Origin of the sequence: Arthrobacter sp. Helios (assembly GCF_023167125.1) — a bacterium.
Classification (GTDB): domain Bacteria; phylum Actinomycetota; class Actinomycetes; order Actinomycetales; family Micrococcaceae; genus Arthrobacter_B; species Arthrobacter_B luteolus.
Window position 1 is genome coordinate 2,003,693 of sequence record NZ_CP095402.1, and the last position, 56,797, is coordinate 2,060,489.

50 protein-coding genes, 1 tRNA gene and 1 other RNA gene (2 of these 52 cut by a window edge) are annotated in these 56,797 nt (G+C 65.5%); 25 read left to right on the plus strand and 27 right to left on the minus strand.

Annotated features, from left to right (window positions below; translation table 11 throughout):
• The 3 genes in view from ArtHe_RS09000 to argS are tightly spaced (at most 14 nt apart) and all read right to left on the minus strand, a layout consistent with a single transcriptional unit that may run on beyond the window.
• A protein-coding gene (locus ArtHe_RS09000; RefSeq protein WP_066295489.1) for a homoserine dehydrogenase crosses the window boundary here: on the minus strand, positions 1-955 show its 5' portion. The gene continues 344 nt to the left of window position 1, outside the view; the window shows 955 of its 1,299 coding nt (coding positions 1-955); its start codon is at positions 953-955; its stop codon lies beyond the left edge, outside the window.
• A gap of 14 nt (positions 956-969) precedes the next feature.
• Positions 970-2,400: a diaminopimelate decarboxylase gene (gene lysA, locus ArtHe_RS09005; RefSeq protein ID WP_248316483.1), complete on the minus strand. Its 1,431-nt coding sequence runs from the start codon at positions 2,398-2,400 to the stop codon at positions 970-972.
• A gap of 6 nt (positions 2,401-2,406) precedes the next feature.
• Entirely contained in the window at positions 2,407-4,056 is a 1,650-nt protein-coding gene (gene argS / locus ArtHe_RS09010) for an arginine--tRNA ligase (RefSeq protein ID WP_248316484.1), read from the minus strand.
• A 219-nt stretch (positions 4,057-4,275) separates the two neighbouring features.
• Between argS and ArtHe_RS09015 the strand changes: the two genes are divergently transcribed.
• The 5 genes from ArtHe_RS09015 (at position 4,276) to ArtHe_RS09035 (ending at position 7,982) form a co-directional block, all read left to right on the plus strand.
• The gene (locus ArtHe_RS09015) at positions 4,276-4,755 is read left to right on the plus strand and encodes a hypothetical protein (protein ID WP_066295493.1); all 480 of its coding nucleotides are present in this window, start codon (positions 4,276-4,278) and stop codon (positions 4,753-4,755) included.
• A 13-nt stretch (positions 4,756-4,768) separates the two neighbouring features.
• Positions 4,769-5,644, plus strand: coding sequence for an FAD:protein FMN transferase (locus ArtHe_RS09020; RefSeq protein WP_248316485.1), 876 nt, complete (start codon positions 4,769-4,771; stop codon positions 5,642-5,644).
• Positions 5,641-7,158, plus strand: a complete 1,518-nt coding sequence (locus ArtHe_RS09025) for an FAD-dependent oxidoreductase (RefSeq protein WP_248316487.1) — start codon at positions 5,641-5,643, stop codon at positions 7,156-7,158. The genes ArtHe_RS09020 and ArtHe_RS09025 overlap by 4 nt, the downstream gene beginning before the upstream one ends.
• A gap of 127 nt (positions 7,159-7,285) precedes the next feature.
• Positions 7,286-7,358, plus strand: a tRNA-Arg gene (locus ArtHe_RS09030).
• 207 nt (positions 7,359-7,565) lie between these two features.
• Positions 7,566-7,982, plus strand: a complete 417-nt coding sequence (locus ArtHe_RS09035) for a hypothetical protein (RefSeq protein WP_248316488.1) — start codon at positions 7,566-7,568, stop codon at positions 7,980-7,982.
• Positions 7,983-7,987: 5 nt separating this feature from the next.
• Here the strand turns inward: ArtHe_RS09035 and ArtHe_RS09040 are convergent, their stop codons facing one another.
• The 3 genes from ArtHe_RS09040 to ArtHe_RS09050 all read right to left on the minus strand — a co-directional run bounded on the left by ArtHe_RS09040 (position 7,988) and on the right by ArtHe_RS09050 (position 11,009).
• Positions 7,988-9,193 carry an ABC transporter permease gene (locus ArtHe_RS09040; RefSeq protein WP_248316489.1) on the minus strand — a complete coding sequence of 402 codons (1,206 nt, stop codon included), beginning with the start codon at positions 9,191-9,193 and terminating at the stop codon, positions 7,988-7,990.
• On the minus strand, positions 9,190-9,870 hold the full coding sequence (locus ArtHe_RS09045) for an ABC transporter ATP-binding protein (RefSeq protein ID WP_248319731.1): 681 nt from the start codon (positions 9,868-9,870) through the stop codon (positions 9,190-9,192). The genes ArtHe_RS09040 and ArtHe_RS09045 overlap by 4 nt, the downstream gene beginning before the upstream one ends.
• 92 nt (positions 9,871-9,962) lie before the next feature.
• The gene (locus ArtHe_RS09050; protein ID WP_248316491.1) at positions 9,963-11,009 is read right to left on the minus strand and encodes a secretion protein HlyD; all 1,047 of its coding nucleotides are present in this window, start codon (positions 11,007-11,009) and stop codon (positions 9,963-9,965) included.
• A 396-nt stretch (positions 11,010-11,405) separates the two neighbouring features.
• Here ArtHe_RS09050 and ArtHe_RS09055 point away from each other — a divergent pair, with 396 nt between their 5' ends.
• Positions 11,406-13,154 (plus strand): pyruvate dehydrogenase, encoded by a 1,749-nt coding sequence (locus ArtHe_RS09055; RefSeq protein WP_248316492.1) that lies wholly within the window; start codon positions 11,406-11,408, stop codon positions 13,152-13,154.
• A gap of 75 nt (positions 13,155-13,229) precedes the next feature.
• On the opposite strand, the gene ArtHe_RS09060 is transcribed toward ArtHe_RS09055, so the two are convergent.
• Positions 13,230-14,222: a helix-turn-helix domain-containing protein gene (locus ArtHe_RS09060; protein ID WP_248316494.1), complete on the minus strand. Its 993-nt coding sequence runs from the start codon at positions 14,220-14,222 to the stop codon at positions 13,230-13,232.
• An 81-nt stretch (positions 14,223-14,303) separates the two neighbouring features.
• On the opposite strand from ArtHe_RS09060, the gene ArtHe_RS09065 reads away from it, so the two are divergent.
• The 3 genes from ArtHe_RS09065 to hrpA all read left to right on the plus strand — a co-directional run bounded on the left by ArtHe_RS09065 (position 14,304) and on the right by hrpA (position 19,578).
• On the plus strand, positions 14,304-14,504 hold the full coding sequence (locus ArtHe_RS09065) for a hypothetical protein (protein WP_248316496.1): 201 nt from the start codon (positions 14,304-14,306) through the stop codon (positions 14,502-14,504).
• A gap of 168 nt (positions 14,505-14,672) precedes the next feature.
• Positions 14,673-15,653: a WYL domain-containing protein gene (locus ArtHe_RS09070; RefSeq protein WP_248316497.1), complete on the plus strand. Its 981-nt coding sequence runs from the start codon at positions 14,673-14,675 to the stop codon at positions 15,651-15,653.
• A gap of 13 nt (positions 15,654-15,666) precedes the next feature.
• Positions 15,667-19,578, plus strand: coding sequence for an ATP-dependent RNA helicase HrpA (gene hrpA, locus ArtHe_RS09075; protein WP_248316499.1), 3,912 nt, complete (start codon positions 15,667-15,669; stop codon positions 19,576-19,578).
• A 34-nt stretch (positions 19,579-19,612) separates the two neighbouring features.
• Here hrpA and ArtHe_RS09080 read toward each other — a convergent pair whose 3' ends face one another.
• From ArtHe_RS09080 to ArtHe_RS09090, 3 genes are all read right to left on the minus strand, one after another.
• The gene (locus tag ArtHe_RS09080; protein WP_066295507.1) at positions 19,613-20,041 is read right to left on the minus strand and encodes an HIT family protein; all 429 of its coding nucleotides are present in this window, start codon (positions 20,039-20,041) and stop codon (positions 19,613-19,615) included.
• Positions 20,042-20,135: 94 nt separating this feature from the next.
• Positions 20,136-20,975 (minus strand): sulfurtransferase, encoded by an 840-nt coding sequence (locus tag ArtHe_RS09085; protein ID WP_248316501.1) that lies wholly within the window; start codon positions 20,973-20,975, stop codon positions 20,136-20,138.
• Positions 20,972-21,631, minus strand: coding sequence for an MBL fold metallo-hydrolase (locus ArtHe_RS09090; RefSeq protein ID WP_248316503.1), 660 nt, complete (start codon positions 21,629-21,631; stop codon positions 20,972-20,974). The genes ArtHe_RS09085 and ArtHe_RS09090 overlap by 4 nt, the downstream gene beginning before the upstream one ends.
• Positions 21,632-21,738: 107 nt before the next feature.
• Here ArtHe_RS09090 and ArtHe_RS09095 point away from each other — a divergent pair, with 107 nt between their 5' ends.
• Complete coding sequence (locus tag ArtHe_RS09095) at positions 21,739-22,170, plus strand: Fur family transcriptional regulator (RefSeq protein WP_248316505.1); 432 nt, start codon at positions 21,739-21,741, stop codon at positions 22,168-22,170.
• On the opposite strand, the gene ArtHe_RS09100 is transcribed toward ArtHe_RS09095, so the two are convergent.
• The 5 genes from ArtHe_RS09100 to ArtHe_RS09120 form a co-directional block, all read right to left on the minus strand.
• Positions 22,167-23,051 (minus strand): metal ABC transporter permease, encoded by an 885-nt coding sequence (locus tag ArtHe_RS09100; RefSeq protein ID WP_248316507.1) that lies wholly within the window; start codon positions 23,049-23,051, stop codon positions 22,167-22,169. The two genes, ArtHe_RS09095 and ArtHe_RS09100, sit on opposite strands and share 4 nt — an antisense overlap.
• Positions 23,038-23,817, minus strand: coding sequence for an ATP-binding cassette domain-containing protein (locus tag ArtHe_RS09105; protein WP_066296914.1), 780 nt, complete (start codon positions 23,815-23,817; stop codon positions 23,038-23,040). Before ArtHe_RS09105 ends, ArtHe_RS09100 begins: the two co-directional genes overlap by 14 nt.
• Before the next feature lie 32 nt (positions 23,818-23,849).
• Entirely contained in the window at positions 23,850-24,707 is an 858-nt protein-coding gene (locus ArtHe_RS09110) for a zinc ABC transporter substrate-binding protein (protein WP_248316509.1), read from the minus strand.
• 239 nt (positions 24,708-24,946) lie between these two features.
• Positions 24,947-26,017 carry a hemolysin family protein gene (locus ArtHe_RS09115; protein ID WP_248316510.1) on the minus strand — a complete coding sequence of 357 codons (1,071 nt, stop codon included), beginning with the start codon at positions 26,015-26,017 and terminating at the stop codon, positions 24,947-24,949.
• Positions 26,014-27,465 carry a CNNM domain-containing protein gene (locus ArtHe_RS09120; RefSeq protein WP_248316511.1) on the minus strand — a complete coding sequence of 484 codons (1,452 nt, stop codon included), beginning with the start codon at positions 27,463-27,465 and terminating at the stop codon, positions 26,014-26,016. Before ArtHe_RS09120 ends, ArtHe_RS09115 begins: the two co-directional genes overlap by 4 nt.
• Before the next feature lie 507 nt (positions 27,466-27,972).
• On the opposite strand from ArtHe_RS09120, the gene ArtHe_RS09125 reads away from it, so the two are divergent.
• Positions 27,973-31,812, plus strand: a complete 3,840-nt coding sequence (locus ArtHe_RS09125) for a multifunctional oxoglutarate decarboxylase/oxoglutarate dehydrogenase thiamine pyrophosphate-binding subunit/dihydrolipoyllysine-residue succinyltransferase subunit (RefSeq protein ID WP_248316513.1) — start codon at positions 27,973-27,975, stop codon at positions 31,810-31,812.
• Positions 31,813-31,904: 92 nt separating this feature from the next.
• Positions 31,905-32,504 carry a GDSL-type esterase/lipase family protein gene (locus ArtHe_RS09130; protein WP_066295522.1) on the plus strand — a complete coding sequence of 200 codons (600 nt, stop codon included), beginning with the start codon at positions 31,905-31,907 and terminating at the stop codon, positions 32,502-32,504.
• A 101-nt stretch (positions 32,505-32,605) separates the two neighbouring features.
• On the opposite strand, the gene ArtHe_RS09135 is transcribed toward ArtHe_RS09130, so the two are convergent.
• The 3 genes from ArtHe_RS09135 to ArtHe_RS09145 form a co-directional block, all read right to left on the minus strand.
• Entirely contained in the window at positions 32,606-33,571 is a 966-nt protein-coding gene (locus ArtHe_RS09135; RefSeq protein WP_248316515.1) for a zinc-binding dehydrogenase, read from the minus strand.
• 351 nt (positions 33,572-33,922) lie between these two features.
• Entirely contained in the window at positions 33,923-34,183 is a 261-nt protein-coding gene (gene rsrA / locus ArtHe_RS09140; protein ID WP_066295525.1) for a mycothiol system anti-sigma-R factor, read from the minus strand.
• Positions 34,180-34,953, minus strand: a complete 774-nt coding sequence (locus ArtHe_RS09145; protein WP_066295528.1) for a sigma-70 family RNA polymerase sigma factor — start codon at positions 34,951-34,953, stop codon at positions 34,180-34,182. Before ArtHe_RS09145 ends, rsrA begins: the two co-directional genes overlap by 4 nt.
• 249 nt (positions 34,954-35,202) lie before the next feature.
• Here ArtHe_RS09145 and ArtHe_RS09150 point away from each other — a divergent pair, with 249 nt between their 5' ends.
• The 7 genes from ArtHe_RS09150 (at position 35,203) to ArtHe_RS09180 (ending at position 42,427) form a co-directional block, all read left to right on the plus strand.
• On the plus strand, positions 35,203-35,784 hold the full coding sequence (locus tag ArtHe_RS09150) for a DoxX family membrane protein (RefSeq protein ID WP_066295530.1): 582 nt from the start codon (positions 35,203-35,205) through the stop codon (positions 35,782-35,784).
• A 5-nt stretch (positions 35,785-35,789) separates the two neighbouring features.
• Positions 35,790-37,136 (plus strand): 3-phosphoshikimate 1-carboxyvinyltransferase, encoded by a 1,347-nt coding sequence (gene aroA / locus ArtHe_RS09155; protein ID WP_248316517.1) that lies wholly within the window; start codon positions 35,790-35,792, stop codon positions 37,134-37,136.
• A 2-nt stretch (positions 37,137-37,138) separates the two neighbouring features.
• Complete coding sequence (gene rsgA, locus ArtHe_RS09160) at positions 37,139-38,254, plus strand: ribosome small subunit-dependent GTPase A (protein WP_248316518.1); 1,116 nt, start codon at positions 37,139-37,141, stop codon at positions 38,252-38,254.
• 92 nt (positions 38,255-38,346) lie between these two features.
• On the plus strand, positions 38,347-39,156 hold the full coding sequence (gene hisN / locus ArtHe_RS09165) for a histidinol-phosphatase (RefSeq protein ID WP_066295535.1): 810 nt from the start codon (positions 38,347-38,349) through the stop codon (positions 39,154-39,156).
• Between the two features lie 16 nt (positions 39,157-39,172).
• Positions 39,173-39,955 carry a class I SAM-dependent methyltransferase gene (locus ArtHe_RS09170; RefSeq protein WP_248316520.1) on the plus strand — a complete coding sequence of 261 codons (783 nt, stop codon included), beginning with the start codon at positions 39,173-39,175 and terminating at the stop codon, positions 39,953-39,955.
• Between the two features lie 164 nt (positions 39,956-40,119).
• Positions 40,120-41,202 (plus strand): YbdK family carboxylate-amine ligase, encoded by a 1,083-nt coding sequence (locus ArtHe_RS09175; RefSeq protein ID WP_248316521.1) that lies wholly within the window; start codon positions 40,120-40,122, stop codon positions 41,200-41,202.
• Positions 41,203-41,326: 124 nt separating this feature from the next.
• A complete protein-coding gene (locus ArtHe_RS09180) occupies positions 41,327-42,427 on the plus strand; it encodes a glutamate--cysteine ligase (protein WP_248316522.1) in 1,101 nt (366 codons plus the stop codon).
• On the opposite strand, the gene ArtHe_RS09185 is transcribed toward ArtHe_RS09180, so the two are convergent.
• Complete coding sequence (locus ArtHe_RS09185) at positions 42,424-44,127, minus strand: alpha-glucosidase (protein WP_248316523.1); 1,704 nt, start codon at positions 44,125-44,127, stop codon at positions 42,424-42,426. The genes ArtHe_RS09180 and ArtHe_RS09185 overlap by 4 nt on opposite strands.
• Before the next feature lie 230 nt (positions 44,128-44,357).
• On the opposite strand from ArtHe_RS09185, the gene ArtHe_RS09190 reads away from it, so the two are divergent.
• The gene (locus ArtHe_RS09190) at positions 44,358-44,855 is read left to right on the plus strand and encodes a DUF1269 domain-containing protein (RefSeq protein WP_066295549.1); all 498 of its coding nucleotides are present in this window, start codon (positions 44,358-44,360) and stop codon (positions 44,853-44,855) included.
• Positions 44,856-44,926: 71 nt separating this feature from the next.
• Positions 44,927-45,298: a hypothetical protein gene (locus ArtHe_RS09195; protein ID WP_248316525.1), complete on the plus strand. Its 372-nt coding sequence runs from the start codon at positions 44,927-44,929 to the stop codon at positions 45,296-45,298.
• Between the two features lie 35 nt (positions 45,299-45,333).
• Here the strand turns inward: ArtHe_RS09195 and ArtHe_RS09200 are convergent, their stop codons facing one another.
• Positions 45,334-45,969, minus strand: coding sequence for a uracil-DNA glycosylase (locus tag ArtHe_RS09200; RefSeq protein WP_248316526.1), 636 nt, complete (start codon positions 45,967-45,969; stop codon positions 45,334-45,336).
• Between the two features lie 362 nt (positions 45,970-46,331).
• Between ArtHe_RS09200 and ArtHe_RS09205 the strand changes: the two genes are divergently transcribed.
• The 3 genes from ArtHe_RS09205 (at position 46,332) to ArtHe_RS09215 (ending at position 49,176) form a co-directional block, all read left to right on the plus strand.
• A complete protein-coding gene (locus ArtHe_RS09205) occupies positions 46,332-46,700 on the plus strand; it encodes a DUF6507 family protein (protein ID WP_248316527.1) in 369 nt (122 codons plus the stop codon).
• Complete coding sequence (locus tag ArtHe_RS09210; RefSeq protein WP_248316529.1) at positions 46,697-48,601, plus strand: hypothetical protein; 1,905 nt, start codon at positions 46,697-46,699, stop codon at positions 48,599-48,601. The genes ArtHe_RS09205 and ArtHe_RS09210 overlap by 4 nt, the downstream gene beginning before the upstream one ends.
• Before the next feature lie 65 nt (positions 48,602-48,666).
• Positions 48,667-49,176, plus strand: a complete 510-nt coding sequence (locus ArtHe_RS09215) for a hypothetical protein (protein WP_248316530.1) — start codon at positions 48,667-48,669, stop codon at positions 49,174-49,176.
• Positions 49,177-49,401: 225 nt separating this feature from the next.
• Here the strand turns inward: ArtHe_RS09215 and ssrA are convergent.
• The 7 genes from ssrA to ArtHe_RS09250 all read right to left on the minus strand — a co-directional run bounded on the left by ssrA (position 49,402) and on the right by ArtHe_RS09250 (position 54,934).
• Positions 49,402-49,771: a transfer-messenger RNA gene (gene ssrA / locus ArtHe_RS09220) on the minus strand.
• 142 nt (positions 49,772-49,913) lie between these two features.
• A complete protein-coding gene (locus ArtHe_RS09225) occupies positions 49,914-50,273 on the minus strand; it encodes a hypothetical protein (protein WP_248316531.1) in 360 nt (119 codons plus the stop codon).
• Positions 50,273-50,746, minus strand: coding sequence for an SsrA-binding protein SmpB (smpB, locus tag ArtHe_RS09230; protein ID WP_248316533.1), 474 nt, complete (start codon positions 50,744-50,746; stop codon positions 50,273-50,275). The genes ArtHe_RS09225 and smpB overlap by 1 nt, the downstream gene beginning before the upstream one ends.
• Positions 50,747-50,800: 54 nt before the next feature.
• Positions 50,801-52,213, minus strand: coding sequence for a M23 family metallopeptidase (locus ArtHe_RS17865; RefSeq protein ID WP_066295563.1), 1,413 nt, complete (start codon positions 52,211-52,213; stop codon positions 50,801-50,803).
• Between the two features lie 52 nt (positions 52,214-52,265).
• Entirely contained in the window at positions 52,266-53,177 is a 912-nt protein-coding gene (gene ftsX, locus ArtHe_RS09240; RefSeq protein WP_248316534.1) for a permease-like cell division protein FtsX, read from the minus strand.
• The gene (gene ftsE / locus ArtHe_RS09245) at positions 53,174-53,998 is read right to left on the minus strand and encodes a cell division ATP-binding protein FtsE (RefSeq protein ID WP_248316536.1); all 825 of its coding nucleotides are present in this window, start codon (positions 53,996-53,998) and stop codon (positions 53,174-53,176) included. The genes ftsX and ftsE overlap by 4 nt, the downstream gene beginning before the upstream one ends.
• A 159-nt stretch (positions 53,999-54,157) precedes the next feature.
• Complete coding sequence (locus ArtHe_RS09250) at positions 54,158-54,934, minus strand: SDR family NAD(P)-dependent oxidoreductase (protein ID WP_248316537.1); 777 nt, start codon at positions 54,932-54,934, stop codon at positions 54,158-54,160.
• 217 nt (positions 54,935-55,151) lie between these two features.
• On the opposite strand from ArtHe_RS09250, the gene ArtHe_RS09255 reads away from it, so the two are divergent.
• Positions 55,152-56,797: the 5' portion of an acyltransferase family protein gene (locus tag ArtHe_RS09255; protein WP_282568674.1), read on the plus strand. The gene runs 505 nt beyond the window's last position; only the first 1,646 of its 2,151 coding nucleotides appear in the window; the start codon lies at positions 55,152-55,154; its stop codon lies off the right edge, out of view.

The window sequence follows — 56,797 nt, forward strand, 5'->3', positions numbered from 1 at the left end:
CAGTGACGACGTCGCCCATCACGGCGGAGGAGGTGGGGGTGCCGCCGGCGCCCTGGCCGTAGAACATCAGTTCACCGGCGTTTTCGGCCTCGACGAACACAGCGTTGAAGGCGCCGTGGACCGCGGCCAGCGGGTGGGTGCGCGGCAGCAGGGTGGGATGCACGCGGACGCTGACGCCCTCGGTCCCGTCGGACTCAAACTTCTCCGCGATCGCGAGCAGTTTGATGACGAACCCGGCGTCCTTTGCCGCAGCGATGTCCTGTGCGGTGATGCCGGTGATGCCCTCGCAGGACACGTCCTTCATCTCGAACGTGGTGTGGAAGGCCAGGGAGGCCAGGATCGCGCCCTTCGCGGCGGCGTCGTGGCCCCCGACGTCGGCGGTGGGATCCGCCTCGGCGTAGCCCAGGCGCTGGGCCTCGGCCAGCGCGTCAGCGAACTGCGCGCCGGTTGAGTCCATCTGGTCCAGGATGTAGTTGGTGGTGCCGTTGACGATGCCGAGCACACGGGTGATCCGGTCGCCGGAAAGGCTGTCGCGGATCGGGCCCAGGATCGGAATGGCGCCGGCGACGGCGGCTTCGTAGGCCAGGCGGACGCCGGCGGCATCGGCCTTCTCGTACAGCGCGGCGCCGTCTGCGGCGAGCAGAGCCTTGTTGCCGGTCACCACGGACGCGCCGTGGCCGATGGCATGCAGGATCAGGGTGCGGGCCGGTTCAATTCCGCCCATGAGTTCAATAACGATGTCCGCGGACTCGACGAGTGCTTCCGCGTCGGTGGTGAACAGGTCCCGGGGCAGGTCCGCATCGCGGGGAGCATCCGGGTTGCGGACCGCGATCCCGGTCAGTTCCAGTCGGGCGCCGGTGCGTGCAGTGAGGTCAGCGGCATCATCAAGGAGGATTCGTGCCACCTGGGATCCCACGTTGCCGCATCCCAACAGGGCTACTTTGAGGGTCTTCATTTCTGTGCCTTCTCCTATGCCGGTTCTGAAACGTCCCGCGCCAGCAGGTCGTCTTCGGTTTCGCCGCGGATGATCAGCCGCGCAGCACCATCACGGACAGCGACGACGGGCGGGCGGGCGATGTAGTTGTAGTTGCTGGAGAGCGCCCAGCAGTAGGCGCCGGTGCCCGGAACGGCCAGCAGGTCCCCGTGGTCTACATCCGAGGGCAGGTAAACATCCCTGACTACTATGTCCCCGCTCTCGCAGTGTTTGCCAACCACGCGCGACATAACCGCGTCATGATTCGAGGCGCGGGAGGCCAGCACGGCAGTGTAATCGGCGTCGTACAGCACAGGCCGGGCGTTGTCGCTCATACCGCCGTCAACTGACACGTACCGGCGAGCCGCACTTGTGCCGCCGGGGGTGTCAACGCGGACCGTTTTGATTGTCCCGGCGCGGTAGAGGGTGAAGGTGGTCGGACCCACGATCGCGCGGCCGGGTTCAATCGAAATCCGCGGAACGGCCAGGCCCAGTTCGGTGCAGGTGGCTCCGACGACGGCCGCCATGGCCTTGGCGATCTCCGCCGCAGGACGGGGGGTGTCGGCCTCCGTGTAGGCGATGCCGTAGCCGCCGCCCAGGTCAAGTTCGGGCAGCTCGACGCCGTGCGCCTGCTTGATCTCCGCCATAAACGCCAGCAGGCGGCGGGCAGCGAGTTCAAAACCGGCCGGATCGAAGATCTGCGAACCAATGTGGCTGTGCAGTCCCAGGAGCCGGATTCCGGGGTTCGCCAGCGCTGCCGCAACGGCTGCTGCTGCTGGCGAGGTACCCGTTTCCGTGTCCGGAGCCATGGACAGGCCGAACTTCTGGTCCTCATGGGCAGTGGCAATGAACTCGTGCGTGTGGGCATGGACGCCGGGAGTCAGGCGCAGCATCACGTTGGCACGGACCCCGCGGGAGGAGGCCAGTGCACCCAGCCGGTCCAGTTCCGGCAGTGAATCCACGACGATCCGGCCCAGTTCCATTTCCAGCGCCCGGCTGAGCTCGGCATCGGACTTGTTGTTTCCGTGCAGTCCCAGGTTTGCTCCGGGGATGCCGGCCCGCCTGGCGACGGCGAGTTCCCCGCCCGAACAGGTGTCCAGCCGGAGCCCTTCATCGGCCACCCAGCGGGCGATTTCGGTGCAGAGGAAGGACTTGCCTGCGTAGTAGACGTCCACTCCCCCGCACAATTCGGCGAAGGCCGCATCAAAGGAATCCTTGAAGTCCCGGGCGCGGGCGCGGAAGTCCGCCTCGGAGACCACGAACAGCGGCGTACCGTATTCTGCGGCCAGCGCCGAAACCGGAATACCGGAAATTTCCAGTTCCCCGTCATTGCTGCGGCTCACGTCGCGCGCCCAGATGTCTCCGGCGAGTGCGTTGGCGTCCTCGGGGTAGCTCAGCCACCCGGGGGCCAGCTCAGATGCTGTCATGGCGGCTTACATCCGTTCCGGAGCGGAGACACCCAGCAGGTCCAGCCCGTTGGCCAGGACCTGGCGGGCTGCTGTGTTCAGCCACAGCCGGGTGCGGTTGACGTCGGTGATTTCCTCGCCGTTCTGCGGGGCGATCCGGCAGGCGTCGTACCAGCGGTGGTAGGTGCCGGCGATGACTTCCAGGTGGCGGGCCACGCGGTGGGGTTCGCGGAACGTGCTGGCCTGGGCCACTACGCCGGGGTACTGGCCGAGGGCTGCCAGCAGCGCACTTTCAGTGGGGTGCGTGAGCAGCGCGGCATCGAAGGCGGAGTCGTCCACACCGGCTGCCTCCGCGTTGCGGGCCAAGGCGTAGGTCCGGGCATGGGCGTACTGGACGTAGAACACCGGGTTCTCGTTGCTGCGCTTGGTCAGCAGATCAAGGTCGACGTCGATGTTCGAGTCGGCGGAGAAACGGGCCAGCGTGTAGCGGGCGGCGTCAACCCCCACGGCGTCGACGAGGTCCTCCAGCGTGACCACGGTGCCGGCGCGCTTGGACATCCGGACCGGTTTGCCGTCCTTGACCAGGTTCACCATCTGGCCGATCAGCACCTCTACGCAGGCCGGGTCGTGCCCCAGCGCCGCGGCGGCGGCCTTCAGCCGGGCTACGTACCCGTGGTGGTCCGCTCCCAGCATGTAGATGTTCAGGTCGAAGCCGCGCTCGCGCTTGTTCTGGATGTACGCGATGTCACCGGCGATGTAGGCAGCGTTGCCGTCCGACTTGATGACCACACGGTCCTTGTCGTCGCCGAACTCCGTTGAGTTCAACCACCAGGCGCCGTCCTTCTCATAAAGGTTTTTCGAACCCTTGAGCTGCTCCAGCAGCTTCTCCACATGGCCGTCCCCGTGGAGCGAGTCCTCGTGGAAGAAGACGTCGAAGTCGACCCCGAAGTTGTGCAGCGATTCCTTGATGTCGCCGAACATCAGGTCCACGCCGATCGCCCGGAACCGTTCCTGGGCTTCGGGTTCAGGGAGTTCCATGATGTTCGGTTCCACCGCGAGGACGCGCGCCGCGATGTCCTCAATATAGGCGCCGGCGTAGCCGTCTTCCGGGGCAGGCTCGCCCTTGGCCGAGGCGAGGAGGGACCGGGCAAACCGGTCGATCTGCGCACCGTGGTCGTTGAAGTAGTACTCGCGGGTGACTTCGGCGCCCTGGGATTCGAAGACCCGGGCCAGCGCGTCGCCGACGGCGGCCCAGCGGGTTCCGCCGAGGTGAATGGGACCGGTGGGGTTGGCGGAGACGAACTCAAGGTTGATCCGGGTGCCGGAGAGCGCATCGGAGCGGCCGTAGGCGGGGCCGGCTTCCACGATCGCCTTCGCCAGTTCACCGGCGGCTGCGGCGTCCAAGGTGATGTTCAGGAAACCGGGACCGGCAATATCGACCTTGGCGACGCCGTCGATCTTCTCCAGCCGGGAGGACAGGATCTCCGCGAACTGGCGGGGGTTCATCCCGGCCTGCTTGGAGAGTTGGAGGGCGATGTTTGTGGCCCAGTCGCCGTGCTCCCGGTTCTTCGGCCGCTCGACACGGACCTCGGAGGGCAGCTCGATGCTGAAATCACCCTCATCGATGGCGTCTTTGAGGCAGGCAGTTACGGCGGAGGAGAGTTCTTCAGGAGTCACCGGTTAAGCATAGCGGGGACAGGCACTTCGCCCTTATTCCTCCCGTTTGGATCCCCGCAGGCCTGCTGCCCGCAGGTCCTCCCGGTCCCCGGCAGGAAACCTGCCGGGTTCATGCGCTGTAATAAAGAGGGAGACCTTTTCCCGCCCCCGGGTGGCGGAGCAGCTGCCGCGGGTGGCTGGAGGCCCTCGAGACGTTCCGTCAGAGACCAAGGAGAAACCGTGAAACCCCAGGCCAAGAAGCCCATCCTGACCGTCGTTGCCGGGCTAGCACTTCTGGGGAGCGCCGGCTGCGCGCCGGACGGTGCCGCCGACAACACGGCAGGCACGCCGTCCACCAATCCTGCGTCCTCCCCGGCATCAGCATCCGGCGCGGAGTCCGGCGCTGCAGCTGGAACCGGAGATTACGCGGACGGCGACTACACGGGGACCGGTACCTACATCCCGCCGTCGAACCAGCAGGAGGAAGTCACTGTCAAAATGACTCTCTCCGGCGGAACAGTTACTGCTCTGGAGGTCACGCCATCGGGCAATAATCCGACGTCGAAGCGTTACCAGGCGGAGTTCACCGACGGCATCCAGGAGCAGGTCGTGGGCAAGCCGCTGGACAGCCTCGATGTCGGCAAGGTTGCCGGCTCCTCCCTCACCAGCCAGGGTTTCAACAAGGCACTGGAGATGATCAAGGGTGAGGCAGCCGGCTAGGAGATCTGCGGTCATGGAGTCCTTCGGCTTTGAAGCGATCGGCACCCAGTGGCACATCACCACCGAGGTGCCGGTGGACGCTGGTACCCGCAGCGAGGTCTTCGCGCTCGTGGAGCACTATGACGCGGCACTCTCCCGCTTCCGCCCGGACTCCGTGGTCTCCACGCTCGGCCACAGCGGCGGAACCGCGGCCCTCCCCGCTTTTACGGCCCCCTTGTTCAGCCTCTTCGACAGCCTGGACAGGCTGACGCAGGGCAGACTGAACCCGCTGGTCGGCAGATCGCTGGAGCAGCTGGGCTACGGCCCCGGCTACCCGCTGCATCCCCTGGGCCCGCCGGCCGGTGCGCCGGCCTGGACATCCACCGTTTCCTGGCACCGGCAGGGACCACCGGACACCGTGGCGCTGACCCTGGCCCATCCGGCCACCGTGGATGTGGGCGCCGCCGGAAAAGGCCAGCTGGTGGATCTCGTCTGGGATCTGCTCACCGCGCGCGGATATGCTGCCGTAGTGGTTGACGCCGGTTCCGATATGCGGCATTCCGGACCGCAGAGCCTCCGGGTTGCCCTGGAGCACCCCTACGATCCGGGAACGGCCATCGGTGTTCTGGATCTTCAGGATGGCGCGCTGTGCGCCTCGGCGGCCAACCGCCGGAGCTGGGGCGAAGGCCTGCACCATGTCCTCGACGCGTCCACGGGGCGGCCGGTGGACGCCGTGGCCGCCACCTGGGTCCTGGCCGGCGACGCGATGACCGCCGACGGCCTGGCCACCGCACTTTTCCTCACCGATCCCGCCCTGCTCGCAGCCGAGTTCAGTTTCGAGTACGTCCGGATGTTCTCCGACGGCAGGGCACAGTTTTCCAACGCTATGGCTGGAGTCCTCTTTTCATGACCGTATCCCTGAGTCCCCCGACCGCACGGCTGCAGCGCCTGCTCGGCAAAACAAGCATGTACCGGATGCTTGTGATGCTGCTGTTGGCCATGGCGGCGTGGTCGTTCGTGCTGTCCCTGACCGGCGCACTTTTCTACACGCCGGCGGAACTGGGTGCAACCCTCGCCACCGCTGTCATCTCGACGCTGGTCGCCAGCCGGGTCATGGGGCTGCTGTTCCGCACGTTTCCGCAGACCGACTCAACCCTGATTACCGGGCTGCTGCTGTTTTTCCTCTTCTGGCCAACCACCAGCGGACCCGAGCTCGGCACCATTGCGCTGGCCGCCTTCGCGGCCACGGCATCGAAGTACCTCCTCGTCTGGCGCCGCCGGCACATCTTCAACCCGGCAGCCCTCGGCGCCGTCGTGATCGGCCTGACCGGACTCAACCAGCCGGTCTGGTGGGTCGCCGCGCCGCTGATGCTCGTAGTGGTCCTGCCCGCTGCGTTCCTGGTGCTCTACCGGAGCCGGCTGCTGCCGATGGCGGGAGTCTTTGTCCTCGTCACGGTAGTGATCGTGGTGCTCCGCTTCGCTGTCTCCGGTGAACCGGCCCTGGACGGGCTGGCCACCGCCTTCACGTCCTACCCCATTCTGTTCTTCGCCGGTTTTATGCTCTCGGAACCGCTGACCCTGCCGCCGCTGCGCTGGCAGCGGCTCGCTGAGGCCGCCGTCGTCGCAGTGCTGTTCACCACCCCGCTCTCCGTAGGACCGGTCTTTATGTCACCGGAGCTGGCCCTGCTGATCGGGAACCTGCTGGCCTTCGCGGTTGGCCAGCGCGGCGGCATCAGCCTGCGCCTGCGCGAGACCCGTGACCTGACGCCAACGTCCCGGGAACTCGTGTTCGAGCCGGCGCGTACGCTGCGCTACCGGGCAGGCCAGTATCTGGAGCTGAGCCTTCCGCACCCGAACCCGGACGGCCGCGGGCTGCGGCGGATCTTCAGCATCACCTCTGACCCTGCCGATGCCCGCACTGTCTCCGTGGCCCTGAGGGTCTCGGAACCCGGCAGTTCCTTCAAGACGAAACTCCTGCGCCTGAAGCCGGGCGCCCGGATCTCCGCGACGACTGTGGGCGGGGACTTCCAGCTCCCCCGCGACGTGTCGCGGAAGATCCTCATGGTGGCCTCGGGGATTGGCATCACACCGTTCGTCAGCCAGCTGCGCTCCGGAGCAGCCCGCGGCCGGGACATCGTGCTGGTTTATGCCGCATCCTCTCCGCAGGAGCTGGCCTACGCCCGGGAACTCGCGGACCTGGGCGTCCGGGTCTTCGTGTGCACACCGGAGGATCCGCAGCTGCCGGGCTGGACCTGGCTGGGTTCCGGCCTGCCGGACGCGGACCGGCTCCTGAAAGCCGTGCCGGATGCAGCCGAGCGTTCAGCGTTCGTGGCCGGGTCGCCGTCGGCCGTCTCATTCGTCCGGGGCGAAGCCCGCCGGGCGGGAATCCGGCGCATCCATACCGACCCGTTCCTGGGCTATTAAGCGGAAGCTTCGTCCGGGTTTCCGGGCACCGCCCCGGACCTGCTAAGCTTCTTTAGTCCCTGCAGGACATACCGGTTTGATGCGATCAACAATCAGTCGAGATTTTGATCGTGGTTTCCGGTGTCCCGCCCTCGTAGCTCAGGGGATAGAGCGGTTGCCTCCGGAGCAACAGGCCGTAGGTTCGAATCCTATCGAGGGCACGCATGTGAAACGGCCAGGCCGTGACTTTCCCAGAAAGTCACGGCCTGGCTTTTTTGTTGGCTTCCGGCGTCCGGCTCAATTTTCGGCAGGGCTGCCAGCTGCGGCGCCCGGCATCTTCCCGTTCCTGCTGGGAGCGCGGACCATGGGAGACATAGCGGTGCTGTTTTCCCGCGCCGCACCCAGGCGTCATTCCCCAGGAGGCCCCCATGCCCGGCAGCCGCTCCGCCCTTGCCATCGTTTTCGCCGCTGCCGCCTTCTCGGCAGTGGCCTGCAGCGGGAACCAGACCCCCGCCGAGAACACACAGTCGGCCTGCGACGCCTACACACAGTTCTCCGACACCGTCGCCGATGCCCGCGTTTCGATCGATTCCTCCTCCACCATCGAAGAAATCCAGGCTGAACGGGACACCATCCAGAACGCCTATCAGGACCTGGGCCCGGCTCTTGAATCGGTCGCCGAGGACCGCCGGACGGCCGTTGAGGACGCCTGGAACAACTTCGACGAGGCGGTCACGAACATTGACGAGTCAATGACCGTCCCCCAGGCTGCGGCCTCCCTTTCTGATGACATCGAGCAGATCCGTGCGGCGCGGGACGGGCTGGAGTCTGAGCTCGCCTGCTGAGTGCCTCAGTAGCGGATGGCATCAATCACCTTGACGCGTACGGCAACCAGCGCGGGGATGAGCCCGGCGAGTGTCCCGACGGCGGTGGCCGCGCCAAGCCCCAGCAGGGCCGCTTCGATGGGGAACGGCGGCAGTTCGGCTACGCCCGAGGCGATCTGCTGCTGCACAATCGGCAGTTTGACGATGGCGATGGCGGCCATAACCCCCACAACGCCGGCGGCGAAGGTGGCAACCACGGATTCCAGCATCACACCGAAGAAAATCCTGCCGGACGTTGCACCGAAACTGCGCCGGATACCGATCTCCCGCACCCTGTACTTCACGGTCACCATGGAGATGTTGAGCAGGCCCACGGCGCCCAGGAGCATCACCATCGCAGCGATCCCGCCAACCACCAGTTCCAGGACGGCATACGGGTCGCCCCACGCGGCGTAGTCGCTCCGGTAAACGCTGCTCTGCAGGTTGGGAAACTGCGCCGCCAGGTCAGCGGTGATGGCTTCCTGCAGCGGCACCGCCAGTTCCTCCGGGACCCACAGCTCCAGCATCGGCGGGGCGCCCATGCCGCTGCCGGCCAGGCCGAGCCTGTCATACGCCCGCGTCAGCAGGTAAACAGCAGGCAATTCCTGCTCCCAGGAGTTTGCCCGGACCCCGGTGATAACAGCGTCCACGGGTCCTCCGTTCCAGATCTGCACCACGGGATCCACAGCCAGGTCCGGGGATCCCATCCTGGCGTGGAACGCCTCATTGACAATGACCGCCGGTGCCAGGCGCTGGGAGTCTGCTTCCGTAAACCAGGTTCCAGCCTGCAGGTTAACCCGCCGCATGGTGCCGAAATCAGCGTCCACCACAAGAGTCTCTGTCTGCGCTACACCGTCAGGGAACTGGAAGGGAATCTGGGTGGGCAGGAACAAGGACGCATGGTCAATGGAGTAGCGCTCTGCAACACCCGCATAGGCGCCTCTCAGCCCAGAGTTGTCCGGGACGGAGCCATCCATGGAGTACGCGGAAACGCTGAGGGTTGCCGGGCGCCCGCTCTGTGATTCGGAGCCCTGGGCCATGGCCGCCCGGGCCATGTCCGCCAGCCCCACCACAGCGGTCAGCGCCGCCACGGAGAGCGCAACCCCCACCAGCGCCAACAGGATCCTGGCCTTGTGGATCCGCAGTTCGGTCCAGGCCTCGACCAGGGTGGCGGCAATTCCGGAGAAGCTCATACGGACGGCTCCGTTCCGGCACGCAGGTGGCCGCCGTCCAGCAGGTAATGCCGGTCGGCGAGCGCAGCCACGCCTGGATCGTGGGTGATCGTGACCAGTGCGGCTCCGGATTCGGCCACAACGTCTGCCAGGAGCGCCATCACGGCCTGTCCCGTAGCGATGTCCAGCGCCCCGGTGGGTTCGTCGGCGAGGATCAGTTCCGGCCCGCGAACCAGTGCCCGGGCAATTGCCACCCGCTGCTGCTCGCCACCGGAGAGCTTTTGCGGTTTGTCGCTGAGCCGGTTGCCCAGGCCGACCTTCGCCAGCATCTCCGCGGCAATCTTTTCCCGCTGCCAGAAGGAGCGCCCCCGCGCATAAAGCAGCGGCGTCATCACGTTTTCCAGGGCGGTGCGTTCGGCCAGCAGATTGAACTGCTGGAAAATGAACCCCACAGAGCTCCCCCGTTTGACTGCCCGGGCGTTTCCGCTCATGGACTCGACGGGAATGCCGCCAAACTCCATCCTGCCGGTGGTGGGCAGATCCAGCATGCCCAGGATGTTCAGCAGCGTGGACTTGCCGGAACCGGAACGGCCGACGATGGAAACATGGTCGCCGCGGTCGATCTGAAGGTCGACGCCGTCCAGGATTGTCAGCTGCGCGCCATCGGGCAGCTGCACGCTGCGGGTGACTGCTTCCATGGAGACAAGCGCCCCGGCTTCCGGCGCTTCCTGGCCGTCCCACCCGGTGTATTCCTGCTGTGCGGGGCCGCCGAGGGGCTGCGTCACCCCGCTCATCCGCCCATCACTCCGGGCCCGTACATCATCTGCTGTCCGTCCTGCGGCGCTTCCGCACCCGGAACAAACAGAAGGATCTCTTCTCCCTCACTCAGCCCTTCGGCGATTTCAACGGTCTGGCCGTCTGTCAGGCCCAGGACCACGGCCCGTTCTTCCGAGGCGCCCGGCGCACTGACTACCCAGACAACACCGTTCTGCACCGCTCCCTGCACCGCCGTCGTCGGTACCGTCACCGCATCCAGCGACTGGCCGGCGGTAATGGTGATGGCCGCGCCGAGGCCTGCGAAGACCGAGACATCCGCCGGGACGGAGCAGCTCACGGTGCCCGAGCCCTGCCCGGCAGCGGGCGGGCCGATGATGGGCTGCGCCTGTGCCTGGGCCTGGGTGGAGATGCCGTCCGCTGCCGGAGCCGTCTTCCCCATGGTGACGTCGCTGCAGGCAAACGGAGCGGGGCCTCCGTTGATGGTTACCTCTGCCGTATTCGGCCGGTCCATGATGCGGAACTGCTGGTCCGTGCTCAGGGTGCCCTGGACAGAGAAAGTGCCCGGGTCGATCGAAGCGATTTCCGTGCCGACACTCACCTGCTGGTTAAGCAGTACCGGAAAACTGGCCAGGGTTCCGGCTGCCGCCGCCGTGACGTCGATGTATGTGTATCTCGGGGCCGCGGGAACCGGAGCAGAGTCCTCCTCCGGCGCAGGCTGCACTGCCGGCTGTTCCTCCACCGGCTTGCGCACCTGGAAGAGCCTCTCGCTTTTTTCTACCCGCTGTCCCTGCTCGGCATCGATATAGACGACCACCCCGTCCGCGGTGCTCCGCACGGGTACGGCCGGGTCCGAAACCACTGATCCCTGGACATCGACGGTGTTGGTGATGCTTCCCCGCACTGCCTGCACCGTTGCGGTCTGCATCTGGGCGGAGGGAACCTGGGTTTCAGCCTGCGCGCTGAGCCCGTCGAGGAACGCCAGCTTGAACAGGGCCGCGGCTATAACGGCGAAGACCACCAGCCAAAGAACGGGAAAAACAATGCGTCTGGCAACACCCATGGGGGCTCTCCAATTGTGGATAGAGACCGCTGCCGGGTGGGGCCAGCCGCGTACTTTTCTTTCCGGAAACCCATGCCCGCACCGCCTGCAGGTGCGCCATGGTCCCGGTTTGACTGGGATGGACGCTACCAGCAGGGACGGGCACTTCGACGCTGAAACGGCGGGGCACGGCGTTTTCCATCCCGGGGGTGGAGCGCTTTCATCCTGCGGGCTGAGCAGTGCCGGTGCCGGGCGGACTTGGAGGGTGCAGCAGCGGTGCGTAGCATGAAAGGGCCGGTCGGCAGCATGCTTGTCTTTGGAACGATTGTGGCGCTGGCCGGAGTTTTTCTTCATTCCGCCTAAACCACCCATCGGGTGCCGGCCGGGCGGCTGGGACCCGGTAGCCGGGAGCGCCCCATGGCCAAACAGCTCGCCACCCAACTGATCGAACAGCTTCGCGCCGCCGGAGTCCAACGCATTTACGGCATCGTCGGAGACAGCCTGAACCCCATCGTGGACGCTGTTCGCCGGACCGGCGGGTCCAAGCGCGGAGGGATCGACTGGATCCATGTCCGGCATGAAGAAGCCGCCGCCCTGGCGGCCTCCGCCGAAGCCCAGCTGACAGGGAAGCTGGCCGTCTGCGCCGGGTCCTGCGGCCCGGGAAACCTGCACCTGATCAACGGCCTCTATGACGCCAACCGCAGCGGAGCCCCGGTGCTGGCCATTGCCTCGCACATTCCCAGCGCCCAGATCGGCAGCGGCTTTTTCCAGGAAACCCATCCGGACCGGCTGTTTACCGAGTGTTCTGTGTATTCGGAACTGATCAGCACCTCCGATCAGGCTCCGCGCGTTATGCACAGCGCCATCCAGCACGCGGTCGCCCTGCGCGGGGTTTCGGTGGTCACTATTCCCGGCGACATTGCGGGCCAGGAGGCTACTGCACCCACCCCGTCACCCGCAGAGTTCCTCCCTGCCTCCGTGGTTCCGGCAGCCGAGAGTGTGCACCAGCTGGCCGCCGCCGTCAACGAGGCACGGAAAGTAGCGGTCTTCGTTGGGATTGGGGTTGAGGGCGCCCACGACGCGGTGGTGGAGTTCGCTGCCAAGGTCAACGCGCCGGTTGGGCACTCGCTCCGGGGGAAGGACTTCATCCAGTACCAGAATCCGTTCGACGTCGGCATGACGGGCCTGCTGGGCTACGGGGCAGCTGCCGAGGGGATCAAGGACGCCGATCTGCTGATCCTGCTGGGCACCGATTTCCCGTACAACCAGTTCCTTCCGGACACCAAAACAGCCCAGGTGGACCGGGCTGCAGAGCACCTGGGCCGGCGCACCGACGTCGATATTGCCGTCCACGGCGACATCCTTCCCACCCTGGAGGCCCTGATGCCCCTGGTCGAGGAGAAGCAGGACAGCAGATTCCTGGAAGAGATGCTGAAAAAGCATGACCGGCTGATGAACAAGGCAGTGGGCGCCTACACGCAGAAGGCGGAAAAGCTGCGACCCATCCATCCCGAGTACGCCGCCTCGCTTCTGGACGAGGCGGCCTCCCGGGACGCGGTTTTCACCGCCGACACCGGCATGTGCAACGTCTGGACGGCCAGGTACATCAACCCGCTCGGGACCCGCCGGCTCATCGGTTCCTACCTGCACGGCACCATGGCGAACGCGCTCCCCCACGCAGTGGGTGCCCAGCTCTCCCATCCGGACCGGCAGGTGGTGGCTGTCTGCGGTGACGGCGGCCTGTCCATGCTGCTGGGAGAACTGATTACCGCCCGCATGTACAACCTGCCGCTGAACGTGGTGGTGTTTAACAACTCGACCCTGGGCATGGTCAAGCTGGAGATGCTGGTGGACGGACTGCCCGACTACGCTGTGGACGTCCCGGATACCAACTATGCGGATATTGCTGCCGCCATCGGTTTCCATGCTGTGCGGGTCAGCGACCCGGCGGAGATCATGAACGCCTACCGGGCGGCATTCGAACACCCGGGTCCGTCCCTGGTGGAGCTGGTCACCGATCCGAATGCCCTGTCCATTCCCCCCAAGATCACCACCGACCAGGTGCTGGGATTCGCCACGGCCATGTCCAAGGTGGTGCTGAACAAGGGAGCCGGTCAGGCTGTCAGCATGGCCCGGAGCAACCTGCGCAACATCCCCCGGTCATGAGCGTGTTTCCGGCGTTTTCAGCGGGTCGCTGGAAGCGCCGGAAACCCTGGCAGGTCAGCCGGAAGCGCCGGCGGGTCAGCTGGCGGTCTTGGCGGGACGGCCCGCCGCAGCAGCGCCCCGGAACGCCCGCCGGTAAGCTGCGGGGCTGATGCCGACGTCGCGGTTGAAGTGGTGCCGCAGCAGGACGGCCTGCCCGAATCCGACGGCCCGGGCCACTTCCTCAATGGTCAGCTCGGATTCTTCCAGCAGTTCCTGGGCCCGGAGTACCCGCTGCGTGTTGATCCAGGCGGACGGAGTGGTCCCCGTCTCGGATTTGAACCGGCGCGCGAAGGTCCGTTCGGACATGTGTGCCCGGTCGGCGAGCGCGGTCACGGAATGGTCCTCTTCCAGGTGGGAGTTGATCCACACGAGGACTTCTTCCAAGGTGTCGCAGCCGGTGATCGACATTGGCCGGTCGACGTACTGCGCCTGGCCTCCGTCCCGGTGGGGAGGCACCACCATGTCCCGTGCGATGGCGGCTGCAGTTTTGGCACCGAGTTCCTGACGGATCAGGTGCAGGGCAGCGTCGATTCCGGCTGCTGTTCCGGCACTGGTGATCACGGTGCCGTCCTGGACGTAAAGCACGTTCTCATCGACGATCACCTCGGGATAGGCGCCTGCAAGCTCCTCCGAGTACCTCCAGTGGGTGGTTGCCTTGCGCCCGTCCAGGATGCCGGCTTCGGCCAGGGCGAAGGCTCCGGTGCAGACAGACATCACCCAGGCCCCGCGCCGCAGGCTTTCGCGCAGCAGCTCAAGTACGGCTTCCGGCATCCGGCGGGCCTCCGTGCTGCCAAACGGTGCCATAACCACCAGATCCGCATCCCTGGCAGCGTCCAGGCCATGCGCGACGTCGATGGTGAACCCAGCCGCGGTCCGCACCGGTCCGGGATCGGGGGTCACAACAGTGAGTTCGAAGCAGGGAATCCCGGTTCCGCGGTCTGAGCGGTCGATGCCGAAGATCTCTCCCAGCAGGCCGAGTTCGAAGATTCCGACGCTGTCCAGTGTGATGACTGCCACAGATTTGAGCATGTCCCAAGTATGGCAGCTTTTTGTTGGTCATGGTCATTTCTGCCACTCATATTTTCCTGCGTCCGGGACCAGCCTTGAGGTATGGAAATCTTCTTGATCAGCTTCGCAGCCGCCCTCCTCCTCATCAGCATCGCCGCAGTCGTCCACAGCATCCGCAACGACGGACGCGGCCATCTCCCACCGGTCCATTCCGGCCGCCCCTGGCACGGCAACGCGCTCTGGGATGTGAAGGACCCGCGGGACCTCTACCTCGACCAGCCGTACCAGCCGCGGTTCCGTTAATGCGCCTATTGCGCCGGATAGTCTCCGGACGTTCCGGCTGCGTTCCACCCCGGCACCCATCGCCATTGGCCGGGGTGCCGCACACCTGACCAGCCGCGCTCCCCCGAGGCAGCGCCCGTTTAGCTAATCAGGACAGCTTCTGTCCGCATATCGGAGTAGCTTGATTGCATGCTTGAAACATCCGCCAGGCTGCTGCACCTGCTCTCGCTGCTCCAGCTGCGCCGCGAGTGGACCGGTGCGGCGCTCGCAGACCGCATGGCCGTCACCGAACGGACGGTACGCCGGGATATCGGCAAGCTGCGCACTCTGGGCTACCCCATCTCGGCCTCCCCGGGCATCGCAGGGGGCTATCAGCTGGGCGCCGGCGCCCAGCTGCCTCCGCTGCTGCTCGACGACGAGGAAGCCCTTGCCGTCGCCCTGGGCCTGACCGCTGTTGCCTCCGGGCCGGTTTCGGGTATCGGTGAAGCGTCGATCCGGGCACTGGTGAAGCTGGAACAGGTCCTGCCCGGCCGCCTGCGGCCAAAGTTCTCCGCTCTGCGCCAGTCTGTCAGCGTGCTGGCGGGGCCGGCTGCCACCGTCTCAGCGGTGAATCCGGATATCCTCACCGCGTTCTCCACGGCAATTTCCGAGCGGCGGGTCTCTGCCTTCCGCTACCAGGCTTTCGAAGCCGCCGAAGGCCGCCGGATTGTTGAACCCTACAAGCTGGTCAGCACCGGCCGGCGGTGGTACCTGGTTGCCTGGGATGCGGACCGCCAGGACTGGCGGACCTTCCGGGTGGACCGGTGCCAGTCCATCCCGGTGCCCCGCGAACGGTTCGTGCCGCGGCCGCTGCCGGCCCGGGACCTCGTTGCCTACGTCCAGGACGCGATCACACGCAGCCCCTACCGGTACGACGTCGTCCTGCGGATCGCGGCACCGCTGGGCGCGGTTGCCGAACAGGTACCCGCGGAAGTCGCTGTCCTCGAAGCCGACGGCCCCGGCCACACGATGCTGCGAAGCGGCTGGGATTCGCTGGACCTCCCGCTGATCCGGATGGCTGCCCTAGGCATCGAGTTTGAAATCCTGGAACCGGAGGAGATGCGCCAGCGGGCCCGGGAAGCCGCGGGGCGCCTGGCCAGGGCCGCCGGGCAGGCACCGCCAACCCACTAGACTGGTGCCAACTATGGCACTGACAATCTCCTACCCCGAACAGCTTCCCGTCTCGGAACGCCGTGAAGACATCATGGCGGCCATTGCGGCCAATCAGGTGACCGTGATTGCCGGCGCCACCGGCTCCGGCAAAACCACTCAGATCCCCAAGATGTGCCTGGAGCTGGGGCTTGCCGAGAACGGAATGATCGGCCACACCCAGCCCCGCCGGCTCGCGGCCCGCACCGTTGCGGAGCGCATCGCCGAGGAGCTCGACGTCGAGATCGGCGCTGAGGTGGGCTTCCAGGTCCGGTTCACCGGGCAGGTCAGCCGCGGTACCAAGGTCAAGGTGATGACCGACGGTATCCTGCTTGCCGAAATCCAGCATGACCGGAAGCTGAAGAAGTACAGCACGATCATCATCGACGAGGCGCACGAACGCAGCCTCAACATCGACTTCATCCTGGGCTACCTCAAGCGGCTGCTGCCCGAGCGTCCCGACCTGAAGATCATCATCACCTCCGCGACGATCGACCCGGAACGCTTTGCCCGGCATTTCGCCGCTCCCGACGGCACACCGGCTCCCGTCATCGAGGTCTCCGGCCGCACGTTCCCGGTGGAAATCCGCTACCGTCCGCTGAACCAGCCCGCCCTCGGATCCCTGGACGCGGACGATGACGAACTTGAGGAGGACCGGGATCCCCTCGACGCGGTCTGCGGTGCGGTCGACGAACTTTCCCGCGAAGCTCCCGGCGACATCCTGATCTTCTTCTCCGGCGAACGGGAGATCCGCGACGCCGCCGATGCTCTGCGCGGCACGCTGCAGCGCAATCCGCGGCTGGCCAACGCGGAAATCCTGCCGCTTTTTGCCCGGCTGTCCCTGGCCGAGCAGCACCGGGTGTTCTCCCCCGGGAAGCAGCGCCGGATCGTGCTGGCCACGAACGTTGCCGAAACCTCCCTCACCGTACCGGGCATCAAGTACGTCATTGACACCGGCACCGCCCGGATCTCGAGGTACTCCCACCGCACCAAAGTCCAGCGCCTGCCCATCGAGCGGATCTCCCAGGCCTCGGCAAACCAGCGTTCCGGGCGCTGCGGCCGTGTTTCGGACGGTATCGCCATCCGCCTGTATTCGGAGGAAGACTTCGAAGCGCGTCCCGAGTTCACCGACCCGGAAATCCTGCGGACCAACCTGGCCGCCGTGATCCTGCAGATGGCAGCCATGGGCGTGGCGCAGGGCCCCAAGGATGTGTCGGACTTCCCGTTCGTCCAGCCGCCGGATCCCAAGGCCGTGAACGACGGCGCTTTGCTGCTGCGTGAGCTGGGTGCCCTGGAACCCAAGGGCGGGATCACCGCCGTCGGACGCAAGCTGGCCCAGCTGCCCGTTGATCCCCGGCTCGGCCGCATGATCGTGGAAGCCGGTGCCCGCAACTGCACCCGTGAAGTCATGGTCCTGGCCGCTGCCCTCACCATTCAGGATCCGCGGGAACGTCCGTCGAAGGACGATCCGGCCCGGGCCCAGAAAGCGGCCGAACTGCATAAGCGGTTCGTGGATGAGAATTCGGACTTTACGGGGTTCCTTAACCTCTGGCGCTACGTCCAGGAGAAGCAGAAAGAGCTCTCCTCCTCCCAGTTCCGGAAGCTGTGCAAAAACGAGTTCCTGAACTTCCTGCGCATCCGGGAGTGGCAGGACCTGTTCGCCCAGCTCCGGCAGCTTGCCAAGCCGCTGGGCATCACCCTCGCCCCCGGAGAAGTCGATCCGGTGGGCCGCGAAAAAGACGTGCATATCAGTCTGCTCGCGGGCCTGCTGAGCCACATCGGCCTTTACGATCAGCGCAAGCGGGAATATGCCGGGGCGCGCGGCACCCGGTTCGCGGTGTTCCCGGGATCTGCCCTGTTCAAGAAGTCGCCGGACTGGGTGATGGCCGCGGAACTTGTGGAGACCTCCCGGCTCTGGGCGCGCATCGCAGCCAGGTTCGATCCGCTGTGGGTGGAGGAAGTCGCACCGCACCTGATCAAACGCACGTACAGCGAACCCCACTGGTCCAAGCGCAACGGTTCGGTCATGGCGTACGAGAAGGTCACGCTCTACGGTGTGCCCGTGATTCCGAGGCGGAGCGTGAACTACGGGCGCATCGATCCGGTGCTGTCCCGCGAAATGTTCATCCGGCATGCCCTGGTGGAAGGCGACTGGCGCACGCACCACAAGTTCTTCCACCGCAACCGGGCCCTGCTCGCGGAGCTGGAAGAACTCGAAACCCGCGTCCGCCGCCGCGGCCTGCGGGTTGATGATGAGACGCTCTTCGAGTTCTACGACGAACGGGTGGGGACCGACGTCGTTTCGGAACGGCATTTCGACAAGTGGTGGAAGCACGCCCGCCACGAAAACCCGGGGCTGCTGGATTTTGATCCTGATGCCCTGCGCACCGACGATGCCGCGGACCTGGATGAGAACGACTTCCCGAAAGCCTTCCGGTTCGGGGATTTTGACCTGCCGCTGTCCTACGAGTTCACCCCCGGGGTTCCGGGAGCGAACGACGGCGTCACGGTCCAGGTCCCGGTGCTGTTCCTGAACCAGCTGGATCCTGAGCCGTTCCGCTGGCAGATTCCAGGTCTGCGGGCCGAGCTGATTACCGCGCTGATCAAGTCCCTGCCCAAGGCCGTGCGGAAGAACTTCATTCCGGCACCGGACGTGGCACGGGCAGCTGCTGCTGCCCTGGCTGCCGACTTCGATCCGGCGTCGGACCCCCTGGAACCGTCCCTGGAACTGGCGCTGCGCCGGCTCAAGGGCCACATCATTCCGCCCGGGTCCTGGAACTGGGAAGCGGTGCCGGAACACCTGCGCATGAGTTTTTCGGTCGTTGACTCCGCCGGACGGATCCTGGACGAGGGCAAGGACCTGGCAGCTCTGCAGGAGTCCCTCGCACCGGCCAACCGCCGGGCGATCGCGGAATCCCTCGGAGCAACTCCGGGCACCGTCAAACCTGCCGGCAAGCCTGCACGGGGAAAACCCGGCACAACCTCCGGCCAAGCGGCGGCCGTTCCGGCCTCCTCCAACGGGGGCCCGCCGTCGTTCCGGGAACAATCCGGGCTGACCGAGTGGACCTTCGGCACCATCGAGCGGCAGGTCGCCCGGGAGGTGGCAGGGCACACCGTCACCGGTTATCCCGCCCTGGTGGATGAGGGCGCCAGTGTGGGCCTGCGGGTGTTCCAGAACGTGCCGGAGCAGGAAGCCGCCATGCGGGCCGGCGTCATCCGCCTGCTGGCACTGCGGGTCCCCAGCCCGGCGAAATATGTGCTGGAGCACCTGAGCAATGCCGAGAAGCTGACCTTCAGCCAGAACCCGCACGGGAGCGTAGCCGCACTGATCCAGGACTGCACGCTCGCGGCGATCGACAAGCTGACGCCGGAAAAGCTGCCCTGGTCGCGGGAAGAGTTCGATGCGCTCTACGAGAGCGTGCGGGCAGATCTGATAGACACGGTGTTCACCGTGACGGCCATCGTGGAAAAGGTGCTCTCCAGCACCCGGCGGATCCAGAAGCAGCTCAAGGGCACCACGTCCCTGGCCTTGATTTCGGCCCTGAACGACATCCGGGCCCAGCTCGAGCAGCTGGTCTATCCCGGGTTCGTGGCCCGCACCGGCTACGCCCAGCTGGCCCAGCTGCCGCGCTACCTTGCCGGGATTGAGCGCCGGCTGGAGAAACTGCCGACCAATATCCAGCGTGATTCACTGAACATGGCAGTGGTCCAGGGCCTGGAGGATGACTACGACGACGCCGTCGCGGCCCTGCTGCCCGGCGCCGGCACTCCCCCCGCCCTCACCGAGGTCCGCTGGATGATCGAGGAGCTGCGGATCAGCTTCTTTGCCCAGGAACTGGGAACGGCCCGGTCCGTTTCGGAGAAACGGATCCGGACCGCGCTGAACCAGGCGCTGGCCCCGGCGTAGGCCGCCGGAGCCGGCAGAGGGCCCGGGGACCTGGCTACGCTTCAGGCACGAACTCGGCGTGCCCGGCGGCACGCAGGCCGCCGCGCAGTTTCTCCGCGTTGGCTGCCATCCGCTCCGGGTCGGGGTTCGTGTCCGCCCGGCTGAAGTCGAAGTCCTGCAGCGAGTTGGCCGGCCACACGTGGAGATGCAGGTGTTCCACCTCGAAGCCGGCGATGGTCAGTCCCGCCCGCTCGGAGCCGAAGACCTCCACCTGGACCTTGCCGATCTCCTGCGCCACGGCGGTCAGCTTTGCCAGCAGGTCTGCCGGAGCGTCCGTCCATTTGTCGACCTCCCGGCGCGGCACCACCAGGGTGTGTCCATCCGCGAGGGGGCCGATGCTGAGGAAGGCAACGACGTCGTCGTCCTTCCACACGAAGCGGCCCGGGATCTCACCCTCGATGATTTTGGTGAATAGTGTGCTCATGCGTTCTCCTCGGTGAAAGCTGCTGGCGGCCTGGCCGCTGCGCTGCACATGCAGCGGCGGCGGGACGGGACGGCCGGTAATCATGGCTTTGACGCTACCCGTCTGCCCCGCCGGTTGCCACCGGCGCTCCGGGGGTGGATGACCACTCGGACCACGAGCCCGGATACAGCGCGGCGTCGAAACCCGCAATTGCCAGGGCAGCCACTTCGGCTGCCGCGAACACACCGGAGCCGCAGTAGGCGGCAACCGGCTTGGTGCCGTCGACGCCGGCCGCTTCGAACCGGTCCCGGAGCACGCGCGCATCGGCGAACCGCCCGTTCCCCTCCAGGTTCCCGGCCGCCGGTACGTTGACTGCTCCGGGGATATGCCCGGCCCGGGGATCGATGGGTTCGTGTTCTCCACGGAAGCGTTCAGGCGCCCGGGCATCGATCAACACCCCCGAAGAGGCCAGCCCGCCGGCAGTTTCCCTGTCCGCCACCGGCATATGACCCCATGACAAGGAGGCAGTACCCGGTGCCGGGATCTCGTCGCCCTCCACAAGCCTGCCGCCGGCTTCCTGCCAGGCGCGCAGCCCGCCGTCGAGCAGCCTGACCTCCGGGAAGCCGGCGTGGCGCAGCAGCCACCAGGCACGGGCGGCAGAGCCTCCTCCGGCCGCATCGTAGGCAACCACCAGGTCGCCGTCGTTGATGCCCCAGCGGCGGGCCGACGCCGTGAAGTCCTCCGGAGCCGGCAGCGGGTGCCGCCCACCGGATCCGGGCGGGGCGGAGAGCTCAGTATCCAGGTTCACGAAGGCTGCTCCGGGCAGGTGGGCGGCCAGGTACTGCCGGTGCCCGTCCGTGCGGCCCAGCTCCCACCGCACGTCCAAGAGCCGCACGGGCTGGTTCGCCGCCAGGAGCTCCTGCAGCTCCCCGGCACTGATCAGCACTCCGCTCATACGTCCACCACATCGCCGGAGGCCAGCCGCACATACCGGGTGCCGTACATTTTGCCGAACCGTTCCAGGTGCTTCTCCACAATCCCGCGGCCGTTGCCGTTCAGGAGGGCGTCGTGGATGGGGTACGCCGTTTCGGCGCCGCAGCTGATCAGGAAGTCGATGACTTCCCCGACCTTCGACCAGGGGGCATGGATCGGCAGCAGGAGGGTGGTTGCCCTGAGTCCGTTCGGAACGGTGAAGGAATCTCCCGGATGGTAGATGCTGCCCTCGATCAGGTATGCCAGGTTCCGCACCATGGGGATCAGCGGATGAATCAGGGCATGCTGCCCGCCAAACGAGCGGACTCCGATTCCGGCGATCTCAAACGAGGTGTCCGGTTCGACGTCGTGAATGCGGGTGCGCACATCCTCCGGCACTTCCTCCCGCAGTGCCCCGGCCAGGCCCGCCGGAGCATACAGCGCCAGCCCGGACCTTCCCGCCAGGATGGGCAGTACCCGCTCCCGGTCGATGTGGTCAGCGTGTTCATGGGTCACCAGGATCGCATCGGCACCTGCCAGCGCTTCCTCCACCTCCGAAAAATTCCCCGGGTCAATGACCAGCACAGCGCCGTTCTTCTCGAACCGGACGCAGGAGTGGGCATACTTCGTCATTTTCATACGGTCACGATACTCCCGCAGCACAGGGCGGCGGAGGGACCGGGGAAGCGCATCGCTGATAATCTGGGGAGAACCCGATCCACCCGAAGCAGCCGCAGGAGGCTCCCATGTCAGCGCAGCCATCGCCATCACGGCGGACGGCCGAGCCACGGGTCACCCGCCAGCGTCTCGCGGTGGGCCGCACCCTGGACTCACTGGAAGACTTTGTGAGCACGCAGGAGCTCCACCGCCTGCTGCAGGACCGCGGCGAGCAGGTGTCCCTGGCCACGACCTACCGGATTCTGCAGTCCATGGCGGACGAGGAAGAGGTGGATGTGCTGCGCGGCGCTGACGGCGAGGTCCTGTACCGGCGCTGCGAGGCCGCCCACCATCACCACCACCTGGTCTGCCGGAACTGCGGGAAAGCGGTGGAAATCGAAGCTCCAGCTGTCGAAAGCTGGGCGGCACGGCTCGGCAAGGAACACGGTTTTACCGAAGTGGCCCACACAGTTGAGGTTTTTGGGCTCTGCCCGGAGTGCTCCGCCAGCCGCGGCTCCTAGCCCGCTGACGCTGCGGGGATGTTTGCGCTGAACTTCCGGCTGCGCCCGCGCACCCTCATGATGATCCGGCAGACCAGGTAAATCGCGAAGGAAATCGTGGTCACATAGGGACTGATCGGAATCCGTCCGCCGAGCGCCAGCAGGATCCCGCCCACCGCCGAAACCAGGGCAAAGACCACGCTCAGCGCCACCACCAGCCTCGGCGAGGACGTGACAAGCAGAGCGGCGGCGGCCGGAGTGATCAGCAGCGAGAGCACCAGCAGCGCACCAACCACCTGGATGGACAGCGCCACGGAAAGTCCCAGCAGGAACATAAACACGATGGACAGGGCTCCCACCGGAACCCCGCGGGCTTCTGCCAGGTCCGGATCAGCACTGGCGAAGGTGAGGGGCCGCCACACCACCACCAGGCCGACGACCACCACTGCCGCGCAGATGGCCAGCAGATTCAGCTGGACGCTGTCCACGGCAACGATCTGTCCGGTCAGGAGCCCGAACTTATTGGCCGAGCGTCCTTCGTACAGGGCCAGGAAAAGGATGCCCAGGCCAAGCCCGAAGGGCATGATGACTCCGGTGATCGAGTTGCGGTCCCGGGCACGCAGGCCAAGCACCGCCAGCAGCAGAGCGGCAGTAATCGAACCAACCAGTGACCCCAGGACCACGTTGGCGCCGATGAGCAGGGCCAAAGCGGCGCCGGCGAAGGACAGCTCCGCAATCCCGTGCACCGCGAAGGCCAGGTCCCGCATCATCACGAAGATGCCGATCAGCCCGCCCACCAGTCCGAGGATGGCCGCGGCCCAGAGGGAATTTGTTACCAGCGGCAGCAGCTGCCCGTAATCACTGAAGTCGAAGACGGAGGAAAAGAAATCAGAAAGGTCCATTGTCGCCTTCGCTTTCACCGTGGTGGTGGGTTGTCGCATCAGGGACGCCCAGCACCACGATCCGGCCGTGGCTGCGCAGTACCTCCACGTGGGAGCCGTACATGTCGGAAAGAACGTCGGAACGCAGGACTTCGGCCGGCGTTCCGGTCCGGAACTGCCCGCCGGCCAGGTACAGGACACGGTCCACGTAATCGATGATGGGATTAATTTCGTGGGTCACAAACACCACGGCGGCGTCCTGGACGTGGCAGCGCTCATCGATGAGCGCACTGATGGCCTTCTGGTTGTGCAGGTCCAGGGAAAGCAGAGGTTCATCGCACAGCAGCAGGTCCGGATCGGTCGCCAGCGCCTGGGCAGCCCGCAGCCGCTGCAGTTCACCGCCGGAAAGCGTACCGACCGGCTCGTCCGCATAAGCGGTGGCACCGACCTGGGCCAGCAGTTCGTCGACCCGTCTGCGGACCGGTGCCCGCCGCAGCCGCAGCCCCCACTTGTCGCCGTCAACCCCCATGCCCACCAGGTCCCGGGCACGCAGCGGGGTACCCGGGCTGAAGGACTTCTGCTGCGGGATGTAGCCGATGTCGCTGCTTCCGCGCTCGATCTTCCGTCCGTTGACGGTCACCGACCCCGAACTGAGCGGCTGCAGGCCAAGGAGCACCTTCAGGAGCGTGGTCTTGCCGGTGCCGTTTGGGCCCAGGACGGCCAGGAATTCCCCGGCATGAATATCCAGGTCGAGTCCCTGCCAGAGCGTCCGGTCGCCGAACGCCATGGAGGCGCCGCGGAGCTGGACGACCGGGCGGTTCACTGCAGGACGCCCTCAAGGGCATCGATGTTCAGGCTCATCCAGCCGAGGTAGTCCTCACCTTCCGGGAGGGTTTCAGAGAAGTCGACCACGGGGATGCCCGCGGATTCGGCAGTGTTCCGGATGGCTTCGGTCTGGGAGGTGGAGGTCTGCCCGTTGTAGGCCAGGAAGGCGATGACGCCGGAGGTCAACAGGTCCTGCATCTCCTTCAGTGCCGCAGGCGGTACGTCGGATCCTTCCTCCACAGCCTGGGTGAAGTCCTCGGGGGTATCGTTGTGCAGCCCGGCATCCTCCAGGAGGTAAGCCGGAACGGGTTCGGTCATGGCGACGCCGCGCCCATCGGCTGCAGGCCGAAGTGCCTCCAGCCTGCTTTCCAGTTCGCTGATTCCCGCCGTGAAAGCCGCTGCGTTATCCCGGAAGGACGCCTCATTGGCCGGATCCAGTTCGGCCAGGCGCTGCGCCGCCGCCTCAGCCAGCAGACCCATGGCGGCCGGGTCATACCAGACGTGCTCGTTGAATTCTCCGTGCGAGTGTCCGGCGTGGTCATGGGATGAATCCGCTTCGGATTCCTCATCAGAGTGGGTGTGACCGGATTCCGTATCCAGACCGGAAATCTCCACGGCATTCAGCACGTCCTCGGCGGGCAGCCCTTCATCTTTGACCAGGCTCTCCATAAAACTGTCGTACCCGCCGCCGTTCAGGACGACCAGGCTGGCGTTGGAGACGGCGAGCTTATCCCTGGCGGTGGCCTCATAGGAATGCGGGTCCTGGGACGGCCGGTTGATGATGGACTCAACGCTGATGTGCTCTCCGCCCACGGATTCCAGGATGCTGCCGTAGACATCGGTGGAGGCCACCGCCCGGATGGTTCCATCGTCCGCACTGCTGCTTTCCCCGTTCCCCCCGCCGTCCGTGGAGCATGCGCTCAGTGCCAGGCCAGCAGCAAGGAGGCAACCGGTGAGTCGAATGGGCAGACGGCGCATAGAGTCAATATCCCCGTTTCAGGTGTCAATAGAAAGTTCCGGAAAGCCCGGAGGAACCCCAGCATAACGCAAACGCGAATCATTCGCATCTGAGTCCTGCCGGGGCCCTGGTGCTACCCGGTGAAGCCGTCCCCGGAGCGGCGGAACCCCTGGGCCTGCGTGGCATCCCGGATCTCTCCGATGAGCTGTTCGATGATGTCTTCCAGGAACAGAACGCCGCGGGTCTGCGAGTCCGGGCCCAGGACACGCGCTACGTGGGAGCCCGTGCGCTGCATAACTGCCAGCGCATCCTCGATACCGTCGTCCAGCCGCAGGTTTGCCAGCGTGCGCACCTTGTTCTCCGTAATCGGCCGTTCGAAAGCCTCCTCCGGGATCGCCATCACATCCTTCAGATGCATGTACCCCGTGAAGTTCCCGGCATCATCCATCAGCACAAACCGCGAGAATCCGGTCCGGCCAACGGCCTTCTCGAATTCCGCGGGGGTGCAGTCCGTGCGGAGCGTGACCAGCTCATCCAGTGGAATCATCACCTCACCGGCGGTCTGGCCGGAGAATTCCAGCGCCCCGGAAATGACGCCGGAGTCGTCCGCCACCAGTCCGTGCCGGGTGGATTCCTGCACGATCGACTGCACCTCCTGCAGCGTGAAGGAGGATGTGACCTCATCCTTCGGGGTAATTCCGACCGCCCGCAGTGCGTGGTTGGCGATCCAGTTCAGGCTTGCCGTCAGCGGACGCACCACACGCGAAATCATCACCAACGGCGGGGCCAGCACAAGTGCGGCGCGGTCGGCCACTGACACCGAGATATTCTTCGGCACCATTTCGCCGATGGTGACGTGCAGGAAGGTCACAAACAGCAGCGCCACCAGGAAACCGGCCAGATCAGCCACTTCCACCGGCACGCCGACCGCCGTGAGCGGAGCGGCCAGCAGATGGTGAATGGCTGGCTCGGCAACGTACAGGATCAGCAGCGAACACACAGTGATGCCCAGCTGTGCGCACGCCAGCATCAGAGAGACGTGTTCCATCGCCCAGAGCGTGGTCTTCGCGCGCTTGGATCCGGCGTCAGCAAGTGGTTCGATCTGGCTGCGCCGGGCGGACATCACCGCGAACTCGGCGCCGACAAAGAACGCGTTGCCGACGAGCAGGACCACCAGCCAGAAAATCCCTGCCAGGTCACTCATCGGGCACCTTCCTTCCGCAGCGGAGCCGCCGTCGAACCGTGGACGGGACGGCTGGCGGACGCTGCCGGCACTGAGTTCCCGGCCGTTGCCACAGGGTCTGACTGCCGGGTGCCTGCGGATTCCCCGGCGTCGGGCCCGGCCTCAGGGTCTTCATCCCCGGCAGGAACAAAACAGACGCGGTCGATCCGGCGTCCATCCATACGTTCAACTTCCAGCGTTCCGCCGGGCACCGGCACCGTATCCCCCACTTCGGCAATGCGGCCCAGCCCGGCCATGATGTAGCCGCCCACCGTTTCGTAGCCGGAATCGTCCGGAACCTGCAGCAAAGGGATCAGCTCGCTCACTTCATCCGGCCGCATGATGCCCGGGAAGTACCAGTAGCCGGAGGCACTCTGCAGGACACCCGGCTTGAGCTTGTCGTGCTCGTCGGAAACTTCACCGACGATCTCCTCAACGAGGTCCTCCAGAGTCGCGACGCCGGCTGTTCCGCCATACTCGTCCAGCACGACGGCGAGCTGCAGGTTCGCCCCGCGCAGTTCCGAGAGCAGGGAGTCCAGATGCACCGTTTCAGGCACGCGGAGGACCTCACTCATGATCGCGGCTACGGGAAGTCCGCTGCGTTTGCGCCGCGGAACGGCAACTGCTTTCTTAACATGGACCACGCCGCGGATATCGTCCGGGGAATCACCCAGGACAGGGAACCGGGAAAACCCGGTTCGCCGTGCAGCCTCAATAACGTCGGAGACCGGCTGCTCGGAGTCCATGGTTTCCAGCCGGATGCGGGGAGTCATAACGTCCGCGGCCGTCCGTTCGGAGAAGGAGAGGGTGCGGGCCAGGAAGTTGGCGGTTCCGCGGTCCAGGGTGCCCATCTCAGCCGAACGGCGCACCATCGACGAAAGCTCCGCCGGCGTCCGTGCCCCGGAAACCTCTTCCTTGGCTTCAAGGCCGAACAGGTTCAGGACCTTGTTGGAGAATCCGTTGAGGAGCAGGATTGCCGGCTTGAAAACAAAAGTGAACGCGAGCTGGGGACGGGCCAGCGCCCGCCCCACCTTGAACGGCAGCGCGATCGACATGTTCTTCGGAATCAGCTCGCCCAGCAGCATCGAGAGCAGCGTCGCCAGGAGCATCGCGGCCACCACGGAAACGGACAGTGCCGCTGCCTGCGGCAGGCCCAGTGCCGCCAGGGGTCCCTGCAGCAGCCGGCCCACGGACGGCTCCATGACATACCCGGTAAGGAGGGTGGTAATAGTGATGCCGAGCTGGCAGCTGGAGAGCTGGGTGGAAAGGGTGGTCAGGCAGCGCAGCAGGGGCACGGCTTTCTGGTCGCCGTCATCAACCGCACGGCGGACCGTGGGCTGGTCGAGGGCCACAAGGGCGAACTCAACGGCCACGAAGAAACCGGTGCCGCAGATCAGCAGCAGGCCTGCACAGAGGAATAACCACTCCATATCAGCCGGCCACCCCCACTGCGGGGCAGGGCATTAGGCTTCGGGGGAAGCGGGTCGGCGGATTAGCGCCTGGCGGAGGATGGTCGGCTGAGGCCGGACTGGAAGGCTCCGATGACTCTGCCGGAGAATGCGGGGTACGGGTGCGGGCGTTGCCGGCTCTGTGCGTCTTCGCTGCGGTAACCGCGGACGAGGAGGCAGGCCGGCGCCTAGAGTTGCTGTCCATAGAAGTTTCAGTTTACAGCTTTCGCCGCACCACACCAGAGGAAGACCGGGGCGCAGCCCGCGGTTCCCGGGGCTCCGGCCTGCGGGAAGGCGCTCACGCCGATATGTGGCGGATCCCACAACCACACGCCGTCGAGATTGGCCACTTCCGTCTATCTGTAACTAGACTTGCAACCAAGTCTCGGTCACTGCGCACCGGGCCGCACCAGCCAGTCTTGAGGCGGAAGCGCCCAGATCATGGTGCCATCAGGGCAAACGGCAATTCATGGAAGAGGCGTATAACTAGTGCCAGACCAACCCAACCACCGCCTGCCGGAGGAATTCGGCGGAAACGAATGGCTTGTCGACGAATTGTACGAGCAGTTCCTCAAGGACAAGAACTCGGTCGACAAGAAGTGGTGGAGCATTTTCGAGTCCTTTAAGGCCGAGGACGCCAAGCACGCTTCCGGAAGCACCGTTTCGGGCAACGGCTCCACTCCCCCGAGTGAGCTCGGCGCCAATCCCGCAACCCGGCAGCTGCCCGTCGTGAACGCCGAGGCCCAGGCACCCAAGGCCTCCGGGGAATCACCCGCCGCGACCCAGGAATCCGGAAAGCCGCCGGTCGCCAAGGAAGCTGCCTCAGCCAAGGATGCACCCAAGTCCGCCGCAGCCTCGGCGAATCCGGCTGCTGCGGACACCAAGCCGGAAACCAAGTCCGCGCCCATTCCGGCTCAGCTGCCCAAGACCAAGCCCACTGCTGACACCGAAGACGACAAGGTCACCATCCTGCGCGGCCCGGCCAAGGCCATCGCCACAAACATGGACCTCAGCCTGAGCGTCCCGACCGCCACCACGGTCCGTGCGGTTCCGGCGAAGCTGCTGATTGACAACCGCATCGTCATCAACAGCCACCTCGAACGTGCCCGCGGCGGCAAGATCTCCTTCACCCACCTGCTCGGCTACGCGATCATCCGCGCCGCTGCCCAGTTCCCGTCGCAGAATGTCTACTACGACGAAGTGGACGGCAAGCCCGTTGCTGTCCAGCCCGCCCACGTCAACTTCGGCCTCGCCATCGATATGCCGAAGCCGGACGGCACCCGCCTGCTGGTGGTTCCGAACATCAAGAAGGCCGAAACGCTGAACTTCTCGGAGTTCTGGCACGCCTACGAGGATCTGGTCAAGCGAACCCGCGCCGGAAAGCTGACAGCGGACGATTACAAGGGCACCACCATCTCGCTGACCAACCCGGGCGGTATCGGCACGGTTCACTCCGTTCCGCGCCTGTCCAAGGGCCAGGCCTGCATCATCGGTGCCGGCGCCCTCGAGTACCCGGCAGAGTTCCAGGGTTCGAATGAGAAGATCCTGGCCCGCAACGCCATCTCCAAGGTCATCACCCTGACCTCCACCTATGACCACCGGGTCATCCAGGGCGCCGGCAGCGGCGAGTTCCTGCGCATCATCCACCAGCTGCTGCTGGGTGAGCAGAACTTCTACGACGACGTCTTCGAGTCGCTGCGCATTCCCTACGAGCCGGTGCGCTGGAGCCCCGACATCCAGGTCAACCCGGATGAGCAGATCAACAAGGTTGCCCGCATCCAGCAGCTGATCCACGCCTACCGGGTCCGCGGACACCTCATGGCGGACACCAACCCGCTGGAATACGTCCAGCGCCGCCACGCGGACCTTGACGTGCTCACCCACGGCCTCACCCTCTGGGACCTGGACCGCGAGTGGCCCACCGGCGGTTTCGGCGGCAAGCCGATGCTGAAGCTGCGCAAGATCCTCGGCGTGCTGCGGGATGCCTACTGCCGCACAGCCGGCATCGAATACATGCACATCCAGGATCCCGAAGAGCGCTCCTGGTTCCAGGACCGGCTCGAGGCCCCGTACAGCAAGCCCTCCCGCGAGGAACAGCTGCGCATCCTGGGCAAGCTCAATGCAGCCGAAGCATTCGAAACGTTCCTGCAGACCAAGTTCGTTGGCCAGAAGCGGTTCTCCCTCGAAGGCGGCGAATCCCTGATTCCGCTGCTCGACACCATCATTTCCGGTGCAGCGGATGACGGCATGGAGGAAGTCGGCATCGGCATGGCCCACCGCGGCCGCCTGAACGTGCTGACCAACATTGCCGGCAAGACCTACGCCCAGGTCTTCCGCGAATTTGAAGGCACGCAGGATCCGCGCTCCGTGCAGGGTTCAGGCGACGTGAAGTACCACCTCGGCACCGAGGGAACCTTCACATCGGACAACGGCAACCAGACGAAGGTCTACCTGGCCGCCAACCCCTCGCACCTGGAAGCCGGGGATTCCGTCCTCGAAGGCATCGTCCGCGCCAAGCAGGACCGTCTGGACCGGGGCGATGAGTTCCCCGTCCTGCCGATCCTGATTCACGGTGACGCAGCGTTTGCCGGGCAGGGCGTGGTGGCGGAAACGCTCAACCTCTCCCAGCTGCGCGGCTACCGCACCGGCGGCACCATCCACGTGATCGTGAACAACCAGGTTGGTTTCACCACCGCGCCGTCCTCGTCCCGCTCCTCGGTGTACGCCACCGATGTTGCCAAGATGGTCCAGGCTCCGATCTTCCACGTGAACGGCGACGATCCGGAGCAGGTTGTCCGGATTGCCCAGCTGGCCTTCGACTACCGCCAGCGGTTCAACAAGGACGTCGTCATCGACATGGTGTGCTACCGCCGCCGCGGGCACAACGAGGGCGACGATCCCTCGATGACCCAGCCGATGATGTACTCGCTGATCGAAGCCAAGCGCTCCGTGCGCAAGCTCTACACCGAGTCCCTGATCGGACGCGGCGATATCAGCCAGGAAGAGGCAGAGCAGGCGCTCCGCGATTACCAGAGCCGCCTGGAGCGGGTGTTCGCTGAGACGCATGCCGCCCAGACGTCGCCGATTCCGGTCATCACCAAGGACTCGGAAGCTGTCTCGGATCTGGAGCGTCCCGTCGCCCAGCAGGAGGGCTCGACCGTCGTCGCACCCTCCACCACTGCGATCTCCGCTGACACGCTGGCCCGCATCGGCAAGGCCCACGTGGCAGTGCCCGAAGGCTTCACCGTGCACCCGAAGCTGAAGTCGCTGCTCGAGAAGCGTGAGCAGATGTCCCGTGAGGGCAACATCGACTGGGGCTTCGCAGAAATCGCGGCCTTCGGCTCGCTGCTGATGGAAGGTGTCCCGGTCCGCCTGGCCGGCCAGGATTCCCGCCGCGGCACGTTCACCCAGCGCCACGCCGTGTTCCACGACCGCGCCACCGGCGCCGAGTGGATGCCGCTGGGCGATCTGGGTCCGAACCAGGCGAAGCTGTGGATCTATGATTCCCTGCTCTCCGAATTCGCCGCCCTGGGCTTTGAATACGGCTACTCAGTGGAACGCCCGGATGCGCTTGTGCTCTGGGAGGCCCAGTTCGGCGACTTCGTCAACGGCGCCCAGACGATCATCGACGAGTTCATTTCCTCGGCCGAGCAGAAGTGGGGCCAGCGGTCCTCGCTGGTTATGATGCTGCCGCACGGCTACGAGGGCCAGGGCCCGGACCACTCTTCGGCACGCATCGAGCGTTTCCTTCAGCTGTGCGCCGAGGACAACATGATCGTGGCGAACCCGACCACGGGTGCTTCCCACTTCCACCTGCTGCGCCGTCAGGCGTACAGCCGGCCGCGGAAGCCCCTGGTGATCTTCACGCCGAAGCAGCTGCTGCGCCTCAAGGCCGCTGCCACCGGGGTGGAGGACTTCACCCAGGGCTCGTTCCAGCCGGTCATCGGCGAGCACGCGGAGCTGGATGCCAACGCCGTCGAGAAGGTGCTGCTGGTTTCCGGCCGCCTCTACTACGATCTGCTGGCCAACCGCCAGAAGACGGGCGACGAGAAAACGGCCATCATCCGGGTGGAGCAGCTGTACCCGCTGCCCGTCAAGGAGATCAACGACGCCGTTGCCAAGTACCCGAACGCCGAGCTGGTGTGGGCACAGGACGAACCGGCCAACCAGGGTCCGTGGCCGTTTATCGGCCTGAACCTGCCGCCGGAGCTGGACCGCCCGCTCAAGCTGGTCTCCCGGCCGGCGTCGGCGTCGACCGCTACCGGTTCGGCCAAGCGGCACGCGGTTGAGCAGGACATCCTGGTCAAGAAGGCTTTCGAACGCCGTTAGTAGGCTAGGTTTGGGTGGGGCGCCGTTGGTGCCCCACCCGGCTTTTAACGCACCCTTCATCTGGACTTTTCGGCTATTGGAAAAGGGAACTCGTGGAACAACGCAGAATCAGGCTTGCTGCGGTCGGTGACGAACTGCTCGCCGGCCACGGCGATCCCCGCGCCTTGGGCTGGCTGGGCCGCGTGCTGGCACGCACGACGCCGGAACACGCCAAACTCGAGGCCTACAGCCTCGCTGCCCCCGGCGAGGGCACTGAGGCACTCGCCAACCGCTGGCTGATGGAGGCCGGCCGCAGGTTCGATGAAACCTGTGAGAACCGCCTGGTCATTGGGCTTTCCGACCGGGACCTTGACCTGGAGCTTTCCACGGCACGCAGCCGGCTGAACCTGGCGAACATCCTGGACGGCGCGGCGCAGATGAGCATCAAGGTCCTGGTGGTCGGCCCTCCCCCCGGACTGGACCAGGAACGCAACCGGAAACTGGCCGATCTTTCGGCCGCCTTCGGGGACGTGACGACGCGGCGCAAGCACGTCTACGTCGATACGCTGACCCCGCTCCTCAACCACGAGCAGTGGCGCACCGACCTGGCTTCCAACGGCGGGGCACCCGGCCAGGCCGGCTACGGCCTGATTGCCTGGCTGGTCCTGCACCGCGGCTGGTTCCGCTGGCTGGACCTGCCGGATATGAACTGACCGGCTTCACCACGTAAAGAGGCGCCCGCAGCCTGCGGGCGCCTCTTGGCGTCTCCCGGGGGATCCCGCCGGGCGGTACCGCAGGGCGGAGCTTGATGGACCTAGTGCCGGAAGACGATTTTGCCGGCCGCAGCTCCGTCGTGCATCCGGCGGAATCCCTGCGCAGCGTCCTCCAGGGGCAGGACCGCGTCAATTTCCGGCCGGACACCCGTGGCCAGCAGGAACTGGACCAGCCGCTGCAGCTCCGGCTTCGTTCCCATGGTGGAGCCCAGCACCTTGAGCTGCAGGAAAAAGACACGGTTCAGGTCAGCAGGAGGATTCGGTCCGCTGGTGGCACCGCAGGTCACCAGCGCTCCCCCGGGCTTTAGCGCCTTCAGGGAATGCGCCCACGTCGCCTCTCCCACTGAATCAAAGACGGTGTCCACCCGCTCCGGGAGCCGCGCACCGGCGTCGAACACCTCATCCGCGCCCAGCCGGCGGGCCTGCTCCAGTTTCTCCCGGCTGCGTCCGGTGACCCAGACACGGAATCCGGCGGCCGAGGCCAGGGACACCAAAGCAGTGGCGACCCCTCCACCGGCGCCCTGGACCAGGACTGTCGAGCCGGGAGCCGCCGGCGAGACAGTGAAGATCATCCGGTAGGCCGTGAGCCAGGCGGTGGGAAGGCAGGCGGCATCCTCGAAACTCAGCTGTGCTGGCTTGGGCACCAGGTTGCGGGCCGGCACCCACACTTCATCCGCCATCGTCCCCGGGTAGCGTTCGGAGAGCAGGGTACGGCGCGGATCGAGTGTCTCGTCGCCTTCCCAGCCCGGGCTGGAAATGACGGAATGAACAATGACGGCGTTGCCGTCGTCGTCGATCCCTGCCGCGTCGCAGCCCAGGACCATCGGAAGGTTCTCGGAAGGAAGTCCCACGCCCTGCAGCGACCACAGGTCGTGCCGGTTCAGCGCTGAGGCACGGACCCGGACCCTCCGGAACCCCGGGCCGGCTTCCGGGCGGTCCAGTTCACCAACCACCAGGCCGCTGAGCGGATCCTCCTGGGACTGGGATTGTGCGTACACCGCTCGCATGCGGAACTCCTTTGGTCGCTGGTGGGTCCATCCTAGGGGACACCTCCTGGACTCCGCCGCGCACCGCCCGCCCACCGTCGACCCACCATCCGCGGAGCAGGCCGCCGCATTTACGCCAATGGTGCAGTCTGTGGGAGACTGAAGGGCAAAACTTGTTGTCAATTAAAAGGAGGCAGCCATGAGCAAGCGAGCACGCAAGCGCAAGGACCGCAAGCGCGGTGGCGCAAACCACGGCAAGCGTCCCAACACTTAAGTCAGGACGTTTGTGCGGTCTGGCCGCACCAAACTGAAACCCCCGCAGCCTCACGGCGGCGGGGGTTTCTGTGTAAGCACCGGGGCTTGGAAACAGGCCTAGTGGTCCACGGACTGGATCTGGCTGATCCGCTCCAGAATGCTGGCTTTCAGCGTCGCCGGAGCGGCCTCCGTGCAGGAGCGCTTGACCACTGAACGGATGACACACTCCAGGTCGTGTTCCTCCGCGCACTCGGGACAGCCCTGCAGATGGTCCTGGATCTCGACCAGGTCGTTATGGGAGAGCGCGCCGTCAAGGTATTCGTACAGCCTCTCAATGCGTGCGTCCTCGCAATCGCCCAGGCTCTGGCAATCGCTCATAGTGTGTTCCCCTGATTCTTCGTGTCACCGGCACCAGCAGCTGCCGGCCGTACCTTCGCTTTGATGCCCCGCTCGTGGGCGTATTCAGCCAGCAGCTCGCGGAGCATCTTGCGCCCGCGGTGCAGCCTCGACATCACCGTGCCAATGGGCGTGTTCATGATTTCCGAGATTTCCTTGTACGCGAAACCCTCGACGTCGGAGAAGTACACCGCCAGGCGGAACTCCTCCGGAATGGCCTGGAGCGCGCTCTTGACGTCGGAATCGGGCAGGTGGTCCAGTGCTTCGGCCTCCGCCGACCGCAGTCCGGAAGAGCTGTGCTCCGCCGCACGTGCCAGCTGCCAGTCCTCCACTCCTTCGGAGTTGGACTGCAGCGGCTCCCGCTGCCGCTTCCGGTACAGGTTGATGTAGGTGTTGGTCAGGATCCGGTAGAGCCAGGCCTTCAGATTGGTTCCTGGCTTGTACTGGTGGAACGCCGAGAAGGCCTTGGTGTAGGCCTCCTGGACCAGGTCCTCCGCGTCAGCGGGGTTCCTGGCCATGCGCATAGCAGCCGAGTAGAGCTGGTCCACGTACTGCATTGCGTCCCGCTCGAACCTCAGCTTGCGCGCCTGCTCGGACTCCGCCGCGACGTCCAGGCCCGGATCTTCCACCTGTGGGCTGCCTTCCGGCACATCAGTTCTCATCAAGTTCAAGTCTAAGGGCCGCGTGCGTACCAGCAAGCGGGGCTGGTCCGTGGAGGCCTGCATTCCGGGGTCCAGCAGCGTATTCGCCATTCCTTGCTTCCGCCCCTTCCTGGTGGTGTCCCGGGCAGCACAGGTTGGTGCTGCCGGTGCAAAACATAACCAGTGCCCCCGTACGGTTATTCCTCCCCCGCGGCGGCGGACAGTGTGTAAGGGTGCCAAAGGTGCCAGACTAGGGGATATCCGTTTGATTACGGCACGCCTGGCGCTGCAGTATCAGCTGGCGCTGCCGTATCATCCCAGTACTTCACGCCGGAATCCGGCGTCATCCAGGAGGAACGCATGACGATTGTCCGAACCCTAGCCCGCCCGCTTCTTGCCGCCGGCTTTGTCGCGGCCGGAGTGGAAAGGCTCCGGAACGCGGAGCAGACCGCCCAGCAGCTCTCCCCCACGCTCAGCCGCCTCGGTGCCGTCGCGCCGTCGGCCGCCGGACTCGCGGACAATCCCGTCGCCGTCGCCCGCGTCCTGGGCGCAACCCAGCTGGGCGCCGCCGCCATGCTGGGCTTGGGCAAGTTCTCCCGGCTCGCCGGCCTGGTCCTGGCCGCCACCGCAGGCGTGAACACCTTCGTGGAGTACCGCAACGCGGACGCCACCACGCAGGAAGGGCGGAAGGTCCGGCGCACGCAGCTGCTGAAGAACCTCTCCCTGATCGGCGGGGTGCTGCTGGCGGCAGTGGACACCAACGGGCGTCCCGGACTGGCCTGGCGCGCCGAGCACTTGGTTTCCGACACCGGACGGAATGTGCGTGCACTGGGCAAGGACGCGGGCCGCCATTCCCGCAAGGTCACCAAGCAGACTAAAAAGCAGCTGGCCAAGGCGGACCGTGCCGTCCGCAGCGCAGCGACAGACATTGTAGGTTCCTAAGCACCATGACTTCCTCTTCCGCACTCCAGCCCATGACTGCGGGCTGGCCCGCGCCAACACCGTCCCAGCCGGTCAATGCGGCAGTCCAGGTCCCGGGCTCGAAATCACTCACCAACAGGTACCTGGTCCTGGCGGCGCTGGCAGACGGTCCGTCCCGGCTCCGGGCACCGCTGCATTCGCGGGACTCTGCCCTGATGATCCAGGCCCTGCGTTCCCTCGGCGCGCAGATCACCGAGGTACCCGGGTCCGGGCCTTTCGGCCCGGACCTGCTGGTGGAGCCGATTCCGGCCGGTGCGGCCGGAGATGCGGACGTCGACTGCGGACTGGCCGGGACGGTCATGCGCTTCGTCCCGCCGCTGGCGGCGCTGCGGGAAGGCAGCACATCCTTTGACGGCGATCCCCACGCCCGGCAGCGGCCCATGGGCCCGACCATTGAGGCACTGCGCGGGCTTGGGATTACTGTCGACGACGGCGGCAGCGGCTCGCTCCCATTCCGGGTCACCGGGACCGGGACCGTGCCCGGCGGGCGCGTTGAGATTGACGCCGGTGCCTCCAGCCAGTTTGTGTCCGCGCTGCTGCTTACCGGCGCCCGCTTCGGAGCCGGCCTGCATCTGGTGCACCGGGGCGAGTCCGTGCCGAGCCATGACCACATTGCCATGACCGTCCAGGTCCTCCGGGAAACCGGTGTGGAGGTGGACGATTCCGGGCCGAACGAGTGGAAGGTCGCCCCCGGCGCCATCCGGGCATTCGACGTCGTCATTGAACCCGATCTTTCCAACGCGGGTCCGTTCCTGGCGGCGGCGCTTGCCACCGGCGGCACCGTGCGGATCCCGGGCTGGCCCGCAACAACCACCCAGGTGGGAGATAAGTGGCGGGAAATCCTGCCGCAGATGGGCGCTGACGCGGAACTGGCGGACGGAGTGCTGACCATTACCGGCCGCGGACGGATCCGGGGCGGCGTCTTCGCTGATACCAGCGAGCTGGCCCCCACAGTCGCGGCGCTCTGCGCCCTGGCGGATTCGCCGTCGGTCCTCACCGGCATTGCCCACCTGCGTGGGCACGAAACGGACCGGCTGGCCGCGCTCAGAGCCGAAATCAACGGGCTGGGCGGATCCGTCACCGAAACGCAGGACGGTCTGCGGATCGAACCGGCACCGCTGCACGGGGGCACGTTCGGAACCTATGCCGACCACCGGATGGCCACAGCCGGCGCGATTATCGGACTGGCTGTTCCCGGCGTCGTCATCGAAGACATTGCTGCCACGTCCAAGACCATGCCGGACTTCGCCCGGATGTGGACGGACCTGGCCGCTTCCGCCGGACAGTCCACCGGCGCAGCGCAGGAAGGCTAGCGGTGGGACGAGGCACCGGCGGCTGGGACGAATCCGATGTCCGGGTCCGCCCCAATAAAAAGGGATCACGTCCCCGGACGAAGGACCGGCCCGCCCATGAGGACGCAGTCACGGGCCGGATTATCACCGTGGACCGGGGCAGGTACACCGCAATCGTGGACGAGGACACGCCCAGCGAACGCATCGTCACCGCAGCCCGGGCCCGCGAGCTTCGCCGCACCCCGGTGGTCGCCGGTGACCTCGTGGGGCTCGTCGGAGATGTCAGCGGCGCCCCGGATACCCTGGCCCGCCTGGTCCGGGTAAATGAGCGCGCCACCCTCCTGCGGCGTTCCGCGGATGACACCGATCCGGTGGAGCGGGTGGTGGTGGCCAACGCCGACCAGCTGGTCATCGTCGTGGCAGCCGCAAACCCGGAACCGCGCACCGGGTTCATCGACCGCGCCCTGGTGGCGGCGTACGACGCCGGGATCTCTCCGCTGCTGTGCGTCACCAAGGCGGACCTCAAGGATCCTGCGGAGCTGCTGGCCAACTACGAGCATCTGGACCTCGAAGTCATAATCAGCCGCACCGCGCAGGAAGAGGATTCCGGCATCGACTCGGAGTCCGACGACGGTCTCTCTGCCCGCCTCGCCGGCAACGCCGTCTCCGCACTCCACGAGCACCTCCTGGGCCGCGTCAGCGTTCTGGTCGGACACTCGGGCGTGGGTAAGTCCACTCTGGTGAACGCGCTGACCGGTTCGCGCCGAGCGACGGGCGGCGTCAACGCCGTCACCGGACGCGGCCGGCACACCTCCTCCTCGGCGCTGGCGCTGAAGGTCAACGATTCCCCGGCTGGCAGCTGGATCATCGACACCCCCGGCATCCGTTCCTTTGGGCTGGCCCATGTGGACCCCGACCGGATCCTCAGTGCCTTTCCCGATCTGGAACCGGGCACCGAAGCCTGCGAACGCGGGTGCCGCCACGACGCCGATGCCGTCAACTGCGGACTTGATGCCTGGGTGGAGTCGGGGCAGGCCGGCGCCGCAGGAGCGGCCCGCCTGGCATCCCTGCGCCGGCTCCTCGGTTCCGGGATGCGCACCGAGAACCGGGCCCACGCCAAGGAGCTGGGCAGCCAGTAGGCCCTGACCAGGCCACCGGGTACAGGCGGGTGCGCACACGGCGCACCCGCGTAAACGTGGGCACTGGGTGCGTAATAGCGATAAGTTGAAGTATGCCGTTCGCTCAGAACTACAACGATGATCTGCGTCTCGCCCATGTCATGGCCGACTCCGTGGACGACCAGACCATGTCCAGGTTCAAGGCCCAGGACCTCCGGGTCGAGACCAAACCGGACCTGACCCCGGTGACCGACGCGGACAAAGCCGCAGAGGAAGCCATCCGCGGACAGCTTTCCCGCGCCCGTCCACGCGACGCCGTCCTCGGCGAGGAATTCGGCTCCACCGGGTCCGGGCCGCGGCGCTGGATCATCGATCCGATCGACGGCACCAAGAACTTCGTCCGCGGCGTCCCGGTCTGGGCCACCCTGATCGCCCTGGTGGACGACGGCGTCCCCGTGGTCGGCGTCGTCAGCGCACCCGCCCTGGGGAAGCGCTGGTGGGCTGCCACCGGAACCGGGGCCTACATGGGCCGTTCCCTGGCCGCCGCCACGCGGCTGCGGGTCTCCGATGTCTCCCGGCTTGAGGATGCCTCGCTCTCCTACTCGAGCCTGTCCGGCTGGAAGCAGCGCGGAAACCTCGACGAATTCCTGGGGCTCACCGAGTCCGTCTGGCGCACCCGGGCCTACGGCGACTTCTGGTCCTACTGCATGGTGGCAGAGGGCGCCGTGGACATCGCGTGCGAACCCGAGCTCAACCTGTACGACATGGCAGCCCTTGTCCCCATCATCACCGAAGCCGGTGGACGGTTCAGTTCCCTGGACGGCGAAGACGGCCCGTTCGGCGGCAACGCGCTCGCCACGAACGGCGTGCTGCACAACGAAGTGCTGCAGCGGCTGAACCCCGGCCTCGACGACCTGTTCTAGGTCAAAGGCAGGCACAGTGGCGTTCAGCGGACCCCGGCTCCCCGGACTGCGGCGGCAGCAGCTGGGACAGAGTTACCGCAGCGGCGGCGAACACTATGACCGGATCCGTCCGGGATACCCCGACGATGCCGTCCGCTGGCTTTTTGACACTCCCGCCCTGGCGTCCCGTGCACCGTCATCGGTGACCGTGGCAGACGTTGGCGCCGGCACGGGAAAGTACACCCGCACCCTGGTCTCCGCGGGCTTCAAAGTTCAGGCGGTGGACCCTTCCCAGGACATGCTGGACCAGCTGACCCGTCTTCTGCCATCCGTACCGGCCACCGCCGGAACCGCCGAACAGACGGGACTGGAGCCGGGTTCCTGCGATGCCGTTACCATCGCCCAGGCCTGGCACTGGTGCGATCCGCGGGCTTCGGCGCTTGAGTTCGACCGGATCCTCAAACCGGAAGGCATGATCGGCCTCATCTGGAACCAGCTGGACGTGAGCGTTCCGTGGGTGCACCGTTTCACCCGCATCATCCATGCCGGCGATGTCCTCCGGCCGGGTTTCCGGCCGGAGCTGGGACCTCCCTTCCGGCTGGAGGCTTCCCACACCAGCGCCTGGACGCAGCAGATGACGCCGGCGGATCTGGTGGAACTGGCCAAATCCCGCGCCTATTGGCTCTCCGCGTCGGAGACCACCAGGGAAAAAGTCCTGGCCAACCTCGACTGGTATCTGCACGAACACCTGGGGCACACGGCGTCGGACGTCCTGGACCTGCCCTACCTCACCCTGACCTGGCGGGCGGTCCGGCAATGAGCGCCGCAGTGCCCAAAGGAAGGGCCCTGCCCGGGAGGCGCTGCGGCAGACCTCGCGCAGAGCGAACGGACAGTTCGCCTCCTCCCCTGCCTGCGGCCCCGCCACTGCCCTAAACTGGTCCAACCGGTTAGGCCCTCCGCCCGCGCAGCGAACAGGGGAAATGCATGGTGACGTTCGGCATCGAGGAGGAGTTCCTGCTCATCGATCCCCGCAGCGGCATGCCCTCCGCCCGTGCGGCTGAACTGTCAGGAATCCTGGACGGACCATCGGGTCCGGCCATGACCGCGTCCGCCGAATTCCTGGCCTCACAGCTGGAAACCTCCACCATTGTGTGCGAGACCCTGGAACAGGCCGCGGACGCGCTCCTTGCGTCCCGCTCGCTGATTGCCGGCGCGGCCTTGTCCGCCGGCGTCGGCGTCGCACTGACGGGAGCCGCTCCCCTCATCCCGGAGCCGCCTGCCGAAATCACCGGATCGGGGCGGTACATGCTGATGGGTGAGGTCACCGGTGCGGTAGCTGGCGACCATTACCTGAACGGTACGCATATTCATGTGGGCATCCCCGACCGGGAAGCCCGGGTAACCGCGCTGAACCGCATCCGCCCCTGGCTGGCCACCCTGGCAGCGTTGTCTTCCAACTCACCGTTCTGGCGTGGCCGTGATTCGAGTTTCTCCAGCTGGCGGCTCATCCATTACCGGCGCTGGTCCGTGCAGGGCTGTCCGCCGTATTTCGCCGACGCCGCGGACTACGACCGCCGCCTCGCGCACCTGCTGGAAACCGACGTCGTACTGGATGCCGGCCATATCGGCTGGGCGGCCAGGCTTTCACAGCAGTATCCCACCCTGGAAGTGCGGGTCAGCGATGCGCAGCTCGAGGCGCAGGACTCCGTGCTGCTGGCCGCCCTGGTGCGTGGACTGGTGACGACTGTCCTGCAGGCATCGGAACAACCGTCCAGGACCGATCCGGAGATGCACGACGCCGCCCTGTGGCAGGCCGCACGGTACGGTCTCGAGGCCCGGCTGGTGGGACTGGACGGTGTCTCGTCGCCGGCGCAGGCTCAGATGGACGCGCTCCTCGCATATATCCGGCCGGCCTTGGAGGAAGCAGGCGACCTCCCCTACGTTGTGCAAGGGCTGGACCGGATGCGCCGGACCGGAACAGGAGCGGCACGCCAGCGGGCCGCCGTCGCCAAGGACGGCTGGCACGGACTCACCGGCCTGTTTGAGCGGTCGCTGACCGCAGCCTAGCCGGAGCGGGAAAAATCCTCAGGTTACTTCTTATTTGGCGCGGGGCCACTGCTTGGACCTAGGCTTCTAGACAGGCTCACCATTAACCGCACCCATGGGCTGCGACACGATCTTGGAGGGATGCATGGCGACACTGGGCATCGAGGAAGAATACCTGCTGCTGGATCCGTCCACCGGTCTGCCGGTGCATAAGGCGGACGAAGTAGCCGGATACCTGCATCAGTCGCCCCGGGTGACCGAGGGCGAAATCCAACGTGAGCTGCTCAGCTGCCAGCTCGAGACTGCCACCCCGGTCTCCTCCACGCTGACGGAGGCGGAGGAGTATCTGCTCAACTTCCGTGCCCAGTTGGAAGCTGCAGCACGCAAAGCATCGGTGGTGGCAGCCGGAACCGCTTCCGCGCCGTTCATCGAAGACCATTACCCCGAGCTTACGGACAAGGAACGCTACCGGGATCTGCGGGCGAGCGCACCGGGGATTGTCGGCGACCAGTTCGTCAACGGACTCCACGTCCACGTTTCGGTTCCCGGGAGGGAAGCCGGGGTCCAGGCTCTGAACCGGATCCGTGAATGGCTGCCAGCCATCGTGGCGCTAAGCACCAATTCACCCTACTGGCTCGGCCGGGACAGCGGTTTCGGCAGCTGGCGGGTGGTGCATTACCGGCGCTGGCCGGTCCAGGGATGCCCTCCGGTCTTCAAGGACGCCGCTGATTACGAGCGCCGGGTAGAGCAGCTCGTGGCCACCGGAGCCATCATCGACCGCGGCGTACTGACCTGGATGGCCCGGCTCTCCGACTCCTATCCCACTCTGGAGGTCCGCGCCGGTGACGCCCAGCTCGAGGCACGGGACTCCGTGCTCCTGGCAGCCCTGATCCGAGGGCTGGTCAACACCGCCGTGGACGAAGCTGAGCATGGGGTCCACCGTCCCGTGCCGGAATCCGAACTGCTCGACGCAGCCATGTGGCAGGCCGCCCGCGAAGGCCTTACCAGCACGCTGGTCGACCCGGTGAGCGCCGAACTGGTTCCCGCCAGGGAACGGATCCGCGCCCTGCTCGACTTCGCCGGCCCTGCCCTCGACGCAGAGCAGGACACGGACTGGGTCAAGGCCGGGCTCACCAATCTTTGGGAGACGGGAACCGGCGCCGAACGCCAGCGCCGCGCGATGGAGGCGGACGGGCCTGCAGGCCTGCTGCGGCTCTACCGGTCGAGCCTCACGGGCGAGGGCTAAACCACCCTGCTGAGATCCGTAATCCGTGCTTCCCAAGGGCCCAGCACGGCGGCTTTCCCCGCGCCGCCGTAGTTGTCCAGCAGCACCTCGCCCGCCTGCAGATCCGCAGGGACGGGCAGATCGCTCCCGGAGAGATTGGCCAGGACTCCGAGCCGTGAACCGCCCAGGGAACGGCGAAAGGCAAAAAGCACCGGATGATTCGGTTCCAGCAGGGTAAAGTCGCCCAGCGCCACCACCGGCAGCTCGTGCCGCAGACGGACCAGCTGCTGATAGTAGCGGAAGATCGACTTGCCGGACCTGCGGTCAGTCTCCACATTGATGTCCTCATGCCGGGGGCCCATCCCGATCCAGGGCGCGGAGTCGGAGAACCCCGCATAGGGTCCCGGGCCCCACTGCATTGGAGTGCGCGCATTGTCCCGGCTGGCGTGCCCGAGAATTTCCAGTGCCGCCTCCGGGGCCATGCCCCGGGACGTTGAGTCGGCATAGAAGTTCAGGGACTCCACGTCGCGGTATTGCTCGATGGACGTGAACCCGGCGTTGGTCATGCCGATTTCTTCGCCCTGGTAAATGAACGGGGTTCCGCGCTGCATATGCAGCAGCGTGGCCCACAGCGTGGCGGATTCGTACCGGAACACCAGGTCGTCTCCGAACCGTGACAGATGCCGGGGCTGGTCATGGTTGCTGAGGTAGAGGCTGTTCCAGCCGCGGTCCGCCAGCCCGCGCTGCCAGCGGTTCCAGCTGGTCTTTAGGTCACGGAGGTTTACGGGCCTGCGGTCCCACTTACCTCCCGGTCCGTGGTCCAGGTTCACATGCTCAAACTGGAACAACATGTCGAGCTCGTTCCGGAAGGGATCGGTAAATAGCTGTGCTTCCTCGACGGTGGCCCCGGTGGTCTCCCCCACCACCAGATAGTCGCCGTCTCGATGTGAAAAGACGGCACGCATAAATTCCTGGACGAATTCATGTACCCGCGGCCCGGAGGTGAAAAACGGTGCCCCATCACCCCACACCCCGCCGAACTGGATCATGCTGTCCGGAAAGCGCTGGTCCTTGGAAATAAAGTTGACCGCATCCATGCGGAAGCCGTCGATACCGCGGTCCATCCACCAGTTCATCATCTCGTACACCCGGTTCCGTACCCGGGTACTGGCCCAGTTCAGGTCCGGCTGGTGCGGGGAGAAGAGGTGGAGGTAGTACTGGCCGGTCGCTTCGTTCCAGGTCCAGGCCGATCCGCCGAAGAGCGAGCCCCAGTTGTTCGGTTCGGCCCCCGGCTCCCCACCACGGAAGGAAGGGCGGGGATCACGCCAGTGGTAGGAGTCACGCGACGCGTTCTCCCTTGAGGACGCCGACCGGCGAAACGCTTCATGATCGGTGGATGTGTGGTTGATGACCAGGTCCATGATCATTTTCATGCCGCGTGAATGGACCTCGGACAGCAGACGGTCGAATTCCGCCTCGGTGCCAAAAACGGAGTCGACCCGGCGGTAGTTGCTGATGTCGTAGCCGTTATCGCGCTGGGGCGACTCATGGATCGGCGTCAGCCAAAGAACATCGACTCCGAGGTCAGAGAGATAGTCCAGCCGCCGGATAATCCCCGCGATGTCACCCACTCCATCCGAGGTGGTGTCCTGAAAACTCCGGGGATAAATCTGGTAGACCACGGCATTGGTCCACCATGCGGGCCGGGAAAGATCCCTCATGGACTCTCCTGAAAGGGTGCTTTGTGCGGGGCGCTGGCCGGCTTTAGTCTACGGCTGCCAAAGCTGGTTAGACAGGGCAGCAGGCCGGTGTTGGCCCCGCAGGGTCCCGGGTGCTCCGGTGTCCTTGATCTTGGCGTGCACCGCTGGCTAACGTGACACCTACCCTGCCCGTCCGCGTACCCCTGGTACGCCGGATGGTGCCTGGATCCCAACCGTTTGGAGTATCTGCCATGGCAACACTGACCGTCTGGAAATTCCCCGATGCGGATGCCGCAGAACGGGCAACGCAAACTCTCGCCAGCCTCCAGTCCCAAAACCTGATCACGGTTCAGGACGAGGCCATCGTCACCTGGCCGCGCGACAAGAAGAAGCCCCGGACCATCCAGGAGCACAATCTTGTTGGCACAGGAGCCCTCGGCGGCGGTTTCTGGGGACTGCTCTTTGGGCTGATTTTCTTTATTCCACTGATCGGTGCCGCCGTGGGCGCTGCCGTGGGCGCCCTTTCGGCTTCCATGGTGGACGTCGGTATTGACGACAACTTCATCAAACAGGTCCGGCAGGAAGTGACGCCCGGAACCTCTGCGCTCTTCGTCCTGTCATCGGACGCTGTCGAGGACCGTGTCCTGGACGCTTTCAAGGACGGATTCCCCGGTGCGTCCCTGATCGCCACCAACCTCTCCAAAGAGCAGGAGGCGAACCTCCGGCAGGCCTTTGCCGAGGCGGACTGAACCACCTGCTCACCGGAACAGGGCACGACGGCGGACAACCGCCGTCGTGCCCTGCCGTATCGTTGAAGGCGATGATTACCAGACGCCTTGCAGCACAGATCCTTGATATTCCGCTCGAAATGGCCGCCCGGCATGGCCTTCCGCAGCGGATGGAACAGACCGACCTTGATGAGCTCAACACCAATCCCCCGCAGTGGCTGCTTCAGTCGCGGGCAAACCGCACCGGCAAACGCCCGGTCTGGGTGTCCCTGGAGTGCTCGGTCTGCGGTTACCGCGAAACCGCGCGGCCGAAGAAGTGGTGGCCTGAGTTCACGCACGTGGTGTGCTCAGATCACGGTGAACGGGAGCTTCCGCTGGTGCCCGCAGGCTCGGTACGCAGTGAGTATGAGGGCGTTGGCACCCGCTTCACCGGAATCGTCGATGTTCCGGTGAACGCGGGCTGAGCTCCGGCTCCGGTGCTGGCTGACCAGGGTGCCTGCTAGCGTCCGGTGGCGGCCAGCCCGGTGCGGGCCATGGCGTCTTTGTAGGCCAGCCGCATTTCCGCGAGCGATTCCTGCTGGCGTTCCTCCGTGGCACCAAAGGAACGGCCTTCGGCCGAACGTGCCTTATAGATCTTGAAGCTGCGGCGGTAGATCATGCGGTTTTCCGTCTTGAGGAAAGCAGCCGCGAGCCGCTGGGCCTCCGTACCGTGGGCAATAATCACCGAAGCCCGGGGCACGAGGGCAAGGAAGCGCAGCAGCGGCCGCAGGCCCTCCGCGACTTCTTCCTTGGTCAGCTTGGTGTGCGGCTCTCCCGGGGTGTACCAGGGGTGCACGTTCCAGGGCATTACAAATTCGGGGCGCAGGCCAACCTGCCAGTGGACCCCCAGCAGGCGGGTCATTGCCTCATCGCTGCCGGCGGTGATGAAGCCGGACGGGTGCGCCGGACCGTTGTTGGAGAACAGGCTCACGATCCTGGCTTCATCAACATCGTGCTGCGGGTCGATGTACGGCACCTCGCTGCCTGGCTTGAGTTCCATCAGGGAGTCGCAGAGCTGGTTGACTTCGGCGACGTTGGGTTCGTAGCGGCGGTTCCAGAGGGTTTCGGCGTGAACGGCTTCGGGGGCAGACTGCATGGGGGTGGCGCTTCTCCTACGGTATTGCGGTTCTTCCCGCCGCCGGGCTTTGGGGCACGACACTTACTCTCCGGCCGGCACGGCACTTACGAAGGCACAGGGCAGAGCGAAGCAGCAGGTCAGTGGTGGGTGCGGTGGAAAGGGGCGCCTTCACCTCCGAGCCGGACACTGCAGAGCGCAGGACGGCGGGCGAAGGGCTTCAGACAAGCTTACCAAGGACAGGAAGGGCCCCCGTGCCAGCCGGCCCCGTATGCCGGTCCAGCTGGCCAGGCACGCCGATGGGTACTTCTACCCATCGACGTCAGTTCGCCGCTGCAGCAGACTCGGACGTGACCGAAACATCCGTGCATCCAGGGGGAAGATTGCAGTACGAGATCCAGCCGGCAGCCATCCACGCCGTCGTGGTTGACGTGGCAGCGGATGGCCAGGCCCTGCACCAGGCAGGGAACGCCACTGCGGATACCGCCGCCGATCTCGCGGGGAGTTTCGGCAGCGCTGACCTCGTTGCCGGTGCCTTTGCGGAGTTTTGGACTCCCCGGCAGAGTGTCGCACAGCGCGTCTCGAGCCTGGTATTTCGAAAAGCCACGGCCCTCACTGATGCGGCCCAAGCCTTTGTCGATGCAGATGGGGAAATGACGGCGGCCGCTGAATCGGCGCTCTCAACCCTCCCCACGGCCTATGCACCGGCCACCCCGCCCCGGACCGGGCGTTTGCGGTTCCTGGCGCAATGATGGTTGTTTCAACCCTCCCGGATATCAGCGGCGACTGGACCAACCTCGATGCCCTGGCCCAGGACCTCCTGCTGCGCGCAGGAGTGGCGGAGGGCTATCTGGGCGACGCCACAACCGCTTGGCAGCGGGTGGTTCCCGCCTACCGGGAATCCACGACCCAGGATGTGGTGCACGCGGCCATGGATTCACTGGCCGAGCCCATGGCACAGTGGCGGGCCGCCCTGGTCTCCGCCGCCGGGATCATCCAGGATTTCGCTGCCGCTGCCCTAACCCTCGCCGAGGAACTTCGACAGCTCACAGCCGAACAGCCCCGGGCGCTCGTCGAAGGCGAGGACCCCGTAGCTCACGGGAAAACTGTTGACAGCTTCAATACCCGGGCGGGCGAGCTGACGGCACAGTGGAACACCCTGCAGCAGGACACCGTTGCCCGCCTGGCCTCGGTTTCCGGAGGCACCGGGGAGGGTTTGCCCATGACCGCCCACCTAGGCAGCCAGACGCTGCCGCAGGTGAGCTGGGCCTCGCTGACCAGCACGCTCGACGAACGGCTGGGCGCCGTGACTCCGGGCGCGCTGCTTCCCTCCCTCCGGGGGTTGGATACGGCCGAGTTGAAGGCTTGGGCTGAAGCCAATCCTGAGGGCGCTGCTTTGCTGGCAGCCAACAAACTGGTAGGTCCATTCCCCTTCGGAAGTCCCGAGGCGGCCCTGTCAGACGTGATGAATGACAGCCAGTCAAAGGAGGGCATTGCTGCAATCCGCACTGCCTGGCTGGAACTTTCTGCCGCCGACCAGGAAAAGCTCCTACTGCTCTATCCCGCGGTGTTCGGCGCCCTCAACGGAGTTCCGTTCGCGTCGCGGGCCCACGCCAACACGGTCACGGTGGCCGGTTACCGGCATACGGCCCGGCAGGATTTGGCCGGGCTGAAGGAACCGGCTTTGTCTGATTATGGCCACAGACCGGCCGATCAATTGGATTGGAAAAGGGACCATGACGAGTGGAAGGCCGAGGAGGCACGGCTTGAGTTGCTGCTCAAGGGACTGGATTACGCCGTCGACCATGACTCCCAGGTCATCCTGGTGAACACTGTGGACGACGGCCGCATCGTCACGATGTACGGCACGCCGTCGGACGCCGTATCCCGGACTGCGGTCCTGGTGCCAGGCACGGGCGCCGACCTCGGCCAACTGGAGAGTTACGAAGGCCGCCTGGACGCAGTAAACGGCCGGCCCCAGCCGGGAACGCTCTCGTTTTACTGGCAGGGCACGGACCTGCCGAACGAAGTGCGCCATAACCTCACCAGCTCCTACAACGAGGACGGCGGGCCCCTGCTGGCTGCATTCGACCACGCGCTGGACCTGGAGGTCCCCGCCGATGTGCGCAGCACGTATATCGGATACAGTGCTGGGGGCTCGCTGCTGGGCACCGGAGAACGGGAGGGCCTGACGGCGTCGAACATTGTCTATGTCGCACCCGCCGGGATCGGCCACGATGTTTCAAGTCCCGGTGACACCGCCAGCCCGGATGCCAACAGGTACTGGCTCCAGACCCGGGATGACCCCATCCAATACGCGCAGGCAGGCGGGGGCGGGTTCCACAGCGGTTCCTTCTGGAACGGCGGGAATCCGAAATCCGAGATGGACGCCGAAAGGCTGGAATCAGGTTTCCTGGATCCGAAAAACCCGGATTCGCTGATGAAGGGGCACTCAGACTATTTCGTCAAGGGATCAACATCTGCGGCCAACATGCAGGCGGTGATCGAGGGCGGCCGGGTGAGCCTGTACGTTGATGAGGTATGGCACTACGGATTCGGTTACTCCTATGCGGAGAGCCCCATCGAAGAACGACCGGAAGAATACGCCAATATGAAGCTGCCGACTGTGACGACAGAAAGTCTCGAAAAGTGAACTTGCGTCCTGCCGCTGCCCTTGCCGGCGCCCTTATCTTGACCGCAACATTGGGAGGCTGTGCCTTGAACTCCGAAACAACCCCTGATTCTGCCGCGGCGCAGGAGTCACCGGAATATCTGACACAGTTTGAAGAGCTCCTGCCAGCGCTGATCGAGGAGGCCGGTGCTGGCCTGGACCTTGAGCATTTGAGGGAAGAATCGTGTCTCCGGCCGGAAATTAAAGAGCAGCAGCTCGAAACCAGGTGGCTTGGCTCGGCTTCCGGCCTGGTCGAAGATACCGCGGCGGCCAGCGCCGCGCTGGACCGCGTCGGGACCTGGTTGGACGCCGAAGGCTGGGAGCGGCAGAACGAGGTGTCCTATCCGCCCGAAGAGGGCGGAGATGTACGGGTGTTGCTGTACACGAAGGACGACCTCGGCGTCACGGCTACCCACCACGAGGACGGCGATGCGAGCGTGGAAATACTGCTGACATCCCCCTGCCGGGAGAATCCGAAGGAACACCAAATGGAACGCTCCAAGCTGGACCCGGAATACGGTCTGTCCAGCGGGTACTACAAAGACAGCGTCTCCTAGCAGGGCGGAGTGCTTTGAATGGTGATCCGTTAGTGGGGCTTCTAGCGGGGGTCCCTCACTCTGGCCTTGGCGGGCTGTGCCTTGAACGCCGAAGTCCGAAGCCCGAAGCCCGAAGTCCGAAGCCCGCCTGATTCTGCCGCCCCCAAGGGCCCCTGTCACCCTCCCTGCAGGTGGTGGCTGGAACGCAGAGAAGCACCCCGGCCCGAAGGCCGAGGTGCTTCTCGAGGGTGGAGATGGGGGGAATTGAACCCCCGTCCGATGTCGTGTTGTCAGGGCTTCTCCGGGCGCAGTTCACGTCGGAGTTTCTCGGCCCCAGCCATCATGTGAACGAGTGGCTGATCCGGGCCCAGCCGTCTAAAAGTCCCGAGCACTCCAACGGCGAAAGTGCTCAGCAGTGGCCCTCTAAATGACGCCAGGATCCGGGACGAGAGCATTCCCGGTCTGACGGACTATGCCTGCTGCTTAGGCAGCGAGAGCGAAGTCAGTGCGCTTTGATTCGGCACTTATTGGTTTGCAAGGAGCGTTTACGAGATAACCCTGCATCCTCGGCCCGCTTCACCTGTCGCGACTAACATCGTCGAAACCTGTCATCCCCGTATTCAGTTACCAACTGATTTACCAACTGATTGCCGTTCCGGTTCAGTACCAATTTCAGTACCACTTCGGTACCAAATTCAGTATCCGGCACAGCTGTCCGGTCATTAACACACCGGACCGTTAACTATAGCGCATCCCGGCTAGAACGTCAGGCCGAACACCGTGAAGGGTGTGCCCCAGAGAACCAGGACCACGGCGGCTAGCAGCACGAACAGCACCGAGAGGATGGCCAGGGCTGTCATGCCGGCGTACTTGCGGCGGAACGCCCAGCCGAAAAGGACGGCGTTGGCCACCAGCAGCAGCGGCGAAATCCACACCAGGACCTGGGCCAGGTAAATGTAGAACACCGCGAAAAACGGCACCGCCACCAGGATGACGATGGGAGCGACCGCCAGGACGATCAGCAGATCCAGCACCGTGACAGCCCAGGCCCACACGGGTTTGCGCGGGCCGCGCTCCTCCGGCTGCTCGGCCTGCGGTTCCCAGAAGGTGCCGCTCATCAGGCTCCGCGGTTCTTGGCGCGCATCTCCCTCAGGGCTTCCCTGTTGTCCTGCTTCTCCCGCAGGGTCTGCCGCTTGTCGTAGTCCCGCTTACCGCGGGCGACGGCGATTTCCACCTTGGCCCGCCCGTCCAGGAAATAGAGCTGAAGCGGAACAATCGTGAACCCGGACTCGCGGGTTTTCTGTGCGATCTTGTCCAGCTGCTCGCGGTGCAGCAACAGCTTCCGGCGCCGGCGTGCTGAGTGGTTGGTCCAGCTGCCGTTGAGGTACTCCGGAATGTAGACAGCTTCCAGCCACAGTTCGTCGTTATAGAAGGTTGCGAAACCGTCCACCAGGGAGGCCCGCCCTTCACGCAGCGACTTGACCTCGGTGCCCATAAGCACCATTCCAGCCTCGTAGGTGTCGAGGATTTCGTAGTTGTGCCGGGCCTTGCGGTTGGTGGCCACAACTTTACGGCCACTTTCTTTGGGCACGGTTCAACTCCTTAGTGGAAGGTGGATCCTGGATGCGGAACACCCATTGTAGGCCTAGAGCAGCCCCGAGGGGTTAACGAGCTGGCCGTTGAGCATGGTCTCGAAGTGCAGGTGGCAACCGGTCGAGTTACCGGTGGAACCCACATATCCGATCAGCTGGCCGGCATTGACCCACTGCCCCGCCGAGACGACCCGGCTGCTCATATGGTAGTAGTTCGTGGCCAGCGCGCTGGTTCCGATAACGCCGTGGTTCAGCACAATCCGGTTCCCGGTTCCGATCATCTCGTTGCCGCCCATGTCCGAGCGCCACACCTCGCCGGCCGCGGCAGCGTAGATCGGTGTCCCGCAGGCTGCGCCGAAGTCGATGCCGGAGTGCAGGTATCCTCCGGTTCCGGAGAAATCGATGGTGCCCGCCGGCGTCGAACGCCAGCCAAACCCGGAGGTCACCGGCGCGCTGACCGGGTAGCGGAGGCCGAATGCGGACGGGTTCGTGGGAACGACGGTCTGCGGCGGCGGGGCCGGCTGGTTGTTTTGTGCTGCCTGCTCGGCGGCAATCCGGTTGGCTTCGGCAATGCGTGCTTCTTCGGCCCGGCGTGCTTCCTCCAGCATGATGCGCTGGCGCTCTGCAATCTCAGCCTGGACGGCTGCCTGCTCCGACTGGATGGAGGACAGCTTCGCCTGGACAACCGGTTTCTGTGCTTCGAGCTCATTGTTGAGGGCTTCGGCGCTGGCAATCAGCTCATCAACCTTGGCCTTCTCGGCAGCCGCTTCGTCGCGGGCACTCTGCTCGGCCTTCAGCGCCTCTTCTGCCTGGGCCTTGAGCGTGGAGATTTCTTCCTCCACCGCGGTCAGCCGCGCTTCGGAGTTCACGTTGGTGGCCGCCTGCTGGGTGAGGCGCTCCACGGCGGCGTTCTGTCCACGCAGCGCCTGTCCGGCCATCCCCATGGAGTCCGTCAGGCTGTCCGCACCGTCAGCCCCAAACAGCAGTGTCAGACTCGAGGGCACGCCGCCGCTCTTGTACGCCTGGCTGGCGATCTGTCCGATCACCTTCTGGGTCTCGTTGAGCGCCTTTTTGTCCTCGTCGATCTGGGCGGCGATGGTGTTCCGGGTTTCCTGCGCCAGGGCCACACGGTCGGTCAGCGCACCCACTTTCGCGGATGCGGACGTTACCCGCCCTTCGGCGTCGGCCAGTACCGTCTGGGCGGCAGGAAGCTCTTCGTTCTGGTAGATGTTCAGCTGCGCCACCGTCTTGGCAATGTCCGCACCGAGGTACTCGTACTGTTCCTGGACCCGCTGCTGCTCGGCGTCCAGAGCAGCCTTGCGGTCGCTGAGTTCATCAGCGTTGGCCGTGGAGTTGAACGCGAGGACGAGGGCAAGCGCCATGGCAGCAACGACGGCGGCACCCCGCTTGGCAGGGCGCGTCCAACGTGCGGCTTGGGGCTGCCGCGGAACCTGGCGGTCATTCATTGGCGAGACTTTCCATGGAACTTTTCAGCTTTCCTTTCCCAGTGCCCACACTCTAGACCTTGATGTACCGTCTGAGCGTCAGCAGCGAGGACACGCCCGCCAGCAACGCGCCAAGAATCAGCAATACCGGACTCAGTATGAGTACTTCCTGTGAAGATATGAAGGCGGTTGCGGGATACTGGCGTGCCAGCATTCCGATGAAGAAGTGCGCCACGGCCCACAGCGTTCCGGAGGCCAGCACGGCTCCGATGAGTGCTGCGATGACACCTTCAAGCACAAAGGGCAGCTGGATCACCGCCTTGGAGGCGCCCACCAGACGCATGATTCCGGTTTCCCGGCGGCGGCTGAAGGCGGAGAGCCGGATTGTTGTGGCGATGAGAAGGATGGCGCACACCAGCATCAGGACGGCGATCAGCAACGCAACGAGCGAGGCGATGTTCATAAAGGAGAAGACCTTTTCGAGCAGCTCCCGCTGGTCGCTGACGGACTCGACGCCGGGCATCGAAGAAAAGGCCTCGTTGATGACTTCATACTTTTCCGGATCCACCAGGGACACCCGGAAGGTCTCCGGCAGCTGGTCCGCGGTCACGCTGTCCACAATTGGGGAGTTGGCGAACTGTTCGCGGAAGTGGCCCAGCGCGGTCTGCTGGTCTTCGAACTGGACCGTGTCGATGTACTGCTCGAACTCCGGGGAATTCAGCTTGGCTTCGATCGCGTTGCGCTGCTGGTCGGTCACCGCGCCCGAGGCGCATGACGGGGACGTGTCATTGTCAACGCAGAGGAACACAGCCACCTGCACCCGGTCGTACCAGTAGCCCTTCATCTGGTTGATCTGCAGCTGCAGAAGGCCAGCCGCGCCGACAAAGGTCAGGGACACAAAGGTCACCAGGATGACTGAGACAACCATGGAGAGGTTGCGGCGGATCCCGGAACCGATCTCGCCCATCACGAAGGCCATCCTCATTCGGAGACCTCCGAACCGGCCAGGCCGTTGGGTTTCGCGGCGTCGACGGTCTCGGGAGGCGCTTCTGCGCCGGATTTTCCGCCGTCGTCCGACGGAGCAGATGTAGTTCCGGCCGCCGGGACCACCGGCTGCATCGCCGTCGCCAGGTAGATCCCTTCACGTTCGTCACGGACCACTTTGCCGTTGCGCAGTTCGATGACCCGCTTGCGCATGGCGTTAACGATGTCGTGGTCATGCGTGGCCATCACAACGGTGGTCCCGTTCTGGTTAATCCGGTCCAGGACCTTCATGATGCCCAGGGACGTGGTGGGGTCCAGGTTTCCGGTCGGCTCATCCGCGAGCAGGATGCCGGGCTTGTTCACGATGGCGCGGGCAATGGCCACACGCTGCTGTTCGCCGCCGGAGAGTTCATGCGGGAGCCGCTGGTCCTTGCCTTCCAGGCCAACGGTCTTCAGGACCTCCGGAACGGTCTCCCGGATGACGGCACGGCTGCGGCCGATGACCTGCATGGCAAAAGCCACATTGGCGAAGACGGTCTTGTTGGGAAGCAGGCGGAAGTCCTGGAAAACGACGCCGATGCCGCGGCGGAGGCGGGGTACGCGCCAGCTCGGGATCTTGGCGACGTTGGAGCCGGCCACATACACGGTGCCGCGGGTCGCGTGCTCTTCCTTGAGCACCAGGCGGATGAGGGTGGATTTCCCGGAACCGGATGCTCCTACCAGGAAAACGAACTCACCGCGGTCGACGTCGAGGCTGACCGAGTTCAGGGCCGGCCGGGAATTGCGGTCATAGACCTTGGTGACGTTGTCGAAAGTGATCATCGCTGTTTCATGCCCTCGCGTAACAACCGGAACGGCAAGGGCCTTGGGCTTGGGAGCAGGTAACCGGCCTTTCGACTATAGCCAGCGGAATGCCGCGGCGGGCAGAGCCTTTGCGGGTGTGTCGCCGGGCCTGCAGCCGGGCAGCGCAGACTCCGGAGCCTACCGGGCGCTCCAGCCGCCGTCCATCGTGTAGGAAGCGCCAGTGGCCATTCCGGCGTCGGGCCCTGCCAGCCAGGCCGCCAGGGAGGCAACTTCGCCGGGTTCCACGAGGCGTTTCACCGCGGATTCCGTGAGCATAACGGCAGCGACGACGTCTTCCTCGGGAAGGGAGTGGAGCGCCGCCTGGTCGGCGATCTGGGCCTCAACCAACGCAGTTCGGACATAGGCCGGATTGATGCAGTTAGAGGTCACTCCGTGCGGCCCGCCCTCCAGGGCAGCCACCTTGGAGAGTCCTTCCAATGCGTGCTTGGCACTGACATAGGCACTCTTGAATTCGGAGGCCCGCAGCCCGTGAACGCTGGAGATGTTGATAATCCGGCCGAACCCGCGCTCGTACATGCCCGGCAGGACGGCGCGGATAAGCAGGAACGGAGACTCGACCATCAGCCGGTGAATGAGCCGGAAGGCCTCGGGATCGAACTCATGGAGGGGGCTGATCCGCTGGATACCGGCATTGTTGATCAGGATATCGGCGTCGAGGGACACCGATTCCAGGGCAGCCGTATCGCTAAGGTCGGCTACCCAGGCGGTGCCGCCGGCCAGGGCTGCCACCCGCTCCGCCGCTTCCGCATTCACATCGGCGACCGTGACCTTGGCTCCCAGTTCGGCGAACTTCAGGGCACAGGCTTCCCCGATGCCGCTGCCTCCCCCGGTGACGATGACCGACCTGCCATCCAGGGTTCCGGAGCCGTTTCCGGCCCGCTCCGTCGTCGTCATGCGCCAGCTCCCTTGCCGGGTCGGGGTCGTGTCCTCGCAGGTGGGCTGCCTGCTCCGCCGAACCTATGGCACCGGCAGCAGCGGCGTCAACGTTCAGCGGAGCAGCACCGGCTGGCGGCAGCGCCGCCCGCACCCGCTGGGACCAAGGACAGCGTTGGCCTGCCCTGCGCTTTTCTTGGGCAAGTGCCGCCGCCTGATTCGCATATACTTTCGCTTCGTGCCACCCCTCACACTGTCCGCGCCGCAGCTGCCTTCGGCACATCCGGCTCCGGCATCGCACCCGGCCCCGGCGGCGGGAAATATTCGGCTCCATACAGGGCATCGGCGGGACATCCAGGGCCTCAGGGCCTTGGCCGTCGCCCTGGTGATCTGGTACCACATCTGGCCGCAGTCCCTCCCGGGCGGTTTCGTGGGCGTGGACGTTTTCTTCGTCATCTCCGGGTACCTGATCATTGGATCCCTGGCCCGGGAAATCACCTCGACCGGCAGGCTGGCTCTTGCCAGGTTCTACAGCCGGCGCATCAAACGGCTCCTGCCGGCAGCAGCCACGGTGCTGCTGGCAACCCTCGCTGCCACTGTCCTGCTCTTCCCGGAGGGACGCTGGCAGTCCATCGCCCGTGACGCGGCTGCCGCGGGTTTGAACGTCCAAAACTGGAACCAGGCTTTCTCGGCGTCCAGCTACGAAGGTGCCACGGCATCTGTGTCGCCCCTGCAGCATTACTGGTCCTTAGCCGTTGAGGAACAGTTCTACCTGGTCATTCCGCTGGTGATGCTCCTGTGTGCCGGTATCGTCCGGAAGGCCGGCGGAGGGCGCGCCCTCCGGAACACGCTGATCGTTGCACTGGGTGTCCTGACCGTGGCATCGCTCCTCCACTCGGTCCAGTTTTCCGCCGCCGCTCCCGACCTTGCCTATTTCTTTACCACCACGAGGATCTGGGAACTGAGCCTGGGCGGGCTTCTGGCGATCACGGTCCCGCAGCTGCGTTTCGGCACCATCCCTAGGGCCATCCTGGGGTGGGCTGGACTCGGCATGGTGCTGGCTGCGGCAGCGACGTTCTCCACCGCCATGGCTTTCCCGGGGTGGGCCGCGCTCCTGCCGGTGGCAGGCACTCTGGCCCTGCTGGCTTCGGGCAGTGCCCAGGGCCCTCGGGGATACGCAGGCCCTGCGCGCTGGTACTCGCTGCGTCCGGTGACCTACGTCGGGGATATCTCCTACTCCCTTTACCTCTGGCACTGGCCAGTCATCGTTTTTTCGGTTTACCTGCTGGGCCCCTCTCCAGGCTGGCTGTACGGCAGCGCGCTCATCGCCGGCAGCGTTGCCCTGGCAGCGCTTTCAACACGTTTTGTGGAGCGGCCTTTCCGCGTGCTGGATCCGGCCCGCTTCCGGAGGCGGATCCGAAACCGTGCCAGGGGGCGTCGGCGGGCAGCAACGCCGGAATACCGTTCCGTGTTTGTGCTGGGGGCACTCCTCACCGTGGTTCCCCTGACCCTTGCCGCGGTGCCGTACCTGATCGTTGAGGAGAAGGTCCAGGCGCTGAATGCCGAGCTGGATCTGTCCTCCTACCCGGGGGCTATGGCGAATTACGGCGCACCGTTTCCGGCCCCGAACATGCCGGTGAGGCCCGATCCGGCCGTCGCCGGCGCCGATCAGCCCCACGCCCCCGACGAATGCCGCACGGGATACAACCCGGCGGAGGTCGACTATCAGGACTGCGTTTTTGGCGATGCGGCCAGCAGCCGGAGCATCGTTCTCGTCGGAGACTCCCACGCAGCCCAGTACATGGATTCCCTCGGCATCCTGGCACGCGAGAGCGGTCACCGGCTGTATGTCCTCGCCCGCAACGGCTGCCCCTTCAGCACCCA

Coding starts and splice junctions, on each gene's coding strand:
- lysA (WP_248316483.1), bottom strand. CDS start 2,400: ATGACAGCATCTGAGCTGGCCCCCGGGTGGCTGAGCTACCCCGAGGAC.
- ArtHe_RS09020 (WP_248316485.1), top strand. CDS start 4,769: ATGGAGTCCTTCGGCTTTGAAGCGATCGGCACCCAGTGGCACATCACC.
- ArtHe_RS09025 (WP_248316487.1), top strand. CDS start 5,641: ATGACCGTATCCCTGAGTCCCCCGACCGCACGGCTGCAGCGCCTGCTC.
- ArtHe_RS09035 (WP_248316488.1), top strand. CDS start 7,566: ATGCCCGGCAGCCGCTCCGCCCTTGCCATCGTTTTCGCCGCTGCCGCC.
- ArtHe_RS09040 (WP_248316489.1), bottom strand. CDS start 9,193: ATGAGCTTCTCCGGAATTGCCGCCACCCTGGTCGAGGCCTGGACCGAA.
- ArtHe_RS09045 (WP_248319731.1), bottom strand. CDS start 9,870: ATGGAAGCAGTCACCCGCAGCGTGCAGCTGCCCGATGGCGCGCAGCTG.
- ArtHe_RS09050 (WP_248316491.1), bottom strand. CDS start 11,009: ATGGGTGTTGCCAGACGCATTGTTTTTCCCGTTCTTTGGCTGGTGGTC.
- ArtHe_RS09055 (WP_248316492.1), top strand. CDS start 11,406: ATGGCCAAACAGCTCGCCACCCAACTGATCGAACAGCTTCGCGCCGCC.
- ArtHe_RS09060 (WP_248316494.1), bottom strand. CDS start 14,222: ATGCTCAAATCTGTGGCAGTCATCACACTGGACAGCGTCGGAATCTTC.
- ArtHe_RS09065 (WP_248316496.1), top strand. CDS start 14,304: ATGGAAATCTTCTTGATCAGCTTCGCAGCCGCCCTCCTCCTCATCAGC.
- ArtHe_RS09070 (WP_248316497.1), top strand. CDS start 14,673: ATGCTTGAAACATCCGCCAGGCTGCTGCACCTGCTCTCGCTGCTCCAG.
- hrpA (WP_248316499.1), top strand. CDS start 15,667: ATGGCACTGACAATCTCCTACCCCGAACAGCTTCCCGTCTCGGAACGC.
- ArtHe_RS09080 (WP_066295507.1), bottom strand. CDS start 20,041: ATGAGCACACTATTCACCAAAATCATCGAGGGTGAGATCCCGGGCCGC.
- ArtHe_RS09085 (WP_248316501.1), bottom strand. CDS start 20,975: ATGAGCGGAGTGCTGATCAGTGCCGGGGAGCTGCAGGAGCTCCTGGCG.
- ArtHe_RS09090 (WP_248316503.1), bottom strand. CDS start 21,631: ATGAAAATGACGAAGTATGCCCACTCCTGCGTCCGGTTCGAGAAGAAC.
- ArtHe_RS09095 (WP_248316505.1), top strand. CDS start 21,739: ATGTCAGCGCAGCCATCGCCATCACGGCGGACGGCCGAGCCACGGGTC.
- ArtHe_RS09100 (WP_248316507.1), bottom strand. CDS start 23,051: ATGGACCTTTCTGATTTCTTTTCCTCCGTCTTCGACTTCAGTGATTAC.
- ArtHe_RS09105 (WP_066296914.1), bottom strand. CDS start 23,817: ATGGCGTTCGGCGACCGGACGCTCTGGCAGGGACTCGACCTGGATATT.
- ArtHe_RS09115 (WP_248316510.1), bottom strand. CDS start 26,017: ATGAGTGACCTGGCAGGGATTTTCTGGCTGGTGGTCCTGCTCGTCGGC.
- ArtHe_RS09120 (WP_248316511.1), bottom strand. CDS start 27,465: ATGGAGTGGTTATTCCTCTGTGCAGGCCTGCTGCTGATCTGCGGCACC.
- ArtHe_RS09135 (WP_248316515.1), bottom strand. CDS start 33,571: ATGCGAGCGGTGTACGCACAATCCCAGTCCCAGGAGGATCCGCTCAGC.
- rsrA (WP_066295525.1), bottom strand. CDS start 34,183: ATGAGCGATTGCCAGAGCCTGGGCGATTGCGAGGACGCACGCATTGAG.
- ArtHe_RS09145 (WP_066295528.1), bottom strand. CDS start 34,953: ATGGCGAATACGCTGCTGGACCCCGGAATGCAGGCCTCCACGGACCAG.
- ArtHe_RS09150 (WP_066295530.1), top strand. CDS start 35,203: ATGACGATTGTCCGAACCCTAGCCCGCCCGCTTCTTGCCGCCGGCTTT.
- aroA (WP_248316517.1), top strand. CDS start 35,790: ATGACTTCCTCTTCCGCACTCCAGCCCATGACTGCGGGCTGGCCCGCG.
- hisN (WP_066295535.1), top strand. CDS start 38,347: ATGCCGTTCGCTCAGAACTACAACGATGATCTGCGTCTCGCCCATGTC.
- ArtHe_RS09175 (WP_248316521.1), top strand. CDS start 40,120: ATGGTGACGTTCGGCATCGAGGAGGAGTTCCTGCTCATCGATCCCCGC.
- ArtHe_RS09180 (WP_248316522.1), top strand. CDS start 41,327: ATGGCGACACTGGGCATCGAGGAAGAATACCTGCTGCTGGATCCGTCC.
- ArtHe_RS09185 (WP_248316523.1), bottom strand. CDS start 44,127: ATGAGGGATCTTTCCCGGCCCGCATGGTGGACCAATGCCGTGGTCTAC.
- ArtHe_RS09190 (WP_066295549.1), top strand. CDS start 44,358: ATGGCAACACTGACCGTCTGGAAATTCCCCGATGCGGATGCCGCAGAA.
- ArtHe_RS09195 (WP_248316525.1), top strand. CDS start 44,927: ATGATTACCAGACGCCTTGCAGCACAGATCCTTGATATTCCGCTCGAA.
- ArtHe_RS09200 (WP_248316526.1), bottom strand. CDS start 45,969: ATGCAGTCTGCCCCCGAAGCCGTTCACGCCGAAACCCTCTGGAACCGC.
- ArtHe_RS09210 (WP_248316529.1), top strand. CDS start 46,697: ATGATGGTTGTTTCAACCCTCCCGGATATCAGCGGCGACTGGACCAAC.
- ArtHe_RS09225 (WP_248316531.1), bottom strand. CDS start 50,273: ATGAGCGGCACCTTCTGGGAACCGCAGGCCGAGCAGCCGGAGGAGCGC.
- ArtHe_RS17865 (WP_066295563.1), bottom strand. CDS start 52,213: ATGAATGACCGCCAGGTTCCGCGGCAGCCCCAAGCCGCACGTTGGACG.
- ftsX (WP_248316534.1), bottom strand. CDS start 53,177: ATGAGGATGGCCTTCGTGATGGGCGAGATCGGTTCCGGGATCCGCCGC.
- ftsE (WP_248316536.1), bottom strand. CDS start 53,998: ATGATCACTTTCGACAACGTCACCAAGGTCTATGACCGCAATTCCCGG.
- ArtHe_RS09250 (WP_248316537.1), bottom strand. CDS start 54,934: ATGACGACGACGGAGCGGGCCGGAAACGGCTCCGGAACCCTGGATGGC.